The organism is Tannerella forsythia (assembly GCF_001006485.1).
Lineage (GTDB): Bacteria > Bacteroidota > Bacteroidia > Bacteroidales > Tannerellaceae > Tannerella > Tannerella forsythia.
The window spans coordinates 1-57,671 of the sequence record NZ_JUET01000057.1 but is presented as its reverse complement, the minus strand read 5'-3'; the positions used below and the strand labels follow the sequence as shown (position 1 = coordinate 57,671).

General features: G+C 46.3%; 51 protein-coding genes, 1 tRNA gene and 2 pseudogenes (1 of these 54 running past the window's edge). 23 read left to right on the top strand and 31 right to left on the bottom strand.

The window, feature by feature from the left end; genetic code table 11:
- The 17 genes and pseudogenes from Tanf_RS03005 to Tanf_RS02935 all read right to left on the bottom strand — a co-directional run.
- Positions 1-1,210: pseudogene (locus Tanf_RS03005) on the bottom strand (glycoside hydrolase family 3 N-terminal domain-containing protein) (it extends 1,119 nt beyond the left edge of the window).
- A 43-nt stretch (positions 1,211-1,253) separates the two neighbouring features.
- Positions 1,254-1,829: pseudogene (locus Tanf_RS03000) on the bottom strand (BRO family protein); the annotation flags it as partial.
- 11 nt (positions 1,830-1,840) lie between these two features.
- Positions 1,841-2,047, bottom strand: coding sequence for a helix-turn-helix domain-containing protein (locus tag Tanf_RS02995; RefSeq protein WP_041590624.1), 207 nt, complete (start codon positions 2,045-2,047; stop codon positions 1,841-1,843).
- A gap of 297 nt (positions 2,048-2,344) precedes the next feature.
- The gene (locus Tanf_RS02990; RefSeq protein WP_046824874.1) at positions 2,345-2,746 is read right to left on the bottom strand and encodes an SRPBCC family protein; all 402 of its coding nucleotides are present in this window, start codon (positions 2,744-2,746) and stop codon (positions 2,345-2,347) included.
- Between the two features lie 114 nt (positions 2,747-2,860).
- Complete coding sequence (locus Tanf_RS02985) at positions 2,861-4,330, bottom strand: RNA-binding domain-containing protein (RefSeq protein ID WP_046824860.1); 1,470 nt, start codon at positions 4,328-4,330, stop codon at positions 2,861-2,863.
- 159 nt (positions 4,331-4,489) lie between these two features.
- Positions 4,490-7,243, bottom strand: a complete 2,754-nt coding sequence (locus tag Tanf_RS02980) for a PIN domain-containing protein (protein WP_236684372.1) — start codon at positions 7,241-7,243, stop codon at positions 4,490-4,492.
- 102 nt (positions 7,244-7,345) lie between these two features.
- A complete protein-coding gene (locus tag Tanf_RS02975) occupies positions 7,346-8,281 on the bottom strand; it encodes an IS1595 family transposase (RefSeq protein WP_046824859.1) in 936 nt (311 codons plus the stop codon).
- Complete coding sequence (locus tag Tanf_RS02970; protein ID WP_236684371.1) at positions 8,278-8,874, bottom strand: hypothetical protein; 597 nt, start codon at positions 8,872-8,874, stop codon at positions 8,278-8,280. The genes Tanf_RS02975 and Tanf_RS02970 overlap by 4 nt, the downstream gene beginning before the upstream one ends.
- A gap of 7 nt (positions 8,875-8,881) precedes the next feature.
- Positions 8,882-9,130, bottom strand: coding sequence for a hypothetical protein (locus tag Tanf_RS14715; RefSeq protein ID WP_140230604.1), 249 nt, complete (start codon positions 9,128-9,130; stop codon positions 8,882-8,884).
- An 11-nt stretch (positions 9,131-9,141) separates the two neighbouring features.
- Positions 9,142-9,363: a helix-turn-helix domain-containing protein gene (locus Tanf_RS02965; RefSeq protein WP_005875005.1), complete on the bottom strand. Its 222-nt coding sequence runs from the start codon at positions 9,361-9,363 to the stop codon at positions 9,142-9,144.
- A 117-nt stretch (positions 9,364-9,480) separates the two neighbouring features.
- Complete coding sequence (locus tag Tanf_RS02960; protein WP_046824857.1) at positions 9,481-10,203, bottom strand: hypothetical protein; 723 nt, start codon at positions 10,201-10,203, stop codon at positions 9,481-9,483.
- 25 nt (positions 10,204-10,228) lie between these two features.
- On the bottom strand, positions 10,229-10,549 hold the full coding sequence (locus Tanf_RS15455; protein ID WP_236684370.1) for a hypothetical protein: 321 nt from the start codon (positions 10,547-10,549) through the stop codon (positions 10,229-10,231).
- Positions 10,550-10,582: 33 nt separating this feature from the next.
- Positions 10,583-11,152 (bottom strand): relaxase/mobilization nuclease domain-containing protein, encoded by a 570-nt coding sequence (locus Tanf_RS15450; RefSeq protein WP_236684369.1) that lies wholly within the window; start codon positions 11,150-11,152, stop codon positions 10,583-10,585.
- On the bottom strand, positions 11,142-11,504 hold the full coding sequence (locus Tanf_RS02950) for a MobC family plasmid mobilization relaxosome protein (RefSeq protein WP_046824856.1): 363 nt from the start codon (positions 11,502-11,504) through the stop codon (positions 11,142-11,144). The genes Tanf_RS15450 and Tanf_RS02950 overlap by 11 nt, the downstream gene beginning before the upstream one ends.
- Before the next feature lie 126 nt (positions 11,505-11,630).
- The gene (locus Tanf_RS02945) at positions 11,631-12,428 is read right to left on the bottom strand and encodes a DUF8464 domain-containing protein (protein ID WP_236684368.1); all 798 of its coding nucleotides are present in this window, start codon (positions 12,426-12,428) and stop codon (positions 11,631-11,633) included.
- A gap of 303 nt (positions 12,429-12,731) precedes the next feature.
- Positions 12,732-13,937: a virulence-associated E family protein gene (locus tag Tanf_RS02940; protein ID WP_371706616.1), complete on the bottom strand. Its 1,206-nt coding sequence runs from the start codon at positions 13,935-13,937 to the stop codon at positions 12,732-12,734.
- A gap of 14 nt (positions 13,938-13,951) precedes the next feature.
- A complete protein-coding gene (locus Tanf_RS02935; protein WP_046824855.1) occupies positions 13,952-14,308 on the bottom strand; it encodes a helix-turn-helix domain-containing protein in 357 nt (118 codons plus the stop codon).
- A 271-nt stretch (positions 14,309-14,579) separates the two neighbouring features.
- On the opposite strand from Tanf_RS02935, the gene Tanf_RS02930 reads away from it, so the two are divergent.
- Positions 14,580-15,377: a hypothetical protein gene (locus Tanf_RS02930; RefSeq protein WP_046824854.1), complete on the top strand. Its 798-nt coding sequence runs from the start codon at positions 14,580-14,582 to the stop codon at positions 15,375-15,377.
- A 52-nt stretch (positions 15,378-15,429) separates the two neighbouring features.
- On the opposite strand, the gene Tanf_RS02925 is transcribed toward Tanf_RS02930, so the two are convergent.
- The 5 genes from Tanf_RS02925 to Tanf_RS02905 form a co-directional block, all read right to left on the bottom strand.
- Complete coding sequence (locus Tanf_RS02925; protein WP_046824853.1) at positions 15,430-16,137, bottom strand: hypothetical protein; 708 nt, start codon at positions 16,135-16,137, stop codon at positions 15,430-15,432.
- Between the two features lie 20 nt (positions 16,138-16,157).
- The gene (locus tag Tanf_RS02920) at positions 16,158-17,420 is read right to left on the bottom strand and encodes a site-specific integrase (RefSeq protein ID WP_046824852.1); all 1,263 of its coding nucleotides are present in this window, start codon (positions 17,418-17,420) and stop codon (positions 16,158-16,160) included.
- A 12-nt stretch (positions 17,421-17,432) separates the two neighbouring features.
- Positions 17,433-17,987 (bottom strand): helix-turn-helix domain-containing protein, encoded by a 555-nt coding sequence (locus tag Tanf_RS02915; RefSeq protein WP_046824851.1) that lies wholly within the window; start codon positions 17,985-17,987, stop codon positions 17,433-17,435.
- Between the two features lie 210 nt (positions 17,988-18,197).
- Positions 18,198-20,105, bottom strand: coding sequence for a molecular chaperone DnaK (gene dnaK, locus Tanf_RS02910; RefSeq protein ID WP_014224119.1), 1,908 nt, complete (start codon positions 20,103-20,105; stop codon positions 18,198-18,200).
- 199 nt (positions 20,106-20,304) lie between these two features.
- Positions 20,305-21,774 (bottom strand): glycoside hydrolase family 125 protein, encoded by a 1,470-nt coding sequence (locus Tanf_RS02905; RefSeq protein ID WP_014224118.1) that lies wholly within the window; start codon positions 21,772-21,774, stop codon positions 20,305-20,307.
- Positions 21,775-22,039: 265 nt separating this feature from the next.
- Here Tanf_RS02905 and Tanf_RS02900 point away from each other — a divergent pair, with 265 nt between their 5' ends.
- From Tanf_RS02900 to Tanf_RS02885, 4 genes are all read left to right on the top strand, one after another.
- Positions 22,040-23,491: an SGNH/GDSL hydrolase family protein gene (locus tag Tanf_RS02900; protein ID WP_041590620.1), complete on the top strand. Its 1,452-nt coding sequence runs from the start codon at positions 22,040-22,042 to the stop codon at positions 23,489-23,491.
- Positions 23,463-24,857: a GDSL-type esterase/lipase family protein gene (locus Tanf_RS02895; RefSeq protein ID WP_236684367.1), complete on the top strand. Its 1,395-nt coding sequence runs from the start codon at positions 23,463-23,465 to the stop codon at positions 24,855-24,857. Before Tanf_RS02900 ends, Tanf_RS02895 begins: the two co-directional genes overlap by 29 nt.
- Positions 24,858-24,907: 50 nt before the next feature.
- Positions 24,908-26,425 (top strand): MBOAT family O-acyltransferase, encoded by a 1,518-nt coding sequence (locus tag Tanf_RS02890; protein ID WP_046824869.1) that lies wholly within the window; start codon positions 24,908-24,910, stop codon positions 26,423-26,425.
- Between the two features lie 165 nt (positions 26,426-26,590).
- Positions 26,591-29,449: a M16 family metallopeptidase gene (locus tag Tanf_RS02885; protein ID WP_046824850.1), complete on the top strand. Its 2,859-nt coding sequence runs from the start codon at positions 26,591-26,593 to the stop codon at positions 29,447-29,449.
- Positions 29,450-29,574: 125 nt separating this feature from the next.
- Here the strand turns inward: Tanf_RS02885 and Tanf_RS02880 are convergent, their stop codons facing one another.
- Positions 29,575-30,432: an MBL fold metallo-hydrolase gene (locus tag Tanf_RS02880; protein ID WP_046824849.1), complete on the bottom strand. Its 858-nt coding sequence runs from the start codon at positions 30,430-30,432 to the stop codon at positions 29,575-29,577.
- Positions 30,433-30,523: 91 nt separating this feature from the next.
- On the opposite strand from Tanf_RS02880, the gene Tanf_RS02875 reads away from it, so the two are divergent.
- From Tanf_RS02875 to Tanf_RS02810, 14 genes are all read left to right on the top strand, one after another.
- On the top strand, positions 30,524-31,057 hold the full coding sequence (locus Tanf_RS02875) for a DUF4924 family protein (protein ID WP_046824848.1): 534 nt from the start codon (positions 30,524-30,526) through the stop codon (positions 31,055-31,057).
- Positions 31,058-31,075: 18 nt separating this feature from the next.
- The gene (gene rfbD, locus Tanf_RS02870) at positions 31,076-31,939 is read left to right on the top strand and encodes a dTDP-4-dehydrorhamnose reductase (RefSeq protein ID WP_046824847.1); all 864 of its coding nucleotides are present in this window, start codon (positions 31,076-31,078) and stop codon (positions 31,937-31,939) included.
- A gap of 12 nt (positions 31,940-31,951) precedes the next feature.
- Positions 31,952-33,529: a peptide chain release factor 3 gene (locus Tanf_RS02865; RefSeq protein WP_014224109.1), complete on the top strand. Its 1,578-nt coding sequence runs from the start codon at positions 31,952-31,954 to the stop codon at positions 33,527-33,529.
- Positions 33,530-33,616: 87 nt separating this feature from the next.
- Positions 33,617-34,393, top strand: a complete 777-nt coding sequence (locus Tanf_RS02860) for a head GIN domain-containing protein (protein ID WP_157755276.1) — start codon at positions 33,617-33,619, stop codon at positions 34,391-34,393.
- Positions 34,394-34,439: 46 nt separating this feature from the next.
- Positions 34,440-35,738 carry a S41 family peptidase gene (locus Tanf_RS02855; RefSeq protein WP_046824846.1) on the top strand — a complete coding sequence of 433 codons (1,299 nt, stop codon included), beginning with the start codon at positions 34,440-34,442 and terminating at the stop codon, positions 35,736-35,738.
- 262 nt (positions 35,739-36,000) lie between these two features.
- Positions 36,001-37,524 (top strand): F0F1 ATP synthase subunit beta, encoded by a 1,524-nt coding sequence (atpD, locus tag Tanf_RS02850; RefSeq protein ID WP_014224106.1) that lies wholly within the window; start codon positions 36,001-36,003, stop codon positions 37,522-37,524.
- Between the two features lie 4 nt (positions 37,525-37,528).
- Positions 37,529-37,774 (top strand): FoF1 ATP synthase subunit delta/epsilon, encoded by a 246-nt coding sequence (locus Tanf_RS02845; RefSeq protein WP_046824845.1) that lies wholly within the window; start codon positions 37,529-37,531, stop codon positions 37,772-37,774.
- A 28-nt stretch (positions 37,775-37,802) separates the two neighbouring features.
- The gene (locus Tanf_RS02840; RefSeq protein WP_046824844.1) at positions 37,803-38,243 is read left to right on the top strand and encodes a hypothetical protein; all 441 of its coding nucleotides are present in this window, start codon (positions 37,803-37,805) and stop codon (positions 38,241-38,243) included.
- A 22-nt stretch (positions 38,244-38,265) separates the two neighbouring features.
- Positions 38,266-39,315 (top strand): F0F1 ATP synthase subunit A, encoded by a 1,050-nt coding sequence (gene atpB / locus Tanf_RS02835; RefSeq protein WP_046824843.1) that lies wholly within the window; start codon positions 38,266-38,268, stop codon positions 39,313-39,315.
- A 40-nt stretch (positions 39,316-39,355) separates the two neighbouring features.
- A complete protein-coding gene (gene atpE / locus Tanf_RS02830; RefSeq protein ID WP_014224102.1) occupies positions 39,356-39,607 on the top strand; it encodes an ATP synthase F0 subunit C in 252 nt (83 codons plus the stop codon).
- A gap of 17 nt (positions 39,608-39,624) precedes the next feature.
- Entirely contained in the window at positions 39,625-40,119 is a 495-nt protein-coding gene (gene atpF / locus Tanf_RS02825) for a F0F1 ATP synthase subunit B (protein ID WP_046824842.1), read from the top strand.
- A 67-nt stretch (positions 40,120-40,186) separates the two neighbouring features.
- Positions 40,187-40,765 carry a F0F1 ATP synthase subunit delta gene (locus tag Tanf_RS02820; protein ID WP_052448985.1) on the top strand — a complete coding sequence of 193 codons (579 nt, stop codon included), beginning with the start codon at positions 40,187-40,189 and terminating at the stop codon, positions 40,763-40,765.
- 32 nt (positions 40,766-40,797) lie between these two features.
- Positions 40,798-42,390, top strand: a complete 1,593-nt coding sequence (gene atpA, locus Tanf_RS02815; RefSeq protein WP_041591068.1) for a F0F1 ATP synthase subunit alpha — start codon at positions 40,798-40,800, stop codon at positions 42,388-42,390.
- 28 nt (positions 42,391-42,418) lie between these two features.
- Complete coding sequence (locus Tanf_RS02810) at positions 42,419-43,279, top strand: F0F1 ATP synthase subunit gamma (protein WP_014224098.1); 861 nt, start codon at positions 42,419-42,421, stop codon at positions 43,277-43,279.
- Between the two features lie 24 nt (positions 43,280-43,303).
- Here Tanf_RS02810 and Tanf_RS02805 read toward each other — a convergent pair whose 3' ends face one another.
- From Tanf_RS02805 to Tanf_RS02785, 5 genes are all read right to left on the bottom strand, one after another.
- Positions 43,304-46,474 carry a glycosyl hydrolase gene (locus tag Tanf_RS02805; RefSeq protein ID WP_170218292.1) on the bottom strand — a complete coding sequence of 1,057 codons (3,171 nt, stop codon included), beginning with the start codon at positions 46,472-46,474 and terminating at the stop codon, positions 43,304-43,306.
- 133 nt (positions 46,475-46,607) lie between these two features.
- Entirely contained in the window at positions 46,608-47,351 is a 744-nt protein-coding gene (locus tag Tanf_RS02800; RefSeq protein WP_046824841.1) for a biotin--[acetyl-CoA-carboxylase] ligase, read from the bottom strand.
- A complete protein-coding gene (locus Tanf_RS02795) occupies positions 47,341-47,697 on the bottom strand; it encodes an MmcQ/YjbR family DNA-binding protein (protein WP_046824840.1) in 357 nt (118 codons plus the stop codon). The genes Tanf_RS02800 and Tanf_RS02795 overlap by 11 nt, the downstream gene beginning before the upstream one ends.
- An 18-nt stretch (positions 47,698-47,715) precedes the next feature.
- Positions 47,716-48,084 (bottom strand): YraN family protein, encoded by a 369-nt coding sequence (locus Tanf_RS02790; protein WP_046824839.1) that lies wholly within the window; start codon positions 48,082-48,084, stop codon positions 47,716-47,718.
- An 82-nt stretch (positions 48,085-48,166) separates the two neighbouring features.
- Positions 48,167-49,030 (bottom strand): metal ABC transporter permease, encoded by an 864-nt coding sequence (locus tag Tanf_RS02785; protein WP_046824866.1) that lies wholly within the window; start codon positions 49,028-49,030, stop codon positions 48,167-48,169.
- A 275-nt stretch (positions 49,031-49,305) separates the two neighbouring features.
- On the opposite strand from Tanf_RS02785, the gene Tanf_RS02780 reads away from it, so the two are divergent.
- From Tanf_RS02780 to Tanf_RS02770, 3 genes are all read left to right on the top strand, one after another.
- Positions 49,306-49,635 (top strand): PadR family transcriptional regulator, encoded by a 330-nt coding sequence (locus tag Tanf_RS02780; protein WP_046824838.1) that lies wholly within the window; start codon positions 49,306-49,308, stop codon positions 49,633-49,635.
- Positions 49,636-49,647: 12 nt separating this feature from the next.
- Positions 49,648-50,784 carry a PspC domain-containing protein gene (locus tag Tanf_RS02775; protein WP_046824837.1) on the top strand — a complete coding sequence of 379 codons (1,137 nt, stop codon included), beginning with the start codon at positions 49,648-49,650 and terminating at the stop codon, positions 50,782-50,784.
- Between the two features lie 727 nt (positions 50,785-51,511).
- Positions 51,512-51,586: transfer RNA gene (locus Tanf_RS02770), tRNA-Val, on the top strand.
- Positions 51,587-51,795: 209 nt separating this feature from the next.
- On the opposite strand, the gene Tanf_RS02765 is transcribed toward Tanf_RS02770, so the two are convergent.
- The 3 genes from Tanf_RS02765 to mtaB all read right to left on the bottom strand — a co-directional run bounded on the left by Tanf_RS02765 (position 51,796) and on the right by mtaB (position 55,281).
- On the bottom strand, positions 51,796-52,836 hold the full coding sequence (locus Tanf_RS02765; RefSeq protein WP_046824836.1) for a glycosyltransferase family 2 protein: 1,041 nt from the start codon (positions 52,834-52,836) through the stop codon (positions 51,796-51,798).
- A gap of 229 nt (positions 52,837-53,065) precedes the next feature.
- Positions 53,066-53,962, bottom strand: a complete 897-nt coding sequence (locus tag Tanf_RS02760) for a lysophospholipid acyltransferase family protein (RefSeq protein WP_041590615.1) — start codon at positions 53,960-53,962, stop codon at positions 53,066-53,068.
- A gap of 5 nt (positions 53,963-53,967) precedes the next feature.
- Entirely contained in the window at positions 53,968-55,281 is a 1,314-nt protein-coding gene (gene mtaB / locus Tanf_RS02755) for a tRNA (N(6)-L-threonylcarbamoyladenosine(37)-C(2))-methylthiotransferase MtaB (protein WP_046824835.1), read from the bottom strand.
- A 159-nt stretch (positions 55,282-55,440) separates the two neighbouring features.
- Between mtaB and Tanf_RS02750 the strand changes: the two genes are divergently transcribed.
- Positions 55,441-57,120, top strand: coding sequence for an AMP-binding protein (locus tag Tanf_RS02750; RefSeq protein WP_046824834.1), 1,680 nt, complete (start codon positions 55,441-55,443; stop codon positions 57,118-57,120).
- The last annotated feature ends 551 nt before the right edge of the window (positions 57,121-57,671 follow it).

The following is a 57,671-nucleotide window of genomic DNA, read 5'->3' as shown; positions in this document are numbered from 1 at the left end:
GTGCTCTTTGCTTCGGATGATCTCCGTCGCGCGAGAAGGTTGAACATACGGACTTTCAAACAATCCCATTTCAAATTTCAGGCGCAAAATACGGCTTACGGCATCATCTATCTCGCTCATCGAAATCAGGCTATCGGTGTGCGCCTGTTCCATATTGCGGGTATAGGCCACGCCACCCAAATCCATTTCCACCCCGGCATTGAGCGCCATAGCGGCGGCGTGTTTGATGTCGGGGGCTACGCGGTGCGTAGGTGGCAATGCCTTCGATGCTTCCCAAATCCGAAACCACAAAACCGTTGAAGTCCCATTCGCCCCGAAGAATCTTTTTCAGAATATACGTGTTTGATGTGCACGGAACGCCGTCGACGGCGTTGTACGATGTCATCACGCTTTGCGCACCTGCTTTCACGGCCATTTCAAACGGCAGAAGATGTTCGGCGATCAATTCGCGCGCACCGATTTGCGCCTGCCTTCCGTTGTGCCCACCCACCGGAATGCCATACGCCGCCAAATGTTTGAGCGTGGAATAGGTGTGGCGGCCATCGGCGAAATCCTTGCCCTGCAATCCGCGCACAAACGCGCTGCCGAGAATGCCTGACAGCACAGGGTCTTCGCCAAAAGTTTCTTCTACGCGCGACCAGCGGGGCTCACGCGCCAAATCGAGCACAGGACCGTAAGCAATATGTGCTCCCTGCGAGCGGGTTTCGTGTGCGATGGCAGCACCCATTTTCTCAATCAATGTACGGTTCCAGGTGCTTGCCTGCCCAATGGACGTGGGAAAAACCGTGGTACCGATAGCCATGTGGCCGTGCATACACTCTTCGGCGAAGAAAATGGGAATACCCAACCGTGTGTTTTCCATGGCGTATTTCTGCAACGCATTGAGAGCCTCTGCCGAAAGCCGGGGATTTAATCCGGTTTCAAGTGTTTTTCGTGTCCACGGGTCGGCACGAAGCGTTGCCCAAAATGCACCGATGGGCATTTCGTCCATCTGCGAGAGGAATTTTTGAGACGGCCTCACGGTTTGATTATCCACTTTCTCGTACATTTCCCAACCGAGAAGGCAAGAGAGTTGGCCTATTTTTTCCTGCAAAGTCATCCGCGACAACAAATCCGCGACTCGCTCTTCGGTGGAAGCATTGTGGTTTTTGTAAATCGGCTGCGCCGATAATTGAAAGATATAGAAAACCGAAAAAATAAAAAAGAACATTTTTTTATTTTAATTCACATTAAATGATCATACCGGCAATTCTTGTTTGCAGGGTTTCGGGGAAGTGCATACAATTAGCGAAAGTAAATCCTCTTTTTGAAATATTCTTGGTACGGATTTGTCCCGCAAAGTCATATAATCCGCCAAAGAGATAAGCGTATATTTGTTGCAGACACTTTAAACTCCCAGGCTTTGCCGTTTTCAAGAGACCACTCTCAAAGAGTTGGCAGGCTTTCTTCTTGCTCTGTCCGTCAATGGTGTTGTCGCTATAGATAAACCAATCGAGAAATGACATTGCTTTGCTGTTAGGTATTGCCTTTGCCAATAAGACTACGCCCTCGCTATCCAACATATCTGTCAGGCGCTGTTTCCCATCCGGGGCTTGCATTTTGAACTGGTTAGTACCACTAACCGGTTCGTTGTTCTCCTTTTTTTACTTTGTTTTAAGATACTTCCAATAGTTTTTTGTCTTCTGATAATCCTCTTGCTCGTTGATTGCTGCAATGATATCAAGTACCGAGAACCACCACTTATTGTGTTCATCGTCCCATACCGCCCTTACTTCACGGTCGTTGAAGAAACGAATAGATTTTTTATGTTGCTCTTTATGTTCTGCCATAATGAAAATCGTTATTCATCGTGAGTGTTAATCAAATCCTTAGGATTGACTTGTAAAATCTTGGCTATTTGGAATAGCAATTCAAGGCTTGGCTGGCCACGATTGCAAACGTATGAGTTCACTATCGTAAAACTCTTGCCAAGCTTCTCGGCAAGCCATGTTTGCTTGATTCCTTTCTCCTCAAGCACTTCTTTTATTCGATTCATGGGTCTATCCATTGTTTCCCATAAGCTGTTTGATAGCGCAAAGATATGAAATAGCATAGAAAAAGGGAAAGGATTTATTTCTCTTTCCCTGATGATACAAAAAAAGAGGGTGAAATCACTTTGTGATATACCCTCTTCTCTTCGTAACTTATACGTTTATAGCTTTGTATAGTACACCTTCTTTTTATGATGTGTGAGGTCGGACTACTTCACCTTCCAAACAAATCTGTGCTGATTTACAGCACATTGCAATTATATGGTACAAATATGATTTCTGAAATCGATTACAAACAATCGATTATATTGTCTTTATTGCCCTGCTTTTTCAAGTTCTATTCGAGCTGTGAGTTCTTCTTGGTATGTGGTCATAAACTTGTTTAAGTCCATAAAAACATACCCAACCAAACGATAGAACAGATTCTTGTATTCTATCTTTTCTGTTGCAGTGAATAGAGTTTTACCACCTTCCATCGGTTCGAATGTTGCTTGCCACTTCCCTGTGAACATTTTACTATCCATCTCAAAACTGTAGAAAGAATGCGGTCTCTTCTCAAGTGTCTTGAATCTGATAGTTACGCCATTGGCAGTCTCTTCCCATTCTTCAATATCCCCTTGGGTACGGATGATCTCCAAATCATCCAAAGAACTTCTGTAATGCCATTCTTGATTGTTGGTCACGATAGCAAAAACGACATCAACAGGAGCATTCAAAATGCACTGTTTTGTCTTCGTTCTGATTCTCGGAAGGAGTGCTCCTGTGAGCACGACAACCAATACAAGCAATAAAAGACCGCTCAATATTATGTACAACACATTCTTCACATTCTATTTGATTATTATCCACTTACCAGCCTTTGTAGAGCCTTCATGCTTGATAACTCCTTGCTTAGTCATATTCTTAATATGATATTTAATGCCATCAAGAGTAATGCCGATAGATTGAGCCAACTCCTTTTGAGTGATCTCAGGCTTTGCCTGAATAGCTGCTAAAATTCTTTCTTGGGTAGTTTCCTGGGTAGTTTCCTGGGTAGTTTCTTGGGCTTTTCTTGGGTGTTTCTTGGGCTTTTCTTCGGTAGTTTCTCCTCCAAAGCCCTCTTCAAAATACCTTTGAGAGACGTTCTCAACTACTCGAAAAGCTGTAATCAATGAAAAATCAAAAGAGGCTTGCCCGTTACCGTTTTCTTCCAACTCCTTCTGAACTCGGTAGACTCCACGGCTGAATCGGTTTACATAGCCCAAGACTTTCATTGCTTCGGCAATAAAGGGATTTCGATAATCACTCACATTGGGGAAATTATCGGGACTGACCTTGCCGTACAATCCTCCAGGGTTTTGGATCTCGATGCGGTCGTCGTATTCATAAAACTGAATAGGAGCGTTACCCTCGTAATCCCTGTGCATAATGGCATTCATCAACAACTCTCGAGTAGCCCAGTATGGGTACTTGGAAACCGTTTCTTCCCGAAGGACACTTACGGGAATGGGACGCTTTTGTGAGATACTTGTCTCGACAAAAGCATCAATCTTTGGCAATACCTTACAAAGATTACCGCTAAACTTATGCTCGTTGAGGATATCACCCACGCGATCCTTACCCCTGAAGCGTACATATTGAATATACGCCCCATGTACGTGTCGCTCAGGATTCTTTCCAAATAGAACAATAGCCCCATTAGTCGGACAGTTATAGCGCAAATCATATAAGCCAAGAGAGGCAAGTTGCTCCGTAATATCTCGTTTGTCTTCACCGAGAATATCCTCTGCCACAGCCTTGGGCAAAAACTCCTTACGAATGAGAGCTATATCCAAGTCGTCAATGCTCGTTCCCAGGCAAGGCATGGCATCAAAGGTACGAACGTTGGAGAGCCATCTTTCGGTAAGTATCTTTTCTTCTGCCTCTGTTGCAGTGCTCTTCCGAGGGCCGACACGCACCCAAACACGACCACGATAACGTACAGGAGGAAATTCAGCAGGCTGAACTTCTGCCACCAATACATCCCCTTCATCAAAATGGAACTTCTCTACGGTCATGGTGGGCCGAGGGAGAATGTTGCCATCCGTCCGAATATTGGCAATCTGCAATAAGAGTTTATCATCAACCTGCAAACCTGACAACTCTCCATTGTCCTTGGCTCCAATAATGAGATAGCCATTCCTGCCACTACCCGAAATATCATTTGAGAAAGCACATATAGCCTGACAAAACTTATCCATATTGCCAGTCGATTCTGTTCTCTCAATATTGTAGCTCTCCGTGTCTGAAAGCATTTGTAGAAGTTCTTTTTTCGTTATCATTTATCTCTATTTATCTTCATTCGTATCGGATAATCTTTGCTCATAAATTCAACACCCCAATGTCAAACATATAATTCATTCAGAAAATTTTGTGTATCACTTACAAAGCAAATAGGTTTTGACAAGGAGGTTTTTATCTCCTTGTGAGAGATAGTTATATCATTTCTTTATATTCATCATACTTATTCCAAGTATTTGATACACATGTTCTAAACATTGACGAACAAAATTGAGGTTCTCTTGCGAGTAGTTTAACTCTAAGAAGAGCAGCTGTTGAAAACCTTGAATAATCTCATTAGTTAAAGGGCTATTTTTGAATATATTAACAAATATATTTTTTATCTCAATCTCTTTTTGATTAGTATCAAGTTGTGTTTGTACAATCATATTCACTAATTCTACACATGGAGTAGCAGAAACCATACTGATATTTTCCAAACAATTAGTATAATAACTATCTTGGGAATTCATTTTCTTATCAAACTCTCCGAATAATTGTTTTGTAGTCAATGTATATCCCCTATACTTATTTTTGATAAATTCAAACGACGCTGGGTGCTCGTCTCCCAAAATGTTTTTTATATATCGCTCTGTGCTCATTGAGAACTGAATCTGAGCTAAATTGAATTTGAAATAAACAAAGTCGTCTGTCAACAATATACCTTGCTTATCTTCACAAACTAGCAAGGTATTCAAAATATAGTCAATAAAAAACTCTTTCTCATCATCTATATCTATATTTCTCTTAAAATCAATGACTCTAGGAGAAACAACTGCTTCACAGTTTTTTTCTATCCATTTTAAAAGACCTTCTAAATATGCAATGTTATTTTGATGTACATTTTCTGGAATCTGATATTTTATTACGTCTTCGCTTGTTACGACTACTGATAATTCAGATTTTGGTCCTGATTGAATATTTCTCAATTTTTGTTTTATCATATCCATGGTAAAAGCTGAAATTAGAAATTTATTAGGATATGTAATGTTGTGTTCTTTTGCTATCTGATAAAGAATAGCCAATGAAGAAAAGTCGATAACATAATTGGTTGTATTAACAGGTTGAGGTAATGATTCATAAAATGAAAGGGGAAGGATTACAATACCGCTATGCTCAAAAATTAAACTTGTATAACCACCTAAATAATCATTCCTAAACGCTTGTCTTATTACTTCAGTAAAAGATAATTCTCTCCTATAGTAGTTATTTATCGCGGTTTCTCTAAGTCGTTTTTCTTGTTCACCTTGTTGTCCAAAAAGAGATATTAAATCTTTCTTCATTTCTTCTGGGTCAGTGCTAGTAAAGTTGAAAGGTTCCATTGGTAATCCCGAAAGAGGCTGCTTGGCTTCTTCTAAGATTTTATCATGTAAATAAAGATACTTATCCATTATTCGTAATATGCGAATTGAATAATCTTTGCTTGACATTCTTTTAATGGATATTACATCACCTAATTTGTGCCCTAATAACTCATCATATAAGTTGTCAGAGCCATTTTTATTCATTTCAAAGAAATTGATTTCACCATTAGACTCATATTTTACGAAACAGCCATCTGTAATTTCATCAAATTCTTTCAGAAGCTCTTTATTTTGTGATCTTTGAGAATATATAAGTGTTGCAAACAGATATGCAGAACGGACATTTCTTTTATCAGAATACTTATAAAGGATTTCCATTCCTTCAACAAAACAACCTCTATTAACTAATATACTTGCCACTATTGGTATGTTTTGATCAATAGAAAAAGCATAGTCTTCAAAATTTTTTGCCATTGATTTAATTTCACTATCACACCAATCTTCGTTTATAACATCTAAACACCTTAATTTCAGACATAAAAAATCCTCATCTTGTTTGTGTTTATCTAAGAATAGATTACAAATTTGCAAGCATCTATTCCAATTATGTAAAATAGCACACAAATCAGCTTCAATTCTTAGTAAATCAGGTTGAAATGAAAAATTCAATCTCCAATTTTCTAATAGTCCAAGTAGTTCTTCCGAGCCTTTTTTTGCTGCATATAAAGAATTCATATAGGAAAATAAATGAAGATTCTCTTTTTCTCTGTCAACGTGCTTTTCATATAACTCTATAGCAGGTTCATACATTTTAAAATGATAGTAGGTATAAGCAATGTGTAATAATAAATTCGGCTGTTGAATAGTAGAAGCTAACTCGCTCAAAGTCGATATCTGCGGAGAGTCCAATATTCCGCTAATTAGGGATTTAACAATCGTTTCTATTAAAGTTTTCAATTCCTGATTTTCAAACTTCTCGTTTTGAATAAAATCAGATAGTTTTAATTCATCTGTTTCGCCTATATCCTTTAATGTAAAAATTGAAGCAAGATAGTTATCAACTACATAGTTATCAATTTTCTCAATGGAATTTATCCAGCCTTGTATTGCTGTCCTATATTGGATTTTATCATTTTTCTTTAGATAACAGAAAGCCTTCAGGTAGAAAATATTCGACTCTTTTAAATCAGAATCATCTAAGATTTCAAGAGCATAATCTATTTGTCCATTGAGTTGTAACACATTGGCACAAACCAAAGCAAGAGTGTCGTTTTTGCTCTCTAATTTGAGATAATGATCTCTCATGTCGGAAATATATCTCAGCTCTTTTGTAAGTATATATTGGATATAAGCATTAAGAAAAAACAATGTTCCATATTTCTTTTCCAATTCAGAACCATTGATTGCAGATACTATTTTTTTTAGAAGCACCTCCAGTGTTTTTAGAATCTCAACATTCCCCTCTTTCAAAGAATGGAAAGCAAAGTAATAGTTTTGCAAATATTCAGAAAAGAATACGTTTGAGTAAAATATATTTTCGTCAAAATTGGCTATGGTTATATCTTGAGGACTATAATCTTTGACATTGGGAAGCATTGAAAAAGCCTTCATCTGTGAAATACATTTGTAAATATTTTTCACATTGAAGTAATTGTAAAGCATATATTGAAACATGATATTCTGCCGAACAAATGCCGGAATAGAATTATATGATTATCCGTATTTATACCTAAACTCATTTTTATAGGTTACGCAAGCTACGAGCAATCTTCCAAAGAGGGCTTCTCCCCAGTATCTTCGATTAAACTTATAACAGAATTCATCGAGATAATTTTGCAGGAATTCGGGCTTGATGTCATGGAACGTATTTATCAACTGTCTCTTGGCATTGCTGATGGCGATATGAACCCAGGGCAAGGCTTCCCCCACCTTCTCTTTGGGAATCACCTGAGAGTTGTGTCTAGGTACAAAGTCTTTCAATTCCACATAAGAGGTAGAATGATCCGTGTCAACTTCCTGTACACCTGAGGCTAACTCCTTAACCGCCTTATTGATCGTTTCTTTCTTCAAGTCATCGATTACTTTCATTTTCAAATAGCCGACTCTTCGTGGTTTTTGACCGGTTTTCGGAAATTCAACCATTTCACTTTCTGCCATAACTAAAACTTTGCTTTTCTTTTGACTGCCACGTCCACGCTTCAAGGGCTTATCTTTTTCCTCTTGACTCATCTCTGTGGAAAAATAACCTTCATCCAATTCTATACAACCTGCAAGGACATATTCATCATCTCTTTTACCCATGGCCTCGCGAAGTTTGTGAACCATGTGCCAAATGGGATGGTAGCGATTATGTCCCAATTGACGTTGGATTTCTTTGGCCGAAAATGTCTTTTTCGTTGACGTGAGCAGATGCATGGCTATAAACCAATAACGAAAAGGAAGTTTCGATTTATGCATTACCGTTCCACTTTTTAGCGTGGTGCGCGTTTTGCAGTGTTTGCATTCATATTGCTCCTTGTCTTTTTTCCAATAATGATCCGTGCCTCCGCATTTGGAACAAACAACTCCTACTTGGTCGCGATATGCCTTAAACTTTTGCTTGCAGCTTTCTTCGTCTGGAAAGTGAGATAAAAAATCGATCAGTGTCATTGCCTTATTTTTTTTGCAAAGATAATTATTTCTGGGCAAATATACGGATATTCATTAGAATTAAAATCATAAGTCGTAGTACTCAAAAATTTGATATACCATGCAATTGGATTATATTCATTTCTACACAATAACTTATCAACCAGTTCATTTGCTTTTTGTGTATCTTCTATTTTAAAATACGAAAGAGCAGCCTGCTCTTCAAACTCAAGCACTGAAGTATTTTCATTGTATGCAGTTATAAAACATTCACACATCTTCTCTCGTTCGTCCAAAAAACGATAGCACATCCCTTTTTGAAATGATATTAAGGAGTGAAACTCTGGAGAAGGTTTTTTTGCACTTGTTGCGAAACTTGCCTCCAATTTTTCAAGCAATGATAACGCCGTTTTGGGTTTAAATTGTTGCAAAGTAGCTATATATGCATTGAGCCGATCTTGCCATTGTGGTTCAATTTCATTAATATTGATTGTGCATCCAATATAACTCTCTGTTACATTGCCTATGACAGATATGTTTTTTTTTCCTTGTTGTTCAACAGAGGTATTTGGTTTTGCCAGTTCCTTGCCAAACAACTTTCTAAATAATTTCATGATATATTTATTTAGTTGTGTGACCAATATGACTTCCTTTAACATCTCCTACAATAGAAATAGGATTATCTCCACTTTGAACAATTTTTTGTTTAACTGAAAACGAATTGTCGTTTGCAACAAAGAAACTTACAAATGAAACAATTCCTCCAACAATAGCAACTATTGATTCCATTGATTTGTCAATTATTGCCCAAATGATTGTTGCTATCAAATAAATAGCATTTAATATCAGCATTATTAGTTTTGATTTCATAACTTCTGAATTTATTTGCTCTTCTGTCTGTTTTCCTTAGTGCCAATCAACACTCTCACGTCCACCTCTAATATCTTCGCAATTTCAAACAATATGTCCAAACTTGGTTGACGGCGGTTGCAGACGTAGGAATTGACGATGCTGAAGCTTTTGCCGAGTTTTTCGGCAAGCCATGTTTGCTTGATTCCTTTCTCCTCAAGCACTTCTTTTATTCGATTCATGGGTTTATCCATCGCGTTCAATGTTCTTTTGATAGCGCAAAGATATGAAATGAAATAGCATAGAAAAAGGGAATGAGGATTTATTTTCTCATTCCCTTAAATCTTTTAATGGGTGTAGAAGAGAAGCATTTATTTCCGTTGTTTTATGAACTCTGCCTGCTTCTGAAGTTCATTTGCTTGGGATGTGTTCAGGCGGGCTCGCTCTGTCTTTTCTGCCTGTTCTTTGACCAATCGTTCGTAAGTTTCCACTTGTTCTCGGATGAGAGCAATCTGCTCTTCGTCTCTCTGATAAGTAAAAACCGTTTCCAAGTCCATTAGTTTTTCCTGATTGGCTTCTCCATACATTTTGATGTGGCGATACTTCAAGTCATTATCCGACAGTTGACCGTTTTGTCGCATTTGCCAAAAGTTCCCAATCAGAGAAAACAAAAGAACAAGCCCCATACAGCAAAGAGTGATAACCGTTTTACTGTTCTTAAAGTCAAGACTAAAAACATGTTCTTTACGGATGACAGTACGACTCTCTTTGCCCATCTCATCAATTTTTGCCTCGATGGCTTGTAGAGTCTCTTTTTTCTTTGAATCCCATCCAGCCAGCTTCTCGAAAGCTATCTCCAGTCCTGCCACTACACTCTTGGTAAGTATTTCTTCCAAAACTCTGATTTGTTCGGGAGAAAACACCTCTTGCTTTGAAAGTGTATTCATCTTCCCAAAAAGTTCCTCGATTTTACTCAAATCGATTGTTTGTTGTTCAGATCTTCCTTTTAATGAGGTAGTCATTTCAGTAAGACTTTGCTTCAATTCCTCAAATAGACCATATACGGTCGAGGTATCCATTCTATCTGTATTCATATACTTTTTCTTTTGTGATTAAACATTAGTGCAGTACCCTGCGTATTCTGATTTTGCTTTTAGCTGCCAACTTTCTGGCTTTCAGAGCCTGAATGTATTCGGCAAGCGTTGCATCATAATGAGGACTATTAAAGAGAGAGAAAATGCTTAGTTGCCCGATAAGAGAATCAAGAGCATCCATCACACCTCCTGTTTCTGATGTTTTGAACTCTTGTTTTTCTGCCACTTGCAGTGCTTGATAGGCATTGTCTTTAATCTGCCTGTCAATCTTTGAGAAGCTACATTCTCTATCTACATGGGAGCCTGAAATCCGATTAGATGCCTTGAATCTTATCTGTATTGCCATTCATTTTGAATTCCAAGCCTATACCTGATTGCTTTAGGGTTGCTGCAACTGTCTCCACGTCAAACTTTGAGGAATAGCTTTTTTGAGAGCATCGTAAATCTCATATTTGGTTTTGTCGTTCCCTTTCAGCCGTTCACGCTTGACATTCTCTTTTCCAGAAGCAATATATAATCCGTATTTCTTAGTCAGTTCCATGCAGACCTTTGTGCTACGTAGTTTTTCATTTTGATCTGAAATTCTTCGACCATCGTTATCAATACGATTGATTACCATGTGTATGTGTGGATGGTCTGTATCGTGATGACGAGCAATAAGATACTGTGTATTGGAGTAGCCCATTTTCTGTAAATATTCCTGTGCCACCTTGACCATAAAAGCATCCGTTAAACGCCCTTTATCTTGAGCTGAGAAATCTAAAGAAATATGGGCTACAGGTTTCGTAATCTTGGGGTTGAGTTTACTTTGAGTAACAAAGCTTCGGATTATAGCTTCTCTATCTTTCAGACGAAAACCTTCTGCCTGCAAGAGCTGAGCACGCTCTTTCTCCAAAACATAGTTTATCACCCCTCGAAACCCTCTCCCCTGAACAATCTTAGCAATCATCTTCGATTCGTTTTATGATGTTGTCCAATCTCTCAGTAATCGCAAGGTTGTCTTGATAGACTCGTGTGTATCCCATAGCATTGGCTTTGTGGGCAATCTGATTGACATTATTGGCCATTCCTCTTAGCTGACGAAGGTGACTCATCAATTCGGGAGATAGTCTTTGCCTGACTATACTGGCAGCAATACAACGACGGATGTATTCACTTCGGGTAATCCCAGCAAGACGTGCTTTAGCTTTCAGAGAGTAGAACTCCTCGGTTGCCATTTTCAGAGTAATCTTATATTTCTTCTTTTCTACTGGTCGTTTGGGTGGGCGACCATTCGTATTGCGATTTTCTATTGTTTTCATTGCTGTACTTGTTTTGATTTATAAATAGACCAACGGGATGAATCAATCCTCGAAGAGCAAGGTTTTGGTCTGACCAAAACACAAACTTGCTCCCCTAATAATCAAAGGACTTGACTCCATACCCATTCATCGTTTGAGTCCCCGACTTTTCATTCTCGGAGGAGAAATGAGTTCTTGATTTTTTCGACAGAGAAAATCATTCAAGTCTTTATGCTCCCCATAGAGGCTGGAGCAATCATTAACGGGAAGATTCATTCTCCGAAGCACTTCAAGCGTTTTCTTTCCTGCTGCATCGTTATCGAGATAAGCGTTAACAATGGCATATTTCGAGAGTAAGGAATAAGCCTTTTGGAGATTGTTTACAGAGTTCAGTACAATCGCAGATTCAGTATTTCTGTCAGGATAAAGAGTGCAAAAACTCAAGTAATCCATAAATCCTTCAAAGAGATTGATAGTATCCGTATTTCGATCAAAGGAGGAGATACTGGAAGGAGGTAAACAGCCTTTGAAATAGAGATTACGAATGGCATAACCTCCCAAGTCGTTGGGCATTCCGATAGCGTAATAAGTACGCCCTTTTACTTGATAGTGAACCTCACGGCAATATTGTTTCGCCACAGAGCAATCAATCTTACGGTCTTGCAGATATCTCAGCAAATTAGGATGATGCAAAGAGACGGCTTCGATTATTTTCATCTCTTCGCGCCTCTCTACCTGTCGTTCAAAGTCGTTCTGCGTAAGAGAGCTAATCTCTACACGGTTTTCTAACAGTCCAATTGATTGAGACAGTGTGCAGCCATGTAGTTTCATAACCAAATCAATTATGCTGCCGCCTTCTCCTCTTCCAAAGTCATACCAGAGGTTTGCTCTGTAATCAACCTTGAAACTTGGGCTACTCTCTTCCCGAAAAGGGCTTCGATACATTCCATAAGTCGTATAAGCCTTTATTTGCCAAATAATCCTTCAGAGATAAGGATTTTATATGTTCAATATTCATCATGTTTTTCTAAGTTTTTGAGATTCTCCTTACTACATGAATATGGATGGATAACTCATTCACAGTGAAAAGAAAAAGAGTCGTAACCTATTTTCTTGTAGTAGTATCATCGGTGCGAGTAGTAATTCTGTTGTAAGACAGATTATAAAACCATACTACACGCTCAATCTTTTTTCTTTCACCGGATTAGCATCTCTTGTAGTAAGTAGTAACCGTAATTTATCAATAGGTCAAAAGGAACTCACGAATGGATTCGGAAAGACTTTCCTGATATGATAGACATACATAGGGTTACCTCCTATCCGTCGGGACTTTCGTTCAAATCCTGCTTTGCGCAGAGCTTCCCCCATTCGTTTTTCAGAGAGGTTCAGCGTAGTGTATCCACGCAAATAATTCAGGACTTCCGAAGTGGTCATATAAGACTCTTCCGTAGGACTTGGTTTCTCAAAGCCTTTGAGCAACATTTCGTATTCGACTGTCTGCACATGAAAGCCTTCGCTCTCTCGGTGCAATTCTGCAATTTCCGCATCATCAAACCAGTACCGATATCCACTTTTCCAATACCACCAAGCCTCCGAATAAACCTTATTGATATCAACCTGTTTAGCAGCTTCTATGTCAATAGCTTCTACCTCAAAAGGAAGAAATCGGCGGCTACCCGTCGGATCTGTAAGGAAGTCATTGCCATTTACCGAAGCCATAAAACTGGCTAAGTGAGGATACTCTTCGATGTACGTATCGTATGGTCTGCGATACTTAACCCGTGGAGTAGTGATGAGATTCTTCAACTCATTTTCGTCTCTTTTGTTGAGGGCTTTGAGTTGGTCGTCGATATTGATAAACAGGTATTCGGCTATAAGGGTCTGCGTATCCTTGTTTTGAGGGTCAATAGTACCTGTAAACAAATATGCTTTCAGCTCCACGGGACAAAGCAAGTCTAAGAAAGTTGTCTTAAACTTACCCTGCTCTCCAGTCAAAACCAGACAGGTGTGATTGCGACAGAATAAATCATCCATCGCATTCGCCACCACTGCAATAAGCCATTTGGTCAAGTAGGTTTGCCACTTCTCAGGATTCCGAACCGTTACGCACGAAGCCAAGTGAATAATCTCCGAATCCTCTCCCTCGTTCCACTTCGATAGTTTTTGGAAATACTCCTGTACAGGATTGATACGCGGGCAGAAATCACTTTCCAATATCGCTCGTATATTCTCTGCCGAAGTACTGATACCTTGTGAAGAATCCAACAGCCGTCGCATGGAGTTGATATCGAATTTACCAAGTGGGAAGAACGGTTCTTCTTTATTCGAGTATCGAAACTCCGTGCGACTTTTTACGGTGTTGAATCGAAAGTCATAGTGCTCCCTTAGAAAGGACTCTATCCGTTCATTCTTGGATTGCTTCCCTTCTGGTCGTTCATCCATTTCTTCTTTCATCGTTGAATAGATATTTAGAAATGAGAGCGCTTGGCCTTCTTTTCAGAGATAAAGAGCTTTGAGTCTTCGGCAAGTTCTCGCACAGTTTTTCTACGACCATTGGCTATCCATTCGAGCAACTCATCCTCGAAGAAGTAGAGTTGCTTTCCGTTCTTGTAGCAAGGGAGTAAACGCTTACGCACAAGCGTATAAATTGTAGGCTTGGCTTTCCCGATGATTTTACACGCCTCATCTATTCCGATAGGAATGCGTTTTGGAGAAATAACTGCATCTTGCCCTTTCTCGACCAATGCTTTGATCTCAGCTACTTCGTTCACTAAGTGAGCTACCGCCTTCGATAGATTCTCAAAAGAAATTTCGTTGTTGTCCATGTCTATACTATTTTGAGTTTAACATGGCACAAATGAATAAAGTGTTTTCCCTGTGATTCAAAACACGGAGAAAACACTACAAAAACACTATGATTGCTACGTTTTTCTGTTTACTAAGACAAAGTAGAAGTGATAAAAGTTTTTCCAACCCAAAGTTTGTAGTAGATATTGTAAGTTTGTTTATAATTGCATTGAGGGATGAAAAGGTTGAAGTCTGTTGAGGTGTAAACCTTATTTAGAAAATAATAAGTAGCAAATAAACGGAGTTTATATGAACGAATTTGATCAACTTGAGATTGAGTATAAGAATCATAAAGTTTTTGAGGAACTCTCTGATTTTTCGGAGTTTTATCGATCTTTATCCTACAGTATAATGATGTTTGTGAGTCAGGGGACTAGAGCTTTTTTGAATCTGGATACTTACGTATTTAGCTCAATAGGTAGCACTCTTGACTCTATAAAGATGGTGTTGGCCAATGGGGGTATTAATGATGGATACTCTTTGCTCAGGAAATACTATGATGCAACCATAATTAATGTTTACACAAATGTTTATTTAAGGGATCATTTTAGCATCAGCAACTTCATTGTTGAACGTATTGATAATTGGAGAAAAGGCACAGAGAAATTGCCCTCCTTTCAAATAATGTCTCAATATATTAAAGACTCAGACAAGCTAAAGCCCATAACGGAATTGCTCTCAAAAGACAGATTTTACAAAGAAATTAGGAAACGCTGTAATGATCATACTCATTACAATTACTACAACAATATTCTTCTGAATGACAAAAAGTTATATCTTCCCCATCGTGTTAAAACATTAGATATTTTCTTGAATGATTTAACAGCAGTTTTTGTTCAACACTTTGCCTATCTTTTTCATCTTAACAACCACTATATGATGGCATCTGACTATATAGATAGTCTGGATTTAGGATTGGAGCCCGACGAAGAGTCGCAGTATTGGGTAGCTCCATTTATTCAAGTCGCATTTGATAGGTGGATCAAAACTAATAGATCAGACATCGCTGAAGAGATAAAATCTAGAACGGATATGCATTTAGAATAATGCAGAAAGAATCTACTATTTGGAAGTTTTTCTTATCGTTCTCCTCATTTATTCAAAGGAGCGTAAGACACTTCTGTATCTTGATTAGCCCTTTTTGTTCTTCATCTTTTAGATGACTTTTGATGGTGTCGGGCTCAACGTCTTTTAATGCATCGGCAAAAACAAGTTTGAGAAAAAGAGCAACCTCGTCTTGTTTGCCGATACTGAAATGCTTCCAAATATTCCAGCCGAAATGATACAGGTCTAAAGAAGTAAGTTTTGCGACCCTGACAGGTTGAGGGTTTTGCAAGACGTTTCCTTCTGAATAAGCTGTAATGTATTGACAAAGTCGTATCAAATCGTCATCAGAGATATAAGGGGCAAATTCATGCTGTGTATAGGAGATTGCTATCTCCAATTTCTCTTTTGATTTATCGCTTTGTTTCCGCTGTTGGTTAACTCGTATCTCCTGAATGAATTCGGGCTCTATACTATTTGGGTCCAAATCCCGCTCAACTTCTTTCTTTTTTTGAAGTGATGATGGAGAATGCTTGTGAGGGAAAAACTTCTTCACAATAGCTGTGAACAAGCCGTCAATCAGAAGCATCAGGGCTGAATAGAGAATGATGCCTACACCTGTAACAATCCAGAAAATTACAGTTGCAGTAAATTCATCAACTCCAGCCGATACAAAAACAAATCTCACAATTATGCCAATTAAGGCACACGCCAGCAGGACGGATAAATAAACAATTATATATTCAAAGTACTTAGACTGCATTTTTATTCATTTTTGTGAGGTTATTCCTGAGTCTTTGTCTCTATCGTATCCAATTTTATGGCTTGTGCCGCCTTGTTTTTCTTTTCATCGACCACCTTTGCATAGATTTGCGTTGTCTTCACATTCGTATGTCCCAGCATCTTACTTACGGTATAAATATCTGTACCACTGGCCAGTTGTAGAGTAGCGTAGGAGTGGCGAAAGCAGTGAAAGCTTATGGACTTTTTGATGCCTGCAGCCTCTATCCAACGCTTTAGAGGTTTAGAAATCCATGACGGATTAGGCAGGTCTTCAAAAACTAATTGTTCTGGCAATCTTCGTTCTCCACATAGTTTTAAGGCTTGTTCCGAAATAGGCATATACTCCACTCCCTTGGCCTTCTTTTGAGTGAAATGTAACCTCGGCTGTTCTCCATCCATGTTGATCTCTTTCCACTTTAGTTTCTGAATATCACAGTGGCGTAATCCTGTCAGAGCAGAGAAAAGAGCTGCCCGTTTCATCACCTCACGATCACAAGGGGTTGAAGCAAGCGTATTTAACTCCTCTATGGTAAGGTATTCACGGCGAGCCTCCTGTTCCTGAATACCTTTTATTTTTGCAGATATATCAACGGTTAGATAACCATCTATAAATGCCTGTTTGAGAGCGGCCTTGAAAATAGAAAAATAAGTGGATGCCGTATTGTGAGAAATAGTACCACATTTATTCCCTCCACGAGGGGCTGTCAAAAGAAAACGCTTGTATTCCTCTGCAAAAGCATTGTCGATTTTGAAAAACGGCAAATTTTCTCCCGCATACATTTTAAGAAAGTCCAGAGCTCTCTTCCAATTGACAAGAATAGAAGTGGAGCTATTTTTGTGTCGTTTGTACATCGCCTCTCGAAAATAAGCAATGAAATTTTGTTGTAAACGTTCCTTTTGCTCCGCCTGTGCCGTATCTGCATCGCTGTACAAATCGGCATTATCGTATTCTCTTTGACGGAGCCTTCTCACCTCATCGGCATAGATACAAGCTTCTTGATCGACCTCGCTTTTGCACTGTATCACTCCATTCAAATCTCGCTTAGGTTTGTACGACTTGCTCGAAGATGTTGTCCGTGCAGTCCGAGTTTTATCCCAGACTACCGTAGTTACTATGCGGTTGAGATACTCACGGACACGTTGTGGTTCGGATTTGCCCGCAGTATAGACAGGATAACTCTCAATGTAGAGATACCACTCATTACGATATGCACTCTTGCGAAGTCGCACAGTTACTTTCGTGTTATGTAATTCTTTTCTCATGTGTATCTAAGGTTATTTGTACAGTTGGTCTATCTCTGACTTTGGGGCATAGACATAATTGCCAATCTGCCTTATGGGAATGGAAAATTTCCTAATATGCTTATATACCGTGCCTTCCGTAACACCAAACTTGGCTGTTATTTCACCAATCGTGTAACAATACTCTGGCTCAAGGTTGTAGAGTTTAGCCTCATTTCTTGTTCTCGGCTTTTGCTCATCAATAGGCCTCAGATTGAAGTTGCGTTCTAAATCCTCTTTACAGATGCGAGTCATCCTTTTTCCCAAGTTATAACTTCGGAGAGCCTTACTTCTGACGAGTCGGTATAGCGTATCTCTGCAAACGTCGTATAGAGCAATAGCATCGGAGATAGAGAGGTAGGGTTGATCCTTGGGAACCTTTGCGGCCCTCTCTCGTCGGAGCTCTTCCAACTTTTCCTCTCGCTTCTTTTGTGAATACGCAGACCTTGAGCATTGTATAGAACAATATCTCGATGTGATTGTCTTGGCAAGAAAGGTCTCCCCACACAATTCACACTTTCGCTCAATCTGAAATTTTGCAGCTGGCATACGATTTTCGTATCTATCTGATAATCAATTTCTCTTTTTATTTAAGTCGCACTTTATACACTAATAAGTCGCGGCACAAATATGGTACAAATATACGACTAAAATCGATAGAAAACGAAGAAATACGAGAAACTATAGAAAATAAAAATAGCAGTAAGTTGCTATCTTACTGCTATTTACTATTTGTTTGATGCTCGTTTGTGAGCGGAATTATTTCACTTCTTCGAAGTCTACATCCGTTACGTTGCCGTCTGAAGCGTCTCCTTTATTGTCTCCGGTCGGGGCGTTTTCGGTCGACGGACCGCCTGTTTGCGCATTTTGTGCGTTGTACAGGTCCTGACTGGCTGCCTGGAATACGTTGTTCAGCTCGGCCGTAGCGGTGTCAATCGCTGCGAGGTCTTGTGCCTTATGCGCTTCTTTCAGCTTATTCAGGGCTGCTTCGATTTGTGACTTTTTGTCGGCCGGCAGTTTGTCGCCCAAGTCTTTCAACTGTTTTTCCGTCTGGAAGATCATGCTGTCTGCCTGATTGATCTTATCGATGCGTTCGCGTTCTTTCTTGTCGGCTTCGGCATTGGCGGCTGCTTCGTCTTTCATTCGTTTGATTTCATCTTCGCTCAGGCCGCTGGAGGCTTCGATGCGTATGCTCTGCACTTTGCCCGTTCCTTTGTCTTTGGCTGATACATTGAGGATGCCGTTGGCATCGATGTCGAACGTTACTTCGATCTGCGGAACGCCGCGTGGTGCGGGTGGGATTCCGTCGAGGTGGAAGCGTCCGATCGATTTGTTATCCTTAGCCATGGAGCGTTCGCCCTGCAACACATGAATTTCGACCGAAGGCTGATTGTCGACTGCCGTCGTAAAGACTTCCGATTTTTTGGTCGGAATGGTCGTATTCGCATCAATCAGACGGGTCATGACGCTACCCATCGTTTCGATGCCGAGGGACAGCGGCGTAACGTCGAGCAATACGACGTCTTTGACATCGCCGGAGAGGACACCACCCTGGATGGCTGCGCCCACTGCAACGACTTCGTCCGGGTTCACCCCTTTGGAAGGAGCTTTGCCGAAGAATTGTTCAACGAGTTGCTGTACGGCCGGAATACGTGTCGATCCGCCGACAAGAATCACTTCGTTAATGTCCGAGGTGGTCAGACCGGCATCGGCCAATGCACGTTTACACGGTTCGAGACATGCCTGAATCAGGCTGTCGGCCAATTGTTCGAATTTGGCGCGGGTCAACGTACGTACGAGGTGTTTGGGAATCCCGTCCACCGGCATGATATAGGGCAGGTTGATCTCCGTGCTTGTTGAGCTCGACAGTTCGATTTTCGCTTTTTCAGCTGCTTCTTTCAGCCGTTGAAGGGCCATCGGGTCTTTTCGCAGGTCGATATTTTCGTCCTTCAGAAACTCTTCGGCCAGCCAGTCGATGATCACATGGTCGAAATCATCTCCTCCGAGGTGCGTGTCACCGTTCGTCGACTTTACTTCGAATACGCCCCCGCCCAGCTCGAGAATAGAGATATCGAACGTTCCTCCACCGAGGTCGAACACCGCGATTTTCATGTCTTTGTTTGATTTGTCGAGGCCATAGGCCAACGAGGCGGCTGTCGGTTCGTTGACGATACGGCGAACTTTCAACCCTGCAATTTCGCCTGCTTCTTTCGTCGCCTGACGTTGTGCGTCGTTAAAGTAGGCCGGCACGGTGATCACGGCTTCCGTCACTTCCTGTCCGAGATAATCTTCGGCTGTCTTTTTCATCTTCTGAAGGATCATCGCCGAGATTTCCTGCGGAGTATAGAGGCGTCCGTCAATATCGACGCGCGGCGTATTGTTATCGCCTCGTACCACCTTGTAAGGGATACGATTGATCTCTTTTTGTACTTGATCGAACGTTTCACCCATAAAACGCTTGATCGAGAAGACCGTCTTTTGGGGATTTGTGATTGCTTGACGTTTGGCCGGATCGCCTACTTTACGTTCGCCCCCTTCCACAAAGGCGACGATCGAAGGCGTTGTACGTTTACCTTCACTATTCGTAATAACCACTGGTTCGTTACCCTCAAGGACGGCAACGCACGAGTTGGTTGTTCCTAAGTCGATTCCAATAATTTTTCCCATATTTATTCTATATTAATGTTTTATTTGCTTCAATATCCTCTATGTGTTAAACACGTTGATTGACAAGCAGCAAATAGTGTGCCAAAAATGATGAAAGCGAAGACTGTCATAATTTCTGACATTTTGGCGTTTTTTTTAAGATGTTGATCTCATCTCGAGTGACATTCCGCCATAAAAAAGGAGAGTCGGAAAGACGCGATCAGAGGCTGTTCAGCAGCTCTGTTTTGCCCTCCTTTATTAATTTAAGGATCAACTCTCCGAAGAGTGTGTTTTGCCAGGCGAACCATTCACGTGTAAAATTCGACGGGTCATCCTTGTGGAACGATTCGTGCATGAAGCCTGTTTCGTTGTCCGTATCCATGAGCATGCGGATGCAGGTCTTGATTTCTATATCGTCTCGGCTGGTAAATGCTTTCATCATGATGGACATCGGCCAAACCATGTCGTAGCCGATATGCGGTCCACCGATTCCTTCGCCGGCTTTACCCTTAAAGAAGTACGGGTTATCTTCGCTCCATACGAAACGGCGCGTATTCTGATAAATCGGGTCGTTGATATCTACGTCGCCGAGGTATGCCATGGCCAGCAGGCTCGGTACGTTGGCATCGTCCATCATCAGTTGGTTTCCGAAGCCGTCTACTTCGAATGCATAGATTTTCCCGTATTTCGGATGATCGTTTACAGCATATTGTTTCAGAGCTGTTTCGACTTCGGAAGCCAGCTCCGTACATTCTTTGGCAAGGTCGTTATTTTGGTTCACTTTGTCCAGAATTTCGGCTGCTTTACGCAGTGAGCTTACGGCGAAAAAGTTCGACGGGATGAGGAATTGCAGGATCGTGGCGTCGTCTGACGGACGGAATGCGGAGGCAATCAGTCCGACCGGTTTTATGGGGTTTCCCCATCCGTAGTTGGGCTGCGTATCTGTCGATACCGCTGTGACACGTTGGAACTTGTACGGTCCGAGGTCGTTCTTGCGTTGTTGTTCTTTAAATGTACGCAAGATGCTTCGTACCGTTTCGAGCCATTGTTCGTTCGTGAAAATGCTTTTATCTCCGGTCACTTTCCAATATTCGTATGCCAGGCGAAGCGGGTAACAGAGCGAGTCGATCTCCCATTTGCGCTCGTGCAGTTCGGGAATCATTTTTGTCAGGTCTTTCTGCCATTCGCCGCCGACAGGTCCATCGTTGAATGCGTTGGCGTAGGGGTCGAGCAGGATGCATTTGAACTGACGGAGGATCACCCCACGAATCATTCGGCGCAGCTCTTCGTCTTTCTTTGCGAACGATACGTAGGGCCATACCTGAGCGCCCGAATCACGCAGCCACATAGCGTGAATATCTCCTGTATAAACGAATGTATCGTCGTCGCCGTCGATGGCGCGGTAATGGACGGTGGTATCGAGCGTGTTCGGGAAGCAGTTTTCGAACATCCATGCCAGCTTCGGGTTAGTCAGCAGTTTTTTGATACGGACAATCTCTTTTTCGATTGCTTTCGACGAGAATAGTCGTTCGGGCACGGGCGGGCGATTCGTTTGGGTATAGTCGGCCGCTACACGTACGGTCGTGTTGTCACGTTCCATGACGAGGTTGGCAGCTTTCGCTTGTGGACAACACAGAAAGAATGCAGTCGCAACAGTCGCTGCCCCCGCGATTTTCAAAGTCTTCTTCATACAGTTATCATTTAAAATAGAGGGGCAAAGATAGGGGTTTTGCTCTGCTTGTGCAATAGATGGCCCGGAGGTTGCCTGACGAAGAGCGTGGGCCTATTTCGAAAAAAAATGAGATGTAGATGTCGTAAGAGAACATCTCCGGACTTAAAAGACCACTATAGTAAGTGTCGTCATGCATTAAAATTTCAATACGTTAACCATAGGAGGGCAGCCTCGTTTGGGAGCATATGATTTTTCACGTACCTTTGTGCGTTTTTTATAAAAGATGAGAGGAACAGAAAGAAATTATTTCGGGCGAATGCTGGCTATCCTGTTGATAACGATGGCGTGTTGTCTTGGATTGTATTGGTTGCCGGATGAACCGTTTGGCATTCCGATCAAGAAAGTGGACATGCTCTCCGACCTGCGCCGTGAGGACGAAGCCCTTTGGGCCGACTCAACGGATGCGATACTGCCAGGGGCACTGATCATCGATTCGCTGTCGTTTTCCGACACGGTAACGATCCGGGGCTTCAACTTTCGGGAGATTACCCGACGAAATGTCACCTATCAAGCGCTTACATCAAGCAGGCTGGAAGATACGACAAGCGTCCGTATCGAAGATTATTCGGCGGGGCATACGGGCTTGTACCGATTTTTTACGTCGTTGAATCGCCTCCGTTCCCTGAATCGTCCCGTACGGATTGCTTTTCTGGGGGATTCGTTTATTGAGGGCGATATCATTGTAGCCGATTTTCGTGCGAAGATGCAGGAGCGTTTCGGAGGACGAGGCGTAGGATTTGTTCCGGTGGCTTCGAAAGTGGAGCAGTACCGCCCAACGGTTCATCAGCGGTCGAAAGGATGGGTCACGCGCTCGATACTTACCGACCGTAACCATAAGTATGTACTTCCGGGCCTGCTCTTCGATGCCGATTCGGAGGCCGGGATAGCCTCGATTTCGTTCAAGACGGTCGATGCGTACCCGCATCTGGACGCGGTTTCGTCACTCAAGTTCATTTATTCGCGCAACATGCAGTCGGAGATACGCTGGATATGCAACCAGTCGAAAGATACGATTGTCAATATGCTGCCGACCACCGATTCGATTGTACAGTATGAGGTGAAGGGTCGGTTTACGGACGGCCAACTGCGCTTCCATAAATCGCATGGACTCCGGGCGCTGGGGATTGCACTCGAAGATAATACCGGGGTAGTGGTCGACAATTTTTCCCTGCGCGGCAATTCGGGAATGACATTATGCGAATTGGATGAGTCGAGTTGCATGGCTTTTCGAAATGTGCGTCCTTATGATTTGATTGTCCTGCAATACGGGTTGAACGTGGTTACGGAAAAAACGAAGGAGTATGGTTGGTATCGCAAGCGGATGGTAGACGCCATTCGTCATTTGCAGTGTTGTTTTCCGGAAGCCGATGTGTTGCTGCTCAGCGTCTCCGATCGCAGCCATTACCGTGACGGCGTTTACCGCACGATGCCGTCGATACGGGCCTTGCTGCGCGCTCAGCGCGAAGCGGCGGTCGAGGCTCGAGTGCCGTTTTGGAGCGTTTTTTCGGCGATGGGAGGTGAAGGAAGCATGGTGCACTACGTGGAGCGGCGCTGGGCGAGTAAGGATTATACGCATCTAAGCTTTCGCGGCGGGCGTGAGCTGGCCGCTTCGTTGTTTGATGCGCTGATTTTAGAAAAAGAGTTTTATGATGAAATGGATAAGAAAACATATTGAATTGAAATGGGGTGTGCTCTTCGTATTCGTGGTTACGCTGACGGTCGGGTTAATCAGCGCTCGAATGAAGTCGGAATCGGAAGAGAACGAACTGACGCCGGTTTTTTTGCACGAAACGGAAGAAGAGGTATGGATGCCGCGCGCTCCACTGACGGACGATGTCCGTTCGAGTCTCTCGTTTGTCATCGATTCGCTTTGCCGGATTACAGATCCTGCACACTCGCTCGATTCTTTTTTGGAAGAGCTGCACCGATTGGCGTCAGGAAGAGACACGACGATCCAGATCGTTCATTTGGGCGATTCGCATGTGCAGGCCGGTTTCTACAGCGGCGAGGCGATGCGTTTGTTGCAACGAACTTTCGGCAATGCCGGGCGTGGTTGGATTGCACCGTATAAGTTGGCACGGGATAACGAGCCGACAGATTATTTTATCACCTCGTCGAAAGTGAGAAACTGGTCCGTGGGACGTTGTACTCGCCGCACATCGGACTGTGCATGGGGACCCGGAGGGATCGGCATTCAGGCCGATGTGTCGGGTGTCGATTTTACGATCAGCATTGCACCGAATAACGGAGCGGGTTACGAGTTCAATCAAGTGATTCTTTATCGCAATGAAGGGACTCTGCCGATGCTTCCTGTCGGGGAGGATGAACGGGTAGAGACTGTCTGGGCAAAGGCGCCTTATTCGCCGGGAGTGATGGTCGATACGTTCAAGCTGCCCACCAAGTCGGGGGAACTGCAGCTTTATACGGCCGCGCAGGGGCGACTGACACCTGCAAGTCTTTCGTCAATAAGGAATTGTTATTACGGTTTTGTGCTCACAAACGGTCAGCCGGGGATTTTGTATCATTCCATCGGGCAGAACGGCGCCATGTTTGTGAACTATACGAATGAGGAGTATATCCGGCAGTTGTCGTTGCTTGATCCCTCGCTGCTGATTGTTACGTTAGGCACGAATGAGACCTTCGGCGCCAACTTCTCGACTTCCGAATTTTTGTTGCAGGTCGACTGCTTTGTGCGTTTGGTCAAGGCGTACCTGCCTTTCACCGCTTTGGTGCTGAGTACGCCGGCCGAGAGTTACCGTTCGGTGCGTGGGCGACGTGGAAAGCGGAGTTACAAACGTAACGAAAATATCGATCTGGCGGCACGTGCTATCAAAGAATATGCCTGGCGCGAGGGAGTTGCCTGCTTCGACTTGTACGGGATGACTGGAGGAGCGAATTCGTGCGAACAGTGGCTGGCTTCGGATCATTTGGGGCGCGACCGTATTCATTTCAATGTGGCCGGTTATCAGGAACAGGGCAAATTGCTTTATAAGGCGCTTCTCCGTAGTGAATTGGATTATCGAAAACGGATGTCTTTATGAGTCTTTTGTCGTTTCTTTCAGAGACGATCTCTTCGGGAATAAAAACCGGTATGCTGTGGGAGCGTATCGGTTCGCTGTTGCGCTATCAGCCGGATGCGCCGATGCTCTTCAGTACGGGACTGTTCTTTTTTCTTTTTATCGTCTTCTTTGCAGTTTACTGGTCGTTGCGTCGGTCTACGACGACCCGTATCGTTTACGTCGCGCTTTTTTCCCTGTACTTTTATTATAAGAGTAGCGGTCTGTGGTTTGTCCTGCTGATTTTTACGGCCACGTCCGACTTTCTGATTGCCCGCGCGATTGCGCAAACTTCGCACAAGGGCCTGCGCAAAACGTGGGTGGTGCTGAGTATATGTATCAACATCGGAATGCTGGCCTACTTCAAGTACACGAATTTCCTTTACGATGTGGGCGTGATGCTGCTGAGCAGTATGGGGCAATGGATGGGCATCCGTGAACTGGCACAGTTGAATTATACTCCGTTAGATATTTTCCTGCCGGTCGGTATCTCGTTCTTTACGTTTCAGTCGCTCAGCTATACGATTGATGTATACCGCAAACGTCTCGATCCGTTGAGGCGTTGGATCGACTATCTGTTTTACGTTTCGTTCTTCCCGGGCTTGGTTGCCGGGCCGATTGTGCGGGCACGCGATTTCATCCCGCAGATGTTTCGCAGTCCGAGGCTGTCAAAGGAGCATTTGGGCGAGGGGCTTTACCTGATCCTCTGCGGTCTGTTCAAGAAATGTGTGATCTCCGACTACATCAGCATCAACTTTGTAGATCGTATTTTCGATGCGCCTACGCTCTATACCGGTCTCGAAAATTTGTTCGGGGTATACGGATATGCTCTTCAGATTTACTGCGATTTTTCAGGCTATTCCGATATGGCCATCGGCATAGCGTTGCTGATGGGAATTCGTTTCAACGTCAATTTCGATTCACCTTATCAGTCGGCCACCATCACTGAATTCTGGAGGCGCTGGCATATCTCATTATCGAGCTGGTTGAAAGATTACCTGTATATCTCGATGGGCGGAAACCGTAAGGGAAAGTTTCTCACCTATGTCCATCTGGTTGTGACGATGTTGTTGGGCGGTTTGTGGCACGGCGCTTCGATGCGTTTTATTTTGTGGGGTGCCCTGCATGGTGTTTCGCTGGCTGTGCATAAGTTTGTGATGGGGCATTTCAGCAGCTTCAAGCCGATGGGAGAAGAGATGTCTTTGTTTCGTCGAATGCTCGGTATGATTTTGACGTTTCATTTGGTATGTCTGGGCTGGGTCTTTTTTCGGGCCGATACGGTACAAATCGGGAGGGATGTGCTGATGCGGATCTTCACTGATTTTCATCCGGAGGTTTTCACACAGTTCATCGTCGGCTATCCGGGTGTTTCGATCCTCATGGCTACAGGCTACCTGCTTCATTTCATACCCAAGCACATTGATTGGAAGATGCAACGTGTAGTGACGGACTCCCCCATGCTGTTTCAGGCCTTGTACCTGCTTCTGGCGATCTTTGTGGTCATACAGGTGAAAAGTTCCGGCGTGGTTCCGTTTATTTATTTTCAATTCTGAACGTTTGTTGTCGATATGTGATTCTTCTTTTATAAAACAAATACTTAAAAATGAAAAGAATATTTTCTTTTGTTTGGAGAAGGGCGGTGATGGATATCGGACGGAGGGGATACAACCATCGGAGGAGGTGAACTATTTCTGCCCTAAAAATGTTGAAAGGATACGATGACAGTTCACGTTCCGAAAGTAAAACAAGCTTCGTCCGTTCCGGTATCGACGGAAGTTCATGAATATATACTGGACAATGGTTTGACGGTCTGGCTGAACGAAGATCACAGTCAGCCGAAAGTTTTTGGAGCCGTAGTAGTCAAGGCCGGTTCGAAGGATTCGCCGAATACGGGTATTCCTCATTACTTCGAGCATATGATGTTTAAAGGGACGGATAAGATCGGGACGATGGATTATGCAGCGGAGAAAGTATTGCTTGACGCCATTGCCGGAAAATATGACGAATTGGCGTGCACGAAAGATGTGAAGGTACGCGCTATCATTCAGCAGTCAATCAACGATTTGAGCGTGCGGGCTGCCGAATACGTGATTCCCAACGAATTTGACAAACTGATTACCAAATATGGAGGCTCGAAGTTGAATGCGGGCACGTCGTACGATTATACCGTATATCACAATCTTTTTTTGCCACAATATACGGAACAGTGGGCGGAACTGAACAGCGAACGTTTGTTGAACCCCGTATTTCGTATGTTTCAGAGCGAATTGGAGACGGTTTACGAGGAGAAAAACCGGCGAGACGACATGATTCTCAACCAGGCCATCGAGAAGTTGATGGAGACTTATTTTCGTCCGCATCCCTACGCCTATCCGATTATCGGGAGTGCGGAGAACCTGAAAAACCCGCGCCTGTCGGAGATGCGCAAGTTCTTCGAAGCTTATTATGTATCGTCGAACATGGGGTTGATTCTGAGTGGCGATTTCGATACGGAACGGGTGCTTCCCATCTTGGAGCGAACGTTCTCACGCATCCCGCGCGGTGTCGTTGAACCGGTATCGTCGGTGAAGATTCGCCCGTTTCGCGGTCGGGAAAAGACGACGGTGAAGGTTCCGCTTCCTTTGCTAAAGGCGGTGGCGCTCGGTTTTCGCGGTGTTCCGGCCAATCATCCCGATCAGACTGCATTCGACGTGGCAGTCGGCATCCTTAATAATTCAAACGGTACGGGGTATCTGGACAAGCTGATGGTGAACCGCCGGGTGATGGGCGCGATGGTAGGCGGAGAGTCGTTTAACGAGGCCGGATTCATCGGGATTGTGGTGGTGCCGAGGCTGTCGCACACGTGCCGCTCGGCCGAGAAAATGATCTGGCGCGAGTTGGAGCGGGTGAAGAAGGGCGATTTCACGGACGAGATGTTCAACAGCCTCAAACGTGAGCAGCTACGTCGTCATCTGACGGAGCTGGAAGATATCGACTCACGCAGTCAGGTGCTGGTGCGTCTGTTTTCGCAGGGCAAGACGTGGGCGGATTATCAGGAAGAGTTAGACCGTGCCGAGACACTGACGAAAGACGACGTGGTGAAGGTGGCCAACCGTTATTTCGGCGATAATTATCTCTATGTCCGCAAAAAGACGGGGCGTTATACCAAGACGCACTTGGCTAAGCCCGATTTCGCCCCCATCGTTCCGCGGCATGCCGATGCCTCGTCAGCATATAGTAAGCAATTAGACGCAATTCCCGTACAGGAAGTCCGGCCGCGTTATGTGGACTTCGACCGGGATGTGCAGACGCTTCATTTGACGCCGCGCACGACCTTGTATGTGACGCCCAACCGGGTGAATCATATTTTTACGCTTAAGCTCTCTTATGGGATCGGGCTGATCGAGGAGCCGAAGCTCAAACTGCTGGCCGGGTATATCCCGCTGTTGGGCACAAAGTCGCAATCGTTCGAAGCCTTGCGTATGCGGTTGCAGACGCTGGGAAGCACGCTCGATCTGGATGCGGACAAACACAGTTTGACGTTCAAAATTACGGGCTTTGACAAAGCTTTTGATGAGACGCTGCAGGTGGCCGGTGATTTTCTGGCGAATGTATCTCCCGATGACCGGAAATTGAAAACCCTCGTCGACGATGCGAAGGTGGCCGAAAAGGCATTCTTCAAGTCGAACAACGAGGTGGCCGAAGCGTTGTTCGAGTACGTACAGTATGGCAGCCTGTCACAATACCTGACCAAACCTTCGTTCAAGGAAGTCAAGCATATCCGGGGAAGTGAGCTGGTCGATCTCTTTTACCGTGCCACGCAGGTGGCCTGCACGATGCACTATTGCGGGACACTGGAGGCCGAAAAGGTAGCGGAGCATATCTCCCGTTTGCTCCCGCTGGGGAAGATGATCCGTCCGTCGCTCTCGCCCGTCTGGCGCGATTTTGTGACGTACGAGAAGCCATTCGTTTTCTTCTATCACATGCCTGATGTGTTTCAAAACATCATCTATGCTTATATGGCGTGCAAGCCGCTCGATACGCTGAAGAAGAGGCACGAGGCAGACCTGTTTTCGCGTTATTTCGGCGAAGGCATGTCGTCACTCATGTTTCAGGAAATCCGCGAGTTTCGTTCGCTGGCGTATTATACCTCAGGCGCTTATCGTCTGCCGCCTTATTGTCTCTCCGACAAACCTTCCCGTTTCGTAGCCTATCTCTCTACGCAATGCGACAAGACGATTGATGCCTTGAACGTGCTCAACACGCTGATACAGGAGATGCCCGAACGCCCCGAACGCATCGAGGCGCTGATCCGAGCAAGCATTAACTTCACGAACAACGAATACCCGGCCTTCCGCGACATCTCCACCAAAATTGCCGATTACCGCCGCGACGGGTACACGGAAGACCCGAACCGATTGCTGCTCGACGATATCGGCCGTATGAGTATGGACGACATTGCACGTTTCTACCGTTCTCATGTGCAGGGACGCACGCTCGTCTATGTCATCGTCGGCAACTCGCGCAAAATCGACATGCGGCGTCTTGCCGCGTTCGGAAACGTCATCCGAATAAAAAAGAAAGATTTCTATCGCTGACCGTACACGTTCTTTTCGAAGTATTTGTGTAACTTAATGCATATAAAACAATAGCAATAATTACGCCAATTGTCCCCCCCATGACTTGCAAGCCCTCTATATCCAAAACTAAGTTCTCCAAGTGCTCACCTGACTCTGTTGTTTGTATCCATGGCGCAGGGAAGGGCTTTATAGATATCGTTGATCTTCTTCACGGCCGAGCAGGGGGTATACGCGTCGTGGCAGTAGACGACGATCTGTCCGTTGGAGGAAGCTTTGTCGAGCAGGTGCACTTTGGCGTAGTAGGTTTCTAACGGACGAACATCGTACGCAGAAATCCATGTCGGAGAGAGGTGGGCGGAGGTAGGAATAACATCACCGGCAAAGATGACGGTGTGAGAGTCCGTCTCCACATCAATTACGATCTGTCCGGACGTATGTCCGTCGAACAGACGCAACCTGACCTCCGGCGTAAGTAAGGTCTCAGTTTTGATCAGACGCAGCTTGCCCGATTCACGAATGGCCTCCATATTCTCCGGGAAAAAAGAGTCACGTTCCAGTGCGTTAGGGTGAAACGCTTCGTGCCATTGCGCTTCGCTCACCCAGCACGTCGCATTCGGATAGGCCGGGATGATTTGTCCGTCTTCGCCGTATCGGGTCGTACCTCCGCAATGATCGAAATGCAGGTGGGTCAGCACGACGTCGGTCACGTCATCGGGACGGATGCCGTATTGCCGGAGCGCCTTATCGAGATCCGTCAGTTCGTGAAAGCGATAGAACGAGGCTTTCAGTTGGTCGGTATGCTTGTTGCCGATGCCGTTATCGATCAGGATCACTCGTCCGCAGCGGGTGGTTATGAGCCCGACGTGCATGGCGAGCCGGCAACGGTTTTGCGCATCAGCCTTGTAGCGACGCTTCCACGCCGATTGCGGGGTGGCGCCGAACATGCAGCCCCCGTCGGCATAAAAATAGCCCGTATGGATGAGTCGGACGGATGTTTTCATCGTTTATCGTATTGTTTCTTCGGCAAAAGTACGATTAAATTGCTTGTTTGCAATTGACATTTGTTCGGAAGTTGCTACTTTTGTACCCGCTATGATAGTGGCTCAACAGAAAAGAAAGGAAAATATGGTCGAATATCTGCTTTACATGTGGCAGGTGGAGGACCTGATCCGTGCCAACGGATTGGATATCGACAAGATTCGGGAGACCCTTATCAAACAGTACGACCAGCCGGCGACGGTAAAGGCCGAAATAGTTCGCTGGTATGAGGAGTTGATAGACATGATGCGTAACGAAGGAGTGACGGAACGCGGGCATTTGCAGATCAACCGGAATGTGATTCTTTCGCTGACGGAGTTACATCAGTCACTGCTCACAGATCCGCGTGAAACGACGTATGGCGCCTTGTACTACAAAACCTTGCCATCGATCGTGCAGTTGCGTGCCAAGGCGGGAGGCGCCGAGATGCCGGAGATCGAGACCTGCTTCACCGCCCTCTACGGTTATCTGCTGCTGCGGATGCAGGGCAGGCCCGTCAGTGCCGAGACACAGGAAGCGATGAAACAGATTCATACGTTTCTCTCTTTTCTGGCTGCCAAATACAAGGAATCGGAAACGGTATCCTGACAAAAAAACGAGAACAGGATGAAATCAATTTTGGTAACGGGTGCGAACGGACAATTGGGAAGCGCCCTGCAGCAACGGGCGAATCATCACCCGGAATGGACGTTTTATTTTACCGATGTCGATGCACTCGACATTTGCGACAAAGCGCAGTTGACGGAATACGTACGTGCCAACGGCATCGGGTATATCTTGAACTGTGCGGCTTATACGGCCGTTGACAAGGCTGAGGACGATGCCGAACGGTGCATGCGGATCAATCGTGATGCGGTGCGCAACATCAGCGAGGTAGCGTCTGAGCACGGTGCGCATGTCATTCATATCTCGACCGATTATGTGTTCGACGGACGGGGACAACGCCCTTATCGCGAAGACGACCCGACGGCGCCCACGTCGGTTTATGGCCGTACCAAACTGGCAGGCGAACAAGCCTTGCAGGAAGTCCTTCCCGATGCGGTCATTATCCGCACGGCATGGCTCTATTCGGAGGTCGGGCAGAACTTCGTTAAGACGATGTTGCGTCTCGGCGTCGAGCGGAGCGAGGTGAGCGTCGTAGCCGATCAGGTGGGAACCCCCACGTATGCCGGCGATCTGGCCGATGCCATGCTGAAGATACTGGCGCATCCGGTATGGGCGCCCGGCATCTATCACTTTTCGAACGAGGGCGTATGCAGTTGGTACGACTTTGCCCGGAAGATTATGGAGATGGGCGGTCGCAGATGTACGCTTCATCCGATCACGACGGACCAATACCCCACGCGGGCGACCAGACCGGCCTACAGCGTACTCGACAAGACGAAAATCAAACAGGCGTTCGGCCTCCGGATACCGGCGTGGGAAGAGAGCTTGACCGGATGCGTCGGCGCTTTGACAACAAACCCTTAATTATAGAAACAAATGACTTTAACAGACGAGATACATCGACGCAGAACATTCGCAATCATCAGTCACCCCGACGCGGGGAAAACGACGCTTACCGAGAAGCTCCTCCTTTTCGGAGGCGCCATTCACGTGGCCGGAGCCGTCAAATCGAACAAGATACGCCGCACGGCAACTTCCGATTGGATGGAGATCGAGAAGCAGCGCGGCATCTCGGTGGCAACTTCGGTGATGGCTTTCGATTACGAGGGATATAAGATCAATATCCTCGACACCCCCGGTCATCAGGATTTTGCGGAAGATACGTTCCGCACGTTGACGGCGGTCGACAGTGTGATCATCGTTGTCGATGCGGCCAAGGGTGTGGAAGCGCAGACCCGTAAGCTAATGGAAGTCTGTCGGATGAGAAAGACTCCCGTGATTGTTTTTGTCAATAAAATGGACCGCGAAGGGAAGTCGCCGTTCGATCTGCTCGACGAGATTGAGAGCGAACTGAAAATCAGCGTTCGCCCGTTAAGCTGGCCGATCGAGATGGGCGTGCGTTTCAAAGGCGTCTATAACCTTTACGAACAGAAACTCGATCTGTATATGCCGAGTAAGCAGACGGTGACGGAAAGTATCGAGTTTAAAGATATCGACAGCCCTGAGCTGGAAAAGCATATCGATGCTTCGCTGGCCGAGAAGTTGCGGGCTGATGTGGAACTGATCAATGGGGTCTATCCCGAATTCGACAAGGCGACGTACCTGAAAGGCGATGTGGCTCCGGTCTTTTTCGGCTCGGCCTTGAATAATTTCGGTGTGCGCGAGTTGCTGAACTGCTTTGTACGTATCGCCCCGCCGCCTTCCCCGGTGCAGGCTGTCGAGCGGATCGTTCGTCCGGACGAAGAGGCGTTCTCCGGATTTGTCTTTAAGATTCATGCCAATATGGATCCGAATCACCGCAGTTGCATCGCGTTCGTGAAGATTTGCTCGGGACGGTTCGAGCGGAACGCAAACTATAAGCACGTGCGTTTCGGGAAGATGATGCGTTTCAGCAGTCCGACGGCGTTTATGGCGCAGCGTAAAGAAGTCGTAGATGAAGCGTTTGCCGGCGATATCGTCGGGCTGCCCGATACGGGAAACTTCAAGATCGGCGATAGTCTGACCGGAGGTGAAGAGCTTCATTTCAAGGGACTTCCGAGCTTCTCACCCGAGATGTTCAAATACATCGAGAATGCCGATCCGATGAAAGCCAAGCAGCTTAACAAAGGCATCGATCAGTTGATGGACGAAGGAGTAGCCCAGCTGTTTACGAATCAGTTTAATGGTCGTAAGATTATCGGTACGGTCGGGCAGTTACAATTTGAAGTCATTCAGTACCGCCTGCTCCACGAGTATGGCGCGCAATGCCGCTGGGAACCGATCAACCTTTACAAGGCATGCTGGATAGAAAGTGACGATAAAGCGATGCTCGACAGTTTCAAGAAGCGTAAGGCGCAGTATATGGCTGTTGACCATGAAGGGAGGGATGTGTATCTGGCCGACTCGGCGTATGTGCTGACGATGGCGCAGCAAGATTTTCCGGAGATACAATTCCACTTTACATCAGAATTTTAACAGACTTGTCACAGGAATCCGCAGGGCGGGAAGTGTAACATTTCTGCGTTTTTTACGTCTTATCATTGAATTATGAAAATAAATATCATGATGAGGACAATTTTATTATCGGTCATTGCGCTTGTGGCGACAATGAGTTGTGTTGCGCAAGGGCGCATTAAAGGAGACGGGCAGACAGTCGAACGTCAACGAAGTGTAGGGCGCTACAAGGCGCTTAGCGTAGGAAGCGGACTGGATGTTGAAATTTCCGGCGATCTGACGAGTGGTATTGTCGTGGTTGCCGATGAAAACCTTCAGGAATACGTGGAAACAAAAGTGGAAGACGGTACGTTAAAGATTAAAATGAAGCAAGGGTATGGGTATCGCTTCAATGGGAAAAGCCCGAAAGTTATCGTGCCGAATACGGGACAACTCACTGCGATTTCGGCCAGTGGCGGCAGCGATGTGTATACGAAAAATACGACCTTACAGGGAGATGCACTTTCAGTAACCTGTTCGGGAGGAAGTGATTTCAAGGGGGACATCAACGTGAAGACGCTGGACGTGGCATGTAGCGGCGGCAGCGATTTCAACGCTTCGGTAGAGACTGAACGGTGTGATTTAGCGATCTCGGGCGGTAGTGACGGGGATCTGTCAGGTCATGCCAACGTTTGCAGCGTGTCCATTTCGGGCGGTAGCGATTTCAATGCCCACCGATTCGTGATAAAAGACTGTGACCTATCCGTTTCGGGTGGAAGCGATGCCGAGATCCACTGCACGGAACGGCTATCGGCCAAAGTAGGAGGCGGATCGGATGTCATGTACACAGGCGATTGTACCGTAACCATGTCGGTCGACAAATCATCGAGCTTAAAGCAGAAGTAATCCATTTATTCCTCTGTTGGCTAACATTATAGAAAGTAAATTCACAATGAAAAGAATTTTTTTATTGTTCCTCTCTGTATCAATATCAAGTGCTGTTAATTTGAAAGCGCAGGATGCTTCGAAAGACTTTACTGATGGACAAAAAGCATATGTCTTGTCAAAATTTTGCACGGAGGTGAAATATAATTATGTATTTTACAACAATTTGACATTCGATTGGGACAGTCTCTGTTTAGCGACTCTCCCCAAACTTTTGGCAACAAAATCAAAAGAAGAGTATGTACGGGAATTACAACGTTTATCGATCGAATTACAAGATGGGCACACTTACGTATATGAAGCCAATTCGGACAATAGCTTGGATTGGATAAAACCTTTTCCATTCAAAACAAAACGGATAGACGACCGAGTTTTTGTAACAAACGTGTTAAGTAGCGATTTTCAAAAACAAGGTGTTGAAATAGGAAGTGAAATCGTAAAAATTGATGGATTGGATGTGATAGAGTATGTAAATCTTTATAAACGTCCATTGGTATCATATTCAACATCACAATGGTTGGATTACTCCCCTTATGCAGGTTTTGAATTGACAAAGGAGAAAGGTTCAAGAGTATCAAAAATTTTATTTAAAAATCGAGATGGTAAAACCTTTACAATCGAAAGTCATCGAAACATAAACTGGGATATAGCCAATAATACATTTGATTACAAAATATTAAACGGCAATGTGGGGTTATTGAAAATAAATACCTTTATGGGCAATGACTTTAAAAAGGAATTTGATGTTCTGTATCAAAACATCAAAAAGACAGATGCTCTGATTATAGATTTGAGGGACAATATGGGGGGAAACTCTGGAAATGCCGACTATATTATTCGCCATTTGTCCGGCAAGCCTGTAAAGATGGGTAATTGGAGCAGTCGTATGTACATTGCTGCACATGGTTCATGGGGATATCCGCAAGAGTGGTATATGGAAACCCCGGATGATTTAATTCCTGTGAATGAAGAGAATGTATATACCAAACCGGTAATGTTATTGGTAAATGCGGTGACCTTTTCATCTGCCGAAAATTTTTGTGTGGCTTTTCGTAGTACTAGAAAAGGGAAAATCATTGGTATGCCCACAGGAGGGAGCACAGGCAATCCTATACATATAGAACTTGGCTACGGGATTAATGCTCAAATTTGTACTAAAAATGAATGGGATGCTGACGGGAACAAATTTATTGGAATCGGAATAAAACCAGATGTAGAAGTAAAGGAGAATGTGGATATGTTTATGAAAGAAAAAGATATGGTAATAGAGGAAGCCTTGAAACAGATTAGAAGAGATAAAAAATAACGCCGGCTAATATTGTGCTGGCAATAGGCGAGCTGAATGGTTTCGTATCAACGGATGTACAAAATTCAACTTTCATTCCTTGATTAAAGTTCAGTACTAAAAAAACGCCCATCGCCAATACGCAGCCTGCTTAAAGGCTCTGTTCGGAATAGAAAGCCACTGGAAATATCCAAAATGAACATTTTCGATGACTTTTTCATCAATAAATAACATTTTAATATTCATATCTTTGTGCCTAATTTATGAATGAGGATTAAAAAATATGGAGAAAAAGATAACAGGATATATTTCTCAGATCATCGGTCCGGTAATCGATATCAGTTTCGAGAAAGATGATTCCGATACCATCATTCAGCTACCGTCTATTCATGATGCCGTTTCGATCAAACGGCCCGATGGGCGGGTGCTCATAGCTGAGATACAGCAGCATATTGGCGAGAACAGTGTACGCTCGGTGGCGATGGACTCGACCGATGGTCTGCGACGGGGTATGGAGGCCGTGTCGGACTATGCACCGATCCGTGTGCCTGTCGGTGAACAGACGAAGGGACGTGTACTCAATGTTATCGGTGAGGCCATTGATGGTATGACCGCTTTGGACGAAGCCGGAGCTATGCCGATACATCGTGAGCCTCCTAAGTTCGAAGACCTTTCGACATCGCAAGAGGTCTTGTTTACCGGGATCAAGGTGATCGATTTGCTGGAGCCTTATCTGAAGGGTGGAAAAATCGGTCTGTTCGGCGGAGCCGGTGTGGGTAAGACAGTGTTGATTAAGGAGCTGATTAATAATATAGCCAAGCGGCATAACGGGTTCTCTGTTTTTGCCGGAGTAGGTGAACGTACGCGTGAAGGGAACGATCTTTTGCGTGAGATGATTGAGTCTGGTGTCATTCGTTACGGGAAAGCGTTTGAGGAAGCGATGGAACGAGGAGAATGGGACTTATCGAAGATTGATTACGAAGAGTTGAAAAAATCTCAGGCTACGCTGATCTTCGGTCAGATGAATGAGCCGCCCGGAGCACGTGCATCAGTAGCCTTATCGGGTCTGACTGTTGCTGAGTCGTTTCGTGATACGGGGGGAGGTTCGAGAGATATTTTGTTCTTTATCGACAATATCTTTCGCTTTACTCAGGCAGGCAGTGAGGTGTCGGCTTTGCTCGGGCGTATGCCTTCAGCGGTCGGGTATCAGCCTACCTTGGCTACTGAGATGGGAAATATGCAAGAGCGTATCGCTTCGACTAAAAGCGGCTCCATCACATCGGTACAAGCGGTGTATGTTCCCGCTGATGACCTAACGGACCCTGCGCCGGCAACAACATTCTCGTATCTTGATGCGACGACGGTATTAAGTCGTAAAATTACAGAATTAGGTATTTATCCGGCCGTTGACCCGCTCGAGTCTACCTCTCGCATCCTCGATCCGAATATCGTCGGAGAAGAACATTATCGTACGGCGCAACGTGTGAAACAGATTCTGCAACGCAACAAAGAGTTGCAGGATATTATTTCGATTCTCGGCATGGAAGAATTGTCGGACGAAGATCGGCTGACCGTCAATCGTGCTCGCCGCGTGCAGCGCTTTTTGTCGCAACCGTTTTCTGTGGCAGAACAGTTTACCGGGGTTCCCGGTGTGATGGTTTCAATCGAAGATAATATAAGAGGCTTCAAAATGATTCTTGACGGCGAAGTAGACGATTTGCCCGAGCAAGCCTTCCTGAATGTCGGAACGATTGAAAATGCAAAAGAAAAGGCTGCGAAAATCAAAGATCAGGTAGATAAAAAATAAGGAGATGTTGAAAATAAGGATGATTTCTCCTTCCGGAATCGTATATCAAGGAGAATGCTCACGTATTGTATTTCCAGGTGAAGTAGGGCGATTCGAAGTCTTGCCGAAGCATGCACCGATCATCTCGTCATTAGTCGAAGGAGAAATCGAATGTTATGTTGCTTCGGGTGGAGAAGCCCGTCGCATAGCTATACGAAGCGGATTTGTAGAAGTGAAAGCGGACCAGATAACGGCCTGTGTAGAGATATAAAACATGTATTGTGATCAGAATAAGAAAAATGAGTAGTGCATATTCACATAAAACGGTCAATACATTTGTGCTCGGAAGTATCTTGGTGTTTGGAATCATTGAACTGGCGGTTGTCTACCGGTTTTTTCCGAAAAGCTATACGTCGTATATGCTCCTGAATCCCTTGTATTTCTTTTTGTTAGGTCTGACGGTACTGTTGGCGGTGTCTCGTATCGAGAGCAAACGTTTGCATCCCGGACGTGCTGTTGCGCGGCTGATGTTGTTAAACACTTCGCAGTTTATTCTCTCGGCCTGCCTTTTGTTTTATTACGTTTACCGGATCCATGTACAATGTAGAGCGTTTTTACTTACCTTCGGGCTGTTTTATATTTGGTTTATGTGCGTCAAATTGTTTGTGCTGTACAATATCGATTCTCAACACAAGCATCATAAAAGAACGAGGACCCCAAAAGATGAGAAGAAAGTATAGTGGTATAAAAATCAGAGTGCTGATGGGTATGATCGGTCTCCTGACCGTCGTGCCGTCTTCTTCTGTGTATGCCCAAGACCATAAGCCTGAAATCAATGCGGTAGAGATTATCTTTGATCATGTACAAGACCGTTATTGGTGGCATATTACAACGATCAACGATCGGCACCTGTCAATTTACTTGCCGGTGATTGTTTATTCTTCGACGACGGGATGGCACGTGTTTTCATCTTCTCGTCTTACACACGATGTATCATATAAAGGCTTTTACATTGCGTCCAGAGGGGATCATGCCGGAAAGATTGTCGAACGTGATGTCGGTGGTGCGGAAGTACGCCCATTGGATATTTCTTTGACAAAAAATGCGCTGGCGTTGATCATCAATTCGATTATCATGCTGGTCATCTTTCTGTCTGTTGCGAGATGGTATAAATGCCATCCCAAGTATGCCGTTCCGGGTGGATTCGTGGGAGCTGTTGAAATGTTTGTAATGAATATCGAAGATGAGGTGATACGAAAAAGTATCGGAAAAGATTATGCGCGATATTCTCCGTATCTCCTGACGGCATTTTTCTTTATTTTTATTAACAACCTGATGGGGTTAATTCCGATTTTTCCGGGAGGAGCCAATACGACCGGAAACATTGCAATTACATTCACACTTGCTATTTGCACGATGGTTGCCGTTAATGTGTTTGGGAATAAGGCATATTGGAAAGATATCTTTTGGCCGGATGTACCGATGTGGATGAAAGTGCCGATTCCTCTGATGCCTATCATCGAGCTGTTTGGGCTGATCTCGAAACCGTTTGCTTTGATGATTCGTCTTTTCGCGAATATAATGGCAGGGCATTCTATTGTCATCGCACTTACTTGTCTTGTATTTATCACGGCTAAGATGGGGGCTGCAATGCATGCCGGTATGACAGTCTTTTCCGTTTTATTATCGGTGTTTATGAACTGTCTCGAGCTGCTTGTCGCTTATATTCAGGCGTATGTGTTTACGATGCTTTCGGCCGTGTTTATCGGGCTTTCGAGACCGGAGCATCAACGTGAAAAAGTAACGAAATGAAATAATAAAACAAAAAATAATAATTTCAAATTAAAGGATTATGACGCTGTTAAACATGATGTTGCAAGCAACAACAAACTTGGGTGCATTTGCCGCACCGTTGGGAGCCGCTATTGCTGTTATTGGAGCCGGTCTCGGTATTGGAAAAATCGGTTCAAGCGCGATGGAAGCGATCGGACGTCAGCCCGAAGCAGCCAGTGATGTACGCATGTCGATGATTATTGTCGCGGCATTAATTGAAGGTGCGGCGTTATTTGCAATCGTTGTTTGTCTGATGGCTGTGAACAGTTAACAAAAAAGATTTAGAGCATGTCATTGTTAACACCCGATTTTGGACTGTTATTCTGGATGTTGCTGTCTTTTCTGATTGTTTTCGGACTATTGACAAAGTTCGGCTTCCCCGTCATCACCCGAATGGTCAATGAACGCCGGGAATATATTCAGCAATCGCTTGCGGCAGCCGATGAGGCAAATCGCAGGTTGGCAGAGATCAGGATGGAGTCGGAGGGCATTCTGGACGAAGCCCGTGTGCGTCAAAGTGAGCTGATCCGGCAGGCTACTGCTGAGAGTGACAAGATGATACTGGATGCCAAGGAGGAAGCCGCTGCAGAGGCACAGAAGCAACTGGATGAAGCGATGCGTCAGATAGATGCTCAGAAACAGCAGGCTGTGAGCGATATTCGTGGGCAGGTTGCACGCTTATCCGTTGATATTGCAGAGAAAGTGCTTCGTCGGCAGTTGGATGATCCTGCGCGGCAGGAGATTTTCATTGCCCACTTGCTGGACGAGATAGAAAAGAATTAGATCGTAAGGAAATTCAACCTGTTCTCAGCCTCTCTCTGGCGGGGTTGTGAACGGATGATAATGAAGAATGATGAATGCAGGATTGATTTCTATACGATATGCGAAAGCATTGTATGAGTATGCTTTGGGACGAAACGAGGAGCAGGCGCTTTATCAACGCATGCAAACACTCTCGTCGATGCTCCGCGGCATTCCGAAACTGCGCGATACGCTTTCCAGCCCCGTAGTTCCCGTCAAATACAAAAAGGAAATACTGAGAGAAGCTGCCGGTTCCGGACCCGAACAGTCCTATCTTGATTTTGTCAGGTTGATCCTGAAGAATAACCGGGAGGGTATGTTGTATGATATTGTGCTAAGTTACCAGACATATTATCGCAGGAGAAAGAATATCAGCATCGTTCACCTCACATCGGCTCGGCCGATGAGTGAAGAAATGCTCACGCGTATCCGTCGGCAGGTGGAAAAACGGACTCGGGGAGATGTTGAATTTTCGGCACATACCGATCCGACAGTGGGGGGAGGTTTTATCTTTCAACTGAACGATATGCGATTAGATGCTTCCGTCAGAGGACAGCTTGCGCGACTGAGGCGGCTGTTGCTTGCTTCATCCGGTATAGGTATGCGTGAACCCGAACATGTGCGATAAAACATATTTAATCATATTTATTCATGGATAAAATGTCTGACAATATAAAATTAAGTGAGGTCTCCGAAGTGCTCAAGATGCAACTTGAGGGAATAGACATGAAACTCGAATTCGATGAGGTCGGTACGGTCTTACAAGTCAGCGATGGCGTGGCCCGTATATACGGACTGCATAATGCCGAGGCCAATGAACTGCTGGAGTTTGAAAACGGCGTGATGGGTGTGGTGATGAATCTTGAAGAAGATAATGTGGGAGCCGTTCTACTCGGTGCGACCGACAAGATTAAAGAAGGGTTTTCTGTCAAGCGTACGAAAGAAATCGCGTCGGTCGATGTGGGCGAAGGGATGCTCGGACGAGTCATCGATCCGTTGGGTACACCACTTGACGGTAAGGGCGAGATTCAGGGGGTACGTTGCCGGATGCCATTGGAGCGTAAGGCTCCGGGAGTCATCTTCCGCCAACCAGTCAGTCAGCCGTTACAAACGGGATTGAAGGCAATTGACGCGATGATCCCTATCGGTCGCGGGCAGCGCGAACTGATCATTGGCGACCGGCAGACGGGAAAGACCGCCATCGCCATCGATACCATTCTCAATCAACGTGCGAATTTTAAGGAGGGCCAGCCTGTTTATTGTATCTACGTGGCTATCGGGCAAAAAGGATCGACGGTGGCTTCAGTGGTTCAGACGTTGCGAGAAAAAGGGGCGTTGGACTATACGATTGTCGTGGCGGCCAATGCGTCGGATTCTGCGGCTATGCAATACTTCGCACCTTTTGCGGGAGCAGCGATCGGTGAATATTTCCGTGATACGGGACGGCACGTTCTTGTTGTGTACGACGATCTTTCCAAACAAGCCGTCGCTTATCGTGAAATTTCGTTGATTTTACGTCGTCCGTCGGGGCGTGAGGCTTATCCCGGAGATATCTTTTATCTGCATTCGAGACTGTTGGAACGTGCAGCTAAGATCATCAGTCAGCAGGATGTGGCGGAACAAATGAACGATTTACCGGAGAGCCTCGTAGGGAAAGTGAAGGGCGGTGGATCACTAACGGCTCTGCCGATTATTGAGACACAGGCGGGTGATGTTTCCGCATATATTCCGACGAATGTCATTTCTATTACGGACGGACAGATTTTTCTTGAAAACGATCTGTTCAATCAGGGTGTCCGTCCGGCAGTCAATGTGGGAATCTCCGTGTCGCGTGTCGGAGGAAGTGCACAGATAAAAGCAATGAAGAAAGTGGCTGGTACGCTGAAGATTGATCAGGCGCAATTTCGCGAGTTGGAATCGTTCACCAAGTTCGGAGGCGATCTGGATTCCGTAACGGCTTTTGCCATTGATAAAGGAAAGAAGAACACGGAGTTGCTTGTTCAGCCACAGTATGCTCCGATGCCAGTCGAAGAACAGATCGCGATTCTTTATTGTGGAACAAACGGTTTGCTTAAAGATATTCCTGTAGAGCAAGTGCGTGAATTCGAGCGGACCTTCTTGCAGATACTTCGAAATAATCATCAGGACGATGTGTTGAAACCGCTCCGTAATGGACAATTCGATATGGAGGTGGCGACGATTATCGAAAAAGTGGCCGGCAGTATCCGTTTGGAATCGTCGTCTAGAACGTAGATAAATATATAGGGTTGTGTATTAAACAATGGCACTGAAAGAAATAAAAGAACGCATCCGGTCAATCAGAAGTACCCGAAAGATCACTTCGGCAATGAAGATGGTTTCGTCTGCAAAGCTTCACAAGGCACAGCATGCGATCGAAAACATGCTTCCCTATTCTGCATCGTTGCATCATGTGATGAATTCATTACTGTCGGGCGAATATGCGAATTCGCTTTGTGATGATCGCGAAGTGAAGCGGGTTGCGATTGTTGCCTTTTCTTCCGATGGATCGTTGTGCGGAGCGTTCAACACCAACATTATACGCGCAACGCTGAAAACGATCGAAGAATATGATCGGTTGTCTGCTGAAGACATTCGTCTGTATACTGTCGGAAGAAAAGTTTTCGACGCGATTCGCGAGAGTGGGTACATCGTGGAAAAAAACTTCGAAGGACTTGCGGAGAAACCCGATTATACAACGATTGCAGAATTTGCAGGCTCTTTAATCCGGGAGTTCGAAGCGAAGAGACTCGATAGGGTGGAATTGATTTATTATCATTTTGAAAGTGCTGGTAAGCAGATGTTAAAGCGTGAAACAATATTGCCACTCGTGCTTTCCAAACTGCAAGAAGAGAAAACGTGGTCTGTGGCAGAGTATATTGTTGAACCTTCGCGCGAAGCCTTGCTTCGTGTATTGATTCCGAAGAGTGTCAAGTTGAAACTGTATACCGCTTTGCTTGATTCAAGTGCATCGGAACATGCCGTGCGTATGATTTCCATGCAGGCGGCTACAGAGAATGCTGATAATCTAATCAGCACTCTTACCGTCGAATACAACAAGTCTCGTCAGCAAGCTATTACGAATGAACTGCTCGATATCATTGGCGGAGCTTTCGGATGGTAGATCATTGGCGTGGAAAGCCGGACCTTATGGCTTTTTAACGGGTCGAAAGGTCAATCCGACCGGGCCGAGCAGTCCGGAAGGAAGCAACGGAGCGTCTTTCGTGAACTTGCGGACGTTCGTGCGGGTAAACCGTTCCTCTTCGGGCAACTGAAGATCGCCGATCAGGCGATTGGGCCAAAGGTTGACAACCTTCACCTCGAGGGTATTCACACCGCTTTTAACAAATTCGCTCACGTCTTTCTCGAAAGGAGCATTCCACCAGATGCCGGCAGAGCGACCGTTGATCGTCACCTCGGCGACGTGGTACACCTCGCCGAACGTAAGGATCACCCGGTTTCTTCTTCGCTGTTGCGGCGTCAGTGTAAAACGATTCTCATACACGGCGGCGCCGGAGTAGTAACGGATGCCTTTGTCAGGATGATGCGGCCATGAGACCAGTCGTTCGAACGTCGTCTTTTCAGGACCTCCCCAAGCCGGATCGAAGGATACGTTCCACGGAGTACGGATCACCATCGTCTCCGTTTCGTAGTTGTAGAGCGTGATTTTTCGTCCCGTATGCTTCTTCAACTCGTACTTTTTGCCCGACAGGAAATAGAACGAACCGTCCGGCAGGGTGACGACCGGAGCGCTGGAGAACGTATGTGCCGGCAGACGGGGAAAGAGTGAGACGCCATTGCGTGAAAGTTCGGTAAAATGAGTGCCCGTTACCGGTTTGCGAAACACGACGAACCGTGAGCCGTACGGTTCGAGAAATACGGGCAGGGTGATGCGGCTGTCTTCCTCGACGGTAAAGATGCGTTGCGTCGTATGAGACCCATCGACAGGATCCCATACTTCGGGCTGCATTTTCTTCACCCGGAAGGTGAGGGTTACCCATTCGGGCTGCTCTCTACGGTTGACCACGTAGTAAATCTCCGCGTCTTGCCGCGTGCGATGGATGTAATCAATGTACGTTCCGTAACGCCGGCTTTTGTATTCCATATCCGGAGCGACGCCTGCCTCCTGCAAAATGGTTCGCAAGGGTTTGCCCCAGACCACCCGTCCTTTTCCGAAACGATGTTCGCTAGTGAACCTCTTGCCCCATACCGAATCTGCATCCTCCTGTATCTGCTTTACGACAGCCGGATAGTTACGCAAACCGACGGATGTTCGCGGCTTCGGCCCGACGACAGTCGCACCGGCTCTTACCAGCTCCTTGATCTTCGTGAGCACTTCGGCTTTGATCCCTTTGCGGTCGGGTAGCATAAGTACCTGATAACTCACCCCGTCGGGTAAGACAATCCGTCCGTTTCGCACGCTCATGCGGTTCAGGATGGCTTCGGTGTTGGTGATATCGTAGTCGTAGCCTTCGCCCAGTCCGGGGATGAGGTGTTTGAGATAAGCCTGATTCGGGGTGTTGTCGCCATAATAAATGCAGACATCGCTGACGGGTTTGCCTTGCGCGAGCATCATCGAGTTACGGGCAGTCCATGTCAGAAAAGCTTTCGATTGCTTCCACCACGTCACGTTCGTATTGAAGCAGGTGCCGGCGAAGTAGGCGTTGCCGGGCTTTCCCGCCGACGCGGGTGAGTGCGTAAAACAATGAAGCATGACGCGGTTCATGCCTTCGCAGTAAGCACGGTCGAGCGTCGGTTTCATGTAACGGAAATCTTCTTCCCACATCGGGCCGATGCTCATCGGGCCTTGGGCCGCAACGAACCGACGGTTGTAGATATGGGCGGCCGAAGCGGCCTGCTTGATAAAAAAACGCTCTTCGGGCCGGATGCGATGAGTCGTCGCGCGAAGCCAGAATTCTCCCATCGGGACATCGTTTTGACCGAGGTTTTGCAGGGCGTCGATCGGTGCCGGATGAGGTCCTCCGCTTTCGGGATGGATGCTCAGACGATATTGACGCGCCAGCGCCTTGAAACGTCCGTAGTGATTCTTGCAGATCAGATCGCTGATGGTACGCCGGAAGTCGTACAGAAAACGATTGGACACGTCGCGGTTTTCGACAATCAGTCCGGTGATGACGGGCAAGTATTTGGTGATGTCGTAGCCGTTGGTTTTCTTGAATTCCCGGGGTAGCGACTCCGTCCAGTTTGCGGCGTCCGGTTCCCAACAGTTGTCCTGAAGGTATTTCCAACTTTCGCAATGTTTGCCCTGCATGTCTTTGAGCAAAACCGTCGCGCTATGGTCGAAGTGGACGTCCATCGCTTCGGCGCTCATAAAATCCATGGTTAACCCTTCTGTGCCGGACGACGAAACCTGAAGCCCCGTTCCGGTATAAACAAAGCGGAAGATACGAAAACGTCCTTCGGGCGCCTCCCACGAGAGATTGCCTTCCGCATCCGTCTTATGGCTGATGTCGTAAATATCGCTCAGGCGCGTGTTGAAATCGTCATCGTAAGACTCTTCTTCTTTTATAAAGGCCTCCCAGTGATAGCCCAGCCCGCTGATTTCGGGAATATCGTGAATGGTGTGCAGGGCCTTGATCTTAAAACGTTCGAGTGGAGCGGTGTACATGTTATCCTCGTCGAGGCGGACGGCCAGTACCGCCACCGGTACATAGTAGAGTTCGTCCGAGCCGGGGCGTGTGAGCAGACCTTCCGGAAGATTCAGTTTCGTCTGGATGCGTCTGCCTCCGTCTACATCGATCTGACTCCAGACTAATTTTTTTGACGACAGCTCCGGGGTGATCCACGGTCCTCCGTTATGCCATCGGCTGCCGAGGTTCAGGCTGATTTCCATATCAAGGCTGTCTGCCACCTCGCAGGCGTACCGGAACAGGTCACGCCATGCCTGACTCATAAAGCCGGGTCCCGGCTTGGTACGTTCTACCTGACCATACGATGATGAATCGGTGTCGTAGATGACCGCACCGCGGATACCGACTTTCTTCATCTCCGTCAAGTCATTCCGGATACCTTCTTTCGAGATGTTTCCTTCGAGCCATCTCCAGCAGATGCGCGGCTGTGCATAGGCGGGCGGATTAAGAAAATCGCTTTCGAGGTCGTCGCTGTCGTTGAATCGGGTGACGTCGTTCGTGCGCTTTTCGCCGCCGAGCCTTACCTGCGCCGGTTCCGTCGGCGCGGGAGCGGCCGCCTCCTTTTGTTTGCAGGTGATACAGCAAAAACACAGGGCTACCCCGATGATCAGACCGATCACCCGGGAGAAGAAGAGCTCCCGGAGGAGCGATCTCCTGTAACAAGCCATGCTTTTCATGCTGTCTCTGCTTTTCATGCGAGCAAAATTAGCGAAAAAGCCGGAGATTCTGTGGAGAGTACGTCTCGAAATTTTGCATGGAAAGAACGCTGCTATAATATGACAGAAGGTAATTCGGTTGTTCTCAGATGAAGCTCACCTCTTTGAAGGCATAGCGGGAGAATGATCCGTCACGTCGTTCGAGCACGTAGTGTCCGTCCGGCTCGATATCGACGATCCGTGCTTCGAAGGCTCCGCAAGCATCCCGGTAGCGATGAAAGCCGTCGCGCCGATAGAGCGAACGGAGATATTCGGCATGAAGGGCTGCGGCATCTCCCGTTTCGAGCAGTCGGCGCAACCTCCGGAATTCCGTATGCCATGCTTCGAGTATCGCCATTCGATCGTAGGTCTTCCCGGTGATTTGCGAGAGTGAAACAGGGTTGGGGGCATCGCTGTGAAAAATCTGTTGGTTGATGTTGAGGCCGATGCCGAGAATGGAATGAGCGATAAACTTACCGAAAAAAAGGTTCTCGATCAGGATACCGCAGATTTTTTGCTCTTTCCGGTACACATCGTTCGGCCATTTGACGGTTATGTCCCGAACATAACGCTCGAGTGTACGTTTTACGCTCAGCGCGGCGATCTGTGCGATCCGGAACGATTCGTTCGCCGGCAGCGATGCCGGATGATAGAGCAAGCTGAACGTAAGATTTTGTCCGGCTTCCGACTCCCACGTGTTGCCGGTCTGTCCGCGGCCGGCCGTCTGGAAATCCGTGACCACGATCGTCTCATCGGCCGGTATATGTCCCGTTTGCAATTGTTCCTGCAAATACCGGTTCGTCGAGTGCGTTTCCCGCAGACGGATGATGGCAGGTGTTTCAGAGACCATACGTTTCGCGGATTCGTTTAGGCAGTTTTCGGAGCACCTCCTCGTAGGAGTGACGTATCCAGCGGCGGATTTCGTCGTCGGGCATATCCCGTTCCAGATAGATGCCGTTCCAATATCTCTTATGAAGAAGATGATAGGCCGGTTCGACGGCCGCATAATGTGCCCGCAGCTCTTCGGCCTGTTCCGGGTCGCACTTGACGGCGATATGCGGCTCCGCCGCATCCAGCGCTATCAGCAGATACATCTTGTGTTCGACCTTGAAAACCAGCGTCACCTCATCGAACGGGAGCGACTCCGTCGTATGCTTCAGGGTCAGGCAATAGTCGCGTACTTCTTCTATATTCATTGCGTTTCGGAAAATGGGTTAGCGTTTCAGGGGAGCGTAGAACGCGTCTTCGATATGTTCTACCTCGTAGCGATGGCCGTTTTTGATCAGACAGACGATGTCGAAGCGGACAGGCAGATTAATATTGAATTGCCGCACGTAGGCGTCGGATGCTGCGACGATCCGACGGATTTTTTTCATGTCGACGGCTTCTTCGGGCGAGAGCAGGTAGCCTTTCGAACGGGTCTTGACCTCGACCACGACCAGCTCCGTCTGTGTACGGGCGATAAGATCGAGTTCGTATCGATGAAATCGCCAGTTGGTATGCAGAACCGTCAGGCCATGCCGCTCCAGATAGGAGCGTGCGATGTGTTCGCCCGTCTTTCCCGTTTCGTTTTTCTCGGCCATGCTTCTTTTTCTCGCTTTTTCAGGACAAATGTACGGGATAATTTTCAATTCCGGCAAGTTGAGCTTTTGGCATTTCCGGGTCTTAGCGCGAACGATCGGCAGGCGTTGGAGTAGAAGCCGGACATGTCGCGGACGCGGAGGATATTTTACGTACAATGAGGTGAAAAAGTTTCGCCGCTAAAAAACACGCAATCAGTACGACGATGATAAATGCGCCGGAAGGTATCTGGAGGATGTAGGAGAGATACAGTCCGGTGACGCACGAAGCAAAGCCTAAGCCGATGCTTCCGAAGATGATTTTGCGAAAGTCGGAGGTGAAGAGATTGACCGTCATCTGCGGGACGGTGAGCAAGCTCATCAGTAGCATAATGCCTACGAGCCGGATGGACAGTACGATGGTCACGGAAATAAAAAGTGTCATCACGTATTCGATGGCTTTGACCGGAAGCCCCTGCGTCCGGGCAAAGTCACGATCGAAGGCCGAATACAGGACTGCCCGGTAGTATAAGGTAAAGAACAGGCTCAGGGCCGCTGCGAATCCGCCGGTCCAGTAAATATCGGTACGCGAGATGGTCAGGATATTACCGAACAGATAGGAGGAGAGGTTAGGGGCGTAACCGGGAGTCAGCACGATAAAGATCGCGCCGATAGCCATGCCTAACGACCAGATGGCGGCGATGGCCGAATCTTCGCGCACCCGCCGTGAACGACTCATCCATTCGACACCGAAAGCCGACAGCACGGCAAATCCGAGTGCCGTCAGAAACGGGTTAACCCCCAAGTAAAAGCCTAACCCCAGTCCGCCGAATGAGGCGTGCGTGATGCCTCCGCTGATAAATACCAGCCGGCGCGAAACGACGTATGTCCCCACGATACCGCAGGCAATGGCCGTAAATAAACCGCCCCAGAGGGCATTCTGAAAAAACGTATAACGCAAGATTTCCATCAGACAGTCCTTTCTTTTTCTTTTTTTTCGACGGTTTCGGACATACGCTTTGTAAGATGCTTTGTCCGTTGTTATTCCGGTTCTCCGAAATAGCGGACGAAGATAAATAAAAGAATTGAAACGGCACACGGCCATGGGCTGTAAATTCGAGCGATATAAATGTAAAAAAAGAGGGATATGACAATTTACGTCGTGTTAAATAAACTTAAATATAAGTATTATGTATTGCATAGGTTATTTGCAATGCATACTTTTGTGCCAAAACATAGAACAGTATGAATGCAGAAAATGTAAAATCGCAGATGAGGAAGGGGGTCCTGGAATATTGTATCCTCCTGCTCTTAAAAAAAGAACCGTCGTACACTTCCGATCTGATTCAGAAGTTGAAAGAAGCACGGTTGATTGTTGTGGAAGGAACATTGTATCCATTGCTTACGCGTTTGAAAAACAGCGGACTGTTAAGTTATCAATGGATCGAGTCGACGCAGGGGCCGCCCCGGAAATATTACCGGTTGACGGAAGCGGGAGAAGCGTTTCTGAAGGAGCTGGAGCTTTCGTGGCAAGAGCTGAACGATACGATTAATCATATTAGAAATAACGAATAAAATAATAAGACAATGAAAAAAACATTAACCGTAAATTTAAACGGAATCGTCTTTCATATCGACGAGGATGCATATCAATTATTGGATAGCTATCTGACCAATCTGCGCATTCATTTCAGCCGTGAAGAAGGCTCGGACGAGATTATGAGTGATTTCGAAGCGCGTATTTCCGAATTGCTCAACGAGCGGATACGCCTTGGCTTTAACGTAATCACGATTGAACACGTAGAAGAGGTGATTCAGCGCATGGGTAAGCCCGAAGAATTGTTTGCCGGAGAAGAAAAAAATGCCGGAAGCGAATTTTCTGCTACTACGGAACCGACGGCCGGCGCTTCCGACAGGAAGTTCCGCAAGCGACTGATGCGAGACCCTGACGATAAGATGCTCGGAGGAGTAGCCAGCGGACTCGCCGCTTATTTCGGAATCGATACGACGTTGCTGCGACTGGTCATGATCTTGCTCCTGATTGTGTCGATGACGGTTCCCATCACAATCATATACATCGTACTGTGGCTCGTGCTGCCGCTTGCGCGAACGGCTACCGACCGGCTCATGATGCGTGGCGAACCGGTCAATCTCGAAAATATTGGGCGGACGGTGACGGACGGGTTTGAGAAAGTATCGGACGATATGCGGGCTTATATCCGTACAAACGCGACGCGCACACCGTTGCAGAAGATCGCCGATTTTATCGTCTCGTTCTTTGCCGCCGTGCTCAAAGTAGGAGCCGTGCTGTTGGGTATCCTGCTGATACCCGTGTGTATCTTTGTGTTGTTTATTCTGCTGATCGTTGTCTTCGCGCTGATTGTCGGAGGGTGGAGCGCCGTATTCAGCTACTTGCCGTGGATCGATTCGGATATGTACTTCGTATCCGAGATGCCCAACTATATGGCCGTATGGGGAAGCATCTCCGGAATCTTACTGCTCGGAATTCCTTTGATGGCGTTGTTGTACCGGCTTTTCAGACGATCGTTGAACTTAGGACCGATGGCCGGGGCCGTGAAATGGATTCTGCTTCTCGCCTGGCTGGCCTCGTTGGTAGGCGTTTGTGCGGTCGGAGTTTGGGCCGTGAAAGAACACAGCGGATTCTATTTCGAGACAATCAGTCAGACGCTCCCGGCCCTTTCGTCATGGGTCGGACAAGCATGATGGCAGAAGAAGTCGCTTGTAAAATAACTTAAATCTCGCAAAAGACGTAAGATCATAGACCGCATACGGCAACCCAACCGTTGCCGAAAAAAAGAGAAGAAAAGTGATGCTAATCTCTTCCCCCCTTTGAAGGGGGGGGCTGGGGGGATGTTCCTCTGCGTTCGGATACCGTGTACCACGCATAACCATTAACAACTAATTTGTCATTCAGAGCGGAGCGATGAATCTCTTTTCCTTTTCCCTCGCGAGATTCCTCACTGTGTTCGGAATGAAAAACACAGTTATTTGTGTTGATTCGCGACATTTGCGAAATTTGCATTCGGATAACCCGGCATAACCATTAACCATTAATTTATCATTCAGAGCGAAGCGATGAATCTCTTTTCCGTTACTTTTGGCTTGACCCAAAAGTAACCCAAAGGTCAAGGCTTCGTGCGCTTCACACGCCTTCGCGACGCTTGCAGGTCGGAAAATCAGGTAACTCGCTTCGCTTCGGACAGCCTGATTTTCTTTCGCCCCGCTCGCTGCTCCGTCGGCTCACCGCCCGAGGCCCAAGGACGAACGCCGAGGGCATTCCTAATCCGTCATTCTTTGCTACCTTAACTACTCTGACTACTTTTTTCTCCTATCCGAAAAGTTTTTTTTCAAAAAGTTTGTGGGGAATAAAAAATCATCTATCTTTGCAGCGTCTTTCAGAGGAAGACAAAACTTTTTTCACGGTTTATTCGGGCGCTTAGCTCAGCTGGTTCAGAGCATCTGCCTTACAAGCAGAGGGTCGGGGGTTCGAATCCCTCAGCGCCCACGAAGAAAAAATACAAGCATAAGTGTTTTCATGGGATTACCTATAAAAGTAAATTACGCCTGCCGATCGATGATGATTCGCGGGCTTTTTTGTGCCCGAATCATACGCATCATACTCGGTCTCGGTGCTGTCTTTGTCGTTTAATAAAAGTAGTCCCGAAGTTCCTGTCACTTTTTTATCGTTTGATATAAGAGGATGCTTGAAGAAAGTTAGAACTTGGAAGAGGGGGGCTGCATCAGGTCGGAAAATTTTTTCGTTCCTCTCAGATAAAAATTTAGCAGAAGCGACTGTTTCATCATTTCAGGGACGGGGTAGGCATGTGTTTTTTCCAGATTCTCTTTTCGGATGGCTGCGTATTCATGTTTCCACTGTCCGAATACGTTTCGCGCACGGACGATGGCCCATGCATTCTTCGGGTGACCGGTAAGGACGAACCTGATGGCTGCCAGATAGTCGAGCATGAATCGCCAACGCATGACCCGCCGCAGGTCTTGATCGGGGAGGTTCTTATAAATCATCAGCAGGTTGTTGCGGAAGTTCAGGAACGTTTTGTGCGGACTCTCTACATGCAGCGTACCTCCACCTACGTGATAAACAACCGACCGGGGGGTGCATAACAGCCGGTATCCGCGTGAGCGCAATCGCCAGCACAGGTCGATTTCTTCCTGATGAGCAAAAAAACGGCTGTCTAACCCGCCTTCTTTCTTGTAGACGTCCGTACGGACGAAGAGACAGGCACCGCTGGCCCAAAACACATCGGCTGTCGTGTCATACTGTCCTTGGTCTTCTTCTACGACCCCCAATACGCGTCCGCGGCAGAACGGATACCCGTAGCGGTCTATCCATCCGCCGGAGGCTCCGGCGTATTCGAAGAATGATCGGTTGCGTTCCGAGAGAATTTTGGGTTGCACACCGGCGATCCGGGTGTCTCTATCCATCGCATCGAGCGGTGCGTCCAACCAGTGAGGTGTAACTTCCACATCGCTGTTGAGCAGTACCGTATAGTCTGAATCTACCTGCTCGATCGCACGGTTATACCCTTCGGCAAAGCCGTAGTTCCGGTCTAAGACAATCACCCGCACAGACGGAAACCGCTCTTGGAGCATCTTTACCGAACCGTCTGTGGAACAGTTGTCTGCAACGATAATTTCGGCCGTTTCGCACGGCGTATGTTTCAGTAGCGACGGCAAGAACTTCTCCATCAGTTTTTTTCCGTTCCAGTTTAATATAATGACTGCTACTTTCATTATTCAGTATTCAGTTTTCAGCATTCAGTTTTCAGTGTCCTGTCCTGAGAAAAGTTGACAGTTGTTTTTTTGTCTAACGTTCAACTCAACAACTCAACAACTCAACAACTCAACAACTCAACAACTCAACAACTCAACAATTCAACAACTCAACAATTCAACAACTCAACAACTCAACGCCCGAAGGGTTTTATTTCTCACTCTTCACTTTTCACTCTTCGTTTTTCACTTTTCACTCTCCGTTTTTCACTCTCTTATATTTCCATCGCTTGTGTGTCCAGAGCCAGTTCGCCGGATCACGCAGGATGGTCTGCTCCATGCGGCGCGTATAGTCTTCGGTGATCCGATTTTCCGGCATTTCTCTCGGCCGGTCGGTGATCAACTGAAAATCGACCGTGTAATGCCCGCGCTTCTCCTGCCTGACGTCGGCATAGATCACCGGAGCATTCAGTTTGACGGCCAGACGCTCCGGACCCGTCAGCATGGCTGACTCCTGATTCAGAAACGTCGTCCAGTAATGCAGATTGGCACGACTGGGGGTCTGATCGGCAATAAAGACGAAGAGGCTCGGCTGTTTCTCGCGGGTGAGGCGGACTATTTCGCGTATCACGTCTTTCTTCCTGAGGCCGATAGCCCCGAAGCGTGTGCGCAGAAAAATGAACAGTTTATCGAATGCCTTGTTATTGAGCGGACGATATATTTGATAGACCTTCAGGCCGCCGTCGAAGCACGACGGGAATCCGGTGAACCATTCCCAGTTGCCGTAATGCCCCATCATAAGGATCAGGCTCGTATGACCTTGTGCCCGAAGCGGCCGGACCGATTCGGGATTGAGCAGGTGCGATCGACGGAGCAGTTCCTCATGCGAGATACCTGCGAGCTTGATCGTCTCGACGATGTAGTCGGCGAAATGCCGGTAAAACCGTCGTTCCAACTCCTGCCGCTCCCGTTCCGTTTTGTTGGGGAAGGCATGACGCAGGTTGCGCCGCACGACCTTCAGCCGATACCGTACGACACGGTAAATGAAAAATGACAGCACATCGGAAAACACATATAACACAGCCATCGGGAGCCGTGCGCAGGCTTTTACCCAGACGTAAAGCAATGCATATAGCAGTCGGTTACCCATGATGTTCAATCGATGAGGGTTGCCGTTAATGCCGTGCCGTCCGGGTTTTGTCTCTCCAACCTGACGGGAGTGATACGATTGACCCGCTTTGCGTCGTAGGGTGCTTCCGTTTTGATGTAGTTTGCCGTAAAGCCGTACATGCGGTTGCCTTTACGCGTATGTTCGAAGAGTACGTCGGCCGTCGTTCCGATATGTGCCTCGTAGAATTCGCTGAGCTTGCGGTCGGATAAATCGAGCAGCTGTTTGCTGCGCGCATGTTTCACCTCGGGCGACACGACCGGCGTGATTTTCAGCGCCTGCGTTCCGGCACGCTCCGAGTAGCTGAATACGTGCAGTTGCGAAACAGGTAATGACTCCAGAAATTCCCGACACGCTTGGAAATAAGCATCAGTCTCACCCCGCGTCCCTACGATCACGTCTACCCCGATAAAGGCATGCGGCATCAATGACCTGATACGTTCCACCCGCTGGCGGAACAGCGCCGTGTCGTAACGACGGCGCATCAACTTCAGCACTTCGTCGCTCCCGCTTTGCAGCGGGAGATGAAAATGAGGCATAAAACGTTTGCTGGCAGCGGCGAACTCAATGATCTCGTCCGTAATCAGGTTCGGCTCAATAGACGAAATGCGGTAACGTGCAATACCCTCCACCTTGTCGAGTGCGCGAACCAACTCGGAAAAAGTTTCGTTCGTGCTCTTCCCGAAATCGCCGATATTTACTCCGGTCAGTACGATCTCTTTCCCGCCTTCGCATGCTACCTGTTCGGCCTGCGCGACAAGGTCGGCGATCTTGCCATTCCGGCTGCGTCCGCGCGCAAACGGAATCGTGCAAAAAGAGCAGAAATAGTCGCATCCGTCCTGTACTTTCAGAAAATGACGCGTGCGGTCACCGGACGAACATGAGGGCGTAAACGCGCGGATGTTCTTCGTCTCTGACGTGACCACCTTCTTCTTTTCCGTCCATTCGTTTAGATGGCGGACTACGTTGCCCTTCTGTTCGGCTCCCAAAACCATATCCACATGGCCTATCTGCGATACTTCTTCGGGCTTCAATTGTGCATAACATCCGGTAACTACCACAAAGGCATCGGGGTGCTGTTTGTGTACCTGCCGAATCAACCGGCGGCATTTCTTATCGGCCAGCTCCGTCACCGAGCAGGTATTGATGATGCATATATCGGCCTGCTCCCCGTTACGGACCTTCCGAATCCCGTATGCAGCCAGCTCCTTCCCGATCGTCGATGTTTCCGCAAAATTGAGCTTGCAACCTAACGTATAGTAGGCCGCTTTCTTGTTCTCAAAAACCGCTTCGTCAATCATCTCCCCTTATTACTCTGTCTGTATGAAACCGCAAAGGTAGAAGAATTTCCAAGAACGGCAAAAGCGCCCGAACGCTCTTTTCAGATGCTTCGCTCCACATGGGTTTCTGCATAATTTTGTTTACCTTTGCAGACATGGATAAAAATAAATGGGAACGTGATGATTAAGGAGAATTTTATTAAACTGTACGAAACAAGCTTTCGCGAGAATTGGGACTTGCCGTCGGTATCCGACTATGGGACCGATCAGGTGTTTTTCTTTTGCGATGTGGCCGAAGAGGTCGCCCGCTTGCATATCGTGCTGGAACAGTGTGGAGTAAAAAAAGGAGATAAAGTGGCACTTGTCGGAAAGGATTGTGCTCGCTGGTGCATTGCTTATATGGCCACAATTACTTACGGCGCCGTCATTGTCCCAATTTTGCAGGACTTCAATCCGAACGATATTCATCATATTATCAATCATTCCGAGTCTGTCGTCCTGTTTGTCTCCGACCGCATCTGGGACACGCTCGAAGAGGAAAAAATTCCGGATGTGCAAGTCGCTTTTTCATTGACCGATTTCCACTGTATCTTGCGTCGTGAAGGCATGTCCTCACGATTGCGACATGAAGATGTGGATGTGTTGATGGCCCAAAAATACCCTGGAGGCTTTACGAAAGAAGATATTCGATATCTCGAGGTGGGTAACGAGCAGCCGATCGAAATTAATTATACGTCCGGAACGACGGGTTTCAGTAAAGGAGTCGTGCTGACGGGAAATAATCTGGCGGGGAATGTGACGTACGCCCAAACGCTCGATCTGATGTTTCGGGGAGATGATGAACTTTGTTTTCTTCCTTTGGCTCACGCGTATAGCTGTGCGTTCAACCTGCTCACCCCCATGGCTGTCGGCGCGCACGTGCATATACTTGGCAAATTGCCTTCGCCGAAAGTGCTTCTCAAGGCTTTTCAAGACGTAAGGCCGAATCTGATTATTACCGTTCCGCTCATTCTCGAGAAGATATATAAAAACGTCATCTTGCCTCAGCTCAGCAAACGTTCCATGAAGATGGCGCTAAGTATTCCGTTGCTTGCGAACCGGATTTATTCGCAGATCAATAAGCGGCTGACTGATACGCTCGGAGGACAATTCTGTGAAGTCATTGTCGGAGGGGCGGCGATGAGTCAGGAAGTAACCGATTTCCTTTGCAAAATCAAATTTCCGGTAACCGTCGGTTACGGAATGACGGAGTGTGGCCCGCTGATCAGCTATTCGAATCATCGGGTCTTCGAACCAACTTCGTGCGGGCATATCCTGAAGGACATTATGGATGTGCGTATCGATTCCCCCGATCCGTATCATGAAGTTGGAGAGATACAGGTACGCGGCGAAAATGTCATGTTAGGTTACTTTAAAAACGATGAGGCGACCGCCAATACTTTTACCGAAGATGGCTGGTTGCGCACCGGTGATATGGGAACGATTGATGCGGAAAAGCGTATTTTTATCAGAGGACGAAGTAAGACGATGATATTAAGCTCAAATGGACAGAATATCTATCCCGAAGAGTTGGAGTCGAAGCTAAATAATATGCCTTTCGTGATGGAGAGTCTGGTACTTGAGCAGGACGGCAAAATTGTAGCACTCGTCTATCCTGATTACGATTCGGTCGACACTACGGTGGTGCAACACAGCGATCTTCCGACTATCATGGAGCAAAATCGGATCGAAGTCAATAAGCTTTTGGCTCCTTATGAACGTATCTCCCGAATCGAACTTTTTCCGACGGAATTTGAGAAAACACCGAAAAAAAGCATCAAGCGTTTTCTCTACCAAACTTTATCAGGCTCCCAATCATAATAACGGTATGTATTCCTATTTATTAATGGTGAATTGTCAATGGTTAATTGTCATGCCGGGTACATGATTCGGCGTGTAACACGCATAACCATTACCCGAAAGGGCTGCAAGCCCGATATAATCGTTAGCGGTCAGTATTCAGTAATCAGCCAACAAATCAACATGTCAACAAATCAACAACTCACCGCCTCTGCGAGGTTTATAAGGGCTGAAGGCCTGAATTAAATTCATTCTTATTGGTTCTATTGCGGAATCTGGGTTGAAAGGCAGATCGAATATTACGATAAAGTTCGCTCTTATAAGTCGGGTAAGAGAGAATATCTGCTTTGTTATCTAATGTGCGCGATACATTATTTTATATCCAGAGGAATGTATCGCTGTAAAGTTTTTGCGTGCTTATAAACAGTTGCTTCTTAACAATTTACGCTTTTTCTTCAAAAAAAGGTCATAAAATATTTGTAGGGAAAGAAGATATTCCGTACTTTTGCACCCGCTTTCGAGAGGAGAGCCTGCTGCAAGAAGATAGAGGAAAGATTTTTCTGGGGGGGTGT

Excerpts from the sequence above, each read along its gene's own strand:
- Tanf_RS02995 (WP_041590624.1), bottom strand. The coding sequence starts at position 2,047 with ATGGATAGACCCATGAATCGAATAAAAGAAGTGCTTGAGGAGAAAGGA.
- Tanf_RS02985 (WP_046824860.1), bottom strand. The coding sequence starts at position 4,330 with ATGATAACGAAAAAAGAACTTCTACAAATGCTTTCAGACACGGAGAGC.
- Tanf_RS02980 (WP_236684372.1), bottom strand. The coding sequence starts at position 7,243 with ATGAAGGCTTTTTCAATGCTTCCCAATGTCAAAGATTATAGTCCTCAA.
- Tanf_RS02975 (WP_046824859.1), bottom strand. The coding sequence starts at position 8,281 with ATGACACTGATCGATTTTTTATCTCACTTTCCAGACGAAGAAAGCTGC.
- Tanf_RS02970 (WP_236684371.1), bottom strand. The coding sequence starts at position 8,874 with ATGAAATTATTTAGAAAGTTGTTTGGCAAGGAACTGGCAAAACCAAAT.
- Tanf_RS14715 (WP_140230604.1), bottom strand. The coding sequence starts at position 9,130 with ATGAAATCAAAACTAATAATGCTGATATTAAATGCTATTTATTTGATA.
- Tanf_RS02965 (WP_005875005.1), bottom strand. The coding sequence starts at position 9,363 with ATGGATAAACCCATGAATCGAATAAAAGAAGTGCTTGAGGAGAAAGGA.
- Tanf_RS02960 (WP_046824857.1), bottom strand. The coding sequence starts at position 10,203 with ATGAATACAGATAGAATGGATACCTCGACCGTATATGGTCTATTTGAG.
- Tanf_RS15455 (WP_236684370.1), bottom strand. The coding sequence starts at position 10,549 with ATGGCAATACAGATAAGATTCAAGGCATCTAATCGGATTTCAGGCTCC.
- Tanf_RS15450 (WP_236684369.1), bottom strand. The coding sequence starts at position 11,152 with ATGATTGCTAAGATTGTTCAGGGGAGAGGGTTTCGAGGGGTGATAAAC.
- Tanf_RS02950 (WP_046824856.1), bottom strand. The coding sequence starts at position 11,504 with ATGAAAACAATAGAAAATCGCAATACGAATGGTCGCCCACCCAAACGA.
- Tanf_RS02945 (WP_236684368.1), bottom strand. The coding sequence starts at position 12,428 with ATGTATCGAAGCCCTTTTCGGGAAGAGAGTAGCCCAAGTTTCAAGGTT.
- Tanf_RS02940 (WP_371706616.1), bottom strand. The coding sequence starts at position 13,937 with ATGAAAGAAGAAATGGATGAACGACCAGAAGGGAAGCAATCCAAGAAT.
- Tanf_RS02935 (WP_046824855.1), bottom strand. The coding sequence starts at position 14,308 with ATGGACAACAACGAAATTTCTTTTGAGAATCTATCGAAGGCGGTAGCT.
- Tanf_RS02930 (WP_046824854.1), top strand. The coding sequence starts at position 14,580 with ATGAACGAATTTGATCAACTTGAGATTGAGTATAAGAATCATAAAGTT.
- Tanf_RS02925 (WP_046824853.1), bottom strand. The coding sequence starts at position 16,137 with ATGCAGTCTAAGTACTTTGAATATATAATTGTTTATTTATCCGTCCTG.
- Tanf_RS02920 (WP_046824852.1), bottom strand. The coding sequence starts at position 17,420 with ATGAGAAAAGAATTACATAACACGAAAGTAACTGTGCGACTTCGCAAG.
- Tanf_RS02915 (WP_046824851.1), bottom strand. The coding sequence starts at position 17,987 with ATGCCAGCTGCAAAATTTCAGATTGAGCGAAAGTGTGAATTGTGTGGG.
- dnaK (WP_014224119.1), bottom strand. The coding sequence starts at position 20,105 with ATGGGAAAAATTATTGGAATCGACTTAGGAACAACCAACTCGTGCGTT.
- Tanf_RS02905 (WP_014224118.1), bottom strand. The coding sequence starts at position 21,774 with ATGAAGAAGACTTTGAAAATCGCGGGGGCAGCGACTGTTGCGACTGCA.
- Tanf_RS02900 (WP_041590620.1), top strand. The coding sequence starts at position 22,040 with ATGAGAGGAACAGAAAGAAATTATTTCGGGCGAATGCTGGCTATCCTG.
- Tanf_RS02895 (WP_236684367.1), top strand. The coding sequence starts at position 23,463 with ATGATGAAATGGATAAGAAAACATATTGAATTGAAATGGGGTGTGCTC.
- Tanf_RS02890 (WP_046824869.1), top strand. The coding sequence starts at position 24,908 with ATGCTGTGGGAGCGTATCGGTTCGCTGTTGCGCTATCAGCCGGATGCG.
- Tanf_RS02885 (WP_046824850.1), top strand. The coding sequence starts at position 26,591 with ATGACAGTTCACGTTCCGAAAGTAAAACAAGCTTCGTCCGTTCCGGTA.
- Tanf_RS02880 (WP_046824849.1), bottom strand. The coding sequence starts at position 30,432 with ATGAAAACATCCGTCCGACTCATCCATACGGGCTATTTTTATGCCGAC.
- Tanf_RS02875 (WP_046824848.1), top strand. The coding sequence starts at position 30,524 with ATGATAGTGGCTCAACAGAAAAGAAAGGAAAATATGGTCGAATATCTG.
- rfbD (WP_046824847.1), top strand. The coding sequence starts at position 31,076 with ATGAAATCAATTTTGGTAACGGGTGCGAACGGACAATTGGGAAGCGCC.
- Tanf_RS02865 (WP_014224109.1), top strand. The coding sequence starts at position 31,952 with ATGACTTTAACAGACGAGATACATCGACGCAGAACATTCGCAATCATC.
- Tanf_RS02860 (WP_157755276.1), top strand. The coding sequence starts at position 33,617 with ATGATGAGGACAATTTTATTATCGGTCATTGCGCTTGTGGCGACAATG.
- Tanf_RS02855 (WP_046824846.1), top strand. The coding sequence starts at position 34,440 with ATGAAAAGAATTTTTTTATTGTTCCTCTCTGTATCAATATCAAGTGCT.
- atpD (WP_014224106.1), top strand. The coding sequence starts at position 36,001 with ATGGAGAAAAAGATAACAGGATATATTTCTCAGATCATCGGTCCGGTA.
- Tanf_RS02845 (WP_046824845.1), top strand. The coding sequence starts at position 37,529 with ATGTTGAAAATAAGGATGATTTCTCCTTCCGGAATCGTATATCAAGGA.
- Tanf_RS02840 (WP_046824844.1), top strand. The coding sequence starts at position 37,803 with ATGAGTAGTGCATATTCACATAAAACGGTCAATACATTTGTGCTCGGA.
- atpB (WP_046824843.1), top strand. The coding sequence starts at position 38,266 with ATGGGTATGATCGGTCTCCTGACCGTCGTGCCGTCTTCTTCTGTGTAT.
- atpE (WP_014224102.1), top strand. The coding sequence starts at position 39,356 with ATGACGCTGTTAAACATGATGTTGCAAGCAACAACAAACTTGGGTGCA.
- atpF (WP_046824842.1), top strand. The coding sequence starts at position 39,625 with ATGTCATTGTTAACACCCGATTTTGGACTGTTATTCTGGATGTTGCTG.
- Tanf_RS02820 (WP_052448985.1), top strand. The coding sequence starts at position 40,187 with ATGATGAATGCAGGATTGATTTCTATACGATATGCGAAAGCATTGTAT.
- atpA (WP_041591068.1), top strand. The coding sequence starts at position 40,798 with ATGTCTGACAATATAAAATTAAGTGAGGTCTCCGAAGTGCTCAAGATG.
- Tanf_RS02810 (WP_014224098.1), top strand. The coding sequence starts at position 42,419 with ATGGCACTGAAAGAAATAAAAGAACGCATCCGGTCAATCAGAAGTACC.
- Tanf_RS02805 (WP_170218292.1), bottom strand. The coding sequence starts at position 46,474 with ATGGCTTGTTACAGGAGATCGCTCCTCCGGGAGCTCTTCTTCTCCCGG.
- Tanf_RS02800 (WP_046824841.1), bottom strand. The coding sequence starts at position 47,351 with ATGGTCTCTGAAACACCTGCCATCATCCGTCTGCGGGAAACGCACTCG.
- Tanf_RS02795 (WP_046824840.1), bottom strand. The coding sequence starts at position 47,697 with ATGAATATAGAAGAAGTACGCGACTATTGCCTGACCCTGAAGCATACG.
- Tanf_RS02790 (WP_046824839.1), bottom strand. The coding sequence starts at position 48,084 with ATGGCCGAGAAAAACGAAACGGGAAAGACGGGCGAACACATCGCACGC.
- Tanf_RS02785 (WP_046824866.1), bottom strand. The coding sequence starts at position 49,030 with ATGGAAATCTTGCGTTATACGTTTTTTCAGAATGCCCTCTGGGGCGGT.
- Tanf_RS02780 (WP_046824838.1), top strand. The coding sequence starts at position 49,306 with ATGAATGCAGAAAATGTAAAATCGCAGATGAGGAAGGGGGTCCTGGAA.
- Tanf_RS02775 (WP_046824837.1), top strand. The coding sequence starts at position 49,648 with ATGAAAAAAACATTAACCGTAAATTTAAACGGAATCGTCTTTCATATC.
- Tanf_RS02760 (WP_041590615.1), bottom strand. The coding sequence starts at position 53,962 with ATGGGTAACCGACTGCTATATGCATTGCTTTACGTCTGGGTAAAAGCC.
- mtaB (WP_046824835.1), bottom strand. The coding sequence starts at position 55,281 with ATGATTGACGAAGCGGTTTTTGAGAACAAGAAAGCGGCCTACTATACG.
- Tanf_RS02750 (WP_046824834.1), top strand. The coding sequence starts at position 55,441 with ATGATTAAGGAGAATTTTATTAAACTGTACGAAACAAGCTTTCGCGAG.